The following is a 56,063-nucleotide window of genomic DNA, read 5'->3' as shown; positions in this document are numbered from 1 at the left end:
GGGACCGTCCGGGCCGCGCAGGAGATCATCGAGCGGGTCAAGGCGGACGCGGTGGTCGGCTTCGGCGGCTACGTCGCGATGCCGGCCTACCTGGCCGCCAAGCGCGCCGGGGTCCCGATCGTGGTCCACGAGGCCAACGCCCGTCCGGGCCTGGCCAACAAGATCGGCGCCCGCTACAGCGACTTCGTCGCGGTCTCCACCCCGGACAGCAAGCTGCGGGACTCGCGCTACATCGGCATCCCGCTGCGCCGCACCATCGCCACCCTGGACCGCAACGCGGTCCGCCCCGAGGCCCGCGCCTACTTCGGCCTGGACCAGCGGCTGCCCACCCTGCTGGTCTCCGGCGGTTCGCAGGGCGCCCGCCGGCTGAACGAGACCATCCAGGCGATCGCCCCGCGCCTGCAGCAGTACGGCGTGCAGATCCTGCACGCGGTCGGCCCCAAGAACGAGCTGCCGCAGATCGACGACATCCCCGGGATGCCGCCCTACCGCGCGCTGCCCTACGTGGACCGGATGGACCTCGCCTACGCCGCGGCCGACCTGATGCTCTGCCGGGCCGGCGCCATGACGGTCGCCGAGCTGGCCGCCGTCGGCCTGCCCGCCGCGTTCGTCCCGCTGCCGATCGGCAACGGCGAGCAGCGGCTGAACGCCCAGCCGATGGTCAAGGCGGGCGGTGGCCTGCTGGTCGACGACGCCGACCTGAGCACCGACTGGGTGCTGCGCAACGTCCTGCCGGTGCTCACCGACCCGCAGAAGCTCTGGGACATGAGCCGTGCCGCCGCCGAGTTCGGCCGCCGCGACGCGGACGACCTGCTGGTCGGCATGGTCTACGAGGCGATCGACGCGGCAAGGGGCGGCCGTCGTCGTGGTTGACGAGCCGCTGGACGACGACGAGGAGTACCACGAGCCCCGGCTGCGCCTGTCGCGGCGCGGGATCCTGGTGCTCAGCGGCTTCGGCGCGGCGGTGGTCGGGGTGCTCTGCTGGGTGGTCTTCTTCTCGTCGCTCATGGATGTGCAGTTGGTCGCGGTGCAGGGGCTGAACAGCGACAAGCTGACCGTCGACCAGGTGCGCGCCGCCATAGGGCCGATGCAGCACGGACCGCTGGCCGAGGTCGACCTGGACGCGGTCAAGCGCCGCGTCCAGGGCATCCCCCGGGTGGCCAAGGTCGAGGTCTGGCGGGGCTGGCCGCACACCCTTCGGGTGAAGGTCATCGAGCGCCAGCCGGTCGCCGCCGTCAAGGAGGCGGACGGCCGGTTCACCCAGGTCGACGCGAGCGGGGTGAGCTTCGCCACCGAGGCGACCCCGCCGCCGGGCGTTCCGGTGGTCCAGCTCCAGCTCAGCCGCCCCGCGCAGGACGCTCTGGGGGTCTTCCCGCAGGCCGAGCTGGTCCAGGGCGCCGTCCAGGTGGCGGCCGGACTGCCGGCCGAGGTGGCCGGCCGGGCCGGTTCGCTGCAGGTTCGTTCGTATGACGACATCGAACTCCAGCTGAACGGCGGGGCCGTGGTGCGCTGGGGGAGTCCGGAGCTGACCGCGCGCAAGGCGAAGGTACTGCTCGCTCTGCTGCACCAGAAGGCCACGACCTACGACGTCAGCGCCCCTGATGCGCCGGCGATCTCGGGCTGATCCGAAATCAGGTAGGTTTTCCTCCTTGAGGGCACCATTGACTTGCTGTCGATGATTCCCCGACCCTGGGTGGCTACCCCGGTTCTCGTTGCCGGTTGATGATCACATAGGCTCAAAAGAAAAAAGGGAAGCTCGGGCGTGTTCGTTGAACACGGGCCCGCAGCGACTTAGTGTCCTGTCACCAGGCTGTGTCCCGCAGTGATCTGATGTGTCTTCAGTGATCCTGCTACCGATGCAGCGTGAACCCTCAACGTCAAGTTTAGGGTTCGGGTCGGCGGTCTCCATTTCGGACATTCAGTCAGGAACCGGGCTCCCCACCCATCGACATCCGTCGGTTTCCACGACCCCTGGGAACCGACCCGGAAATTCGAGGCGAGAGGCCTTCGACGTGGCAGCACCGCAGAACTACCTCGCAGTCATCAAGGTCGTCGGTATCGGCGGCGGTGGTGTCAACGCCATCAACCGGATGATCGAGGTCGGTCTCAAGGGCGTCGAGTTCATCGCGATCAACACCGATGCGCAGGCCCTCCTGATGAGCGACGCCGACGTCAAGCTCGACGTGGGCCGTGAACTCACCCGGGGCCTCGGCGCCGGAGCCAACCCCGAGGTCGGCCGCAAGGCCGCCGAGGACCACCGCGAGGAGATCGAGGAGGTCCTCAAGGGGGCCGACATGGTCTTCGTGACGGCCGGCGAGGGCGGCGGCACCGGTACCGGTGGCGCTCCCGTCGTGGCCAACATCGCCCGCTCGCTCGGCGCCCTCACCATCGGCGTGGTCACCCGCCCCTTCACCTTCGAGGGCCGCCGCCGGGCGAACCAGGCCGAGGACGGCATCGCCGGGCTGCGCGAGGAGGTGGACACCCTCATCGTCATCCCGAACGACCGGCTGCTCTCCATCTCGGACCGCCAGGTCAGCGTGCTGGACGCGTTCCGCTCCGCCGACCAGGTGCTGCTCTCCGGCGTGCAGGGCATCACCGATCTGATCACCACTCCGGGCCTGATCAACCTCGACTTCGCCGACGTCAAGTCGGTCATGTCGGATGCCGGTTCGGCCCTGATGGGGATCGGCTCGGCGCGCGGCGAGGACCGGGCGAAGGCGGCGGCCATCATGGCCATCTCCTCCCCGCTGCTCGAGGCCTCGATCGACGGCGCGCGGGGCGTGCTGCTCTCCATCTCCGGCGGCTCCGACCTCGGCCTCTTCGAGATCAACGAGTCGGCCCAGCTGGTCAGCGAGGCCGCCCACCCCGAGGCCAACATCATCTTCGGTGCGGTCATCGACGACGCGCTCGGCGACGAGGTGCGGGTCACCGTGATCGCCGCGGGCTTCGACGGCGGGCAGCCGCCGGCCATCGTCCGCGACCCGGTGGTCAAGTCGACCCCGGCCGCCGCGGCGCCCGAGCGTCCGACCACCCGTCCGTACGGGGGCATGGGCTCGGTGACGGGCCGTTCGGAGGAGAGCGCCGCGTCGTCCTCCTCGACCCGGACCGAGACCGCGCCGACCCCGGTGCCCCCGCAGGTGCAGCCGGCCCGGCCGATCTACGTGGAGACCCCGGCCGAGGAGCTGGACGTGCCGGACTTCCTCAAGTAGCAGCCTGCTCGACGAGGCGCGACCTGAGGTCATAAGAAATACTTTTGCAGGGCCAAGGTGCCCGCCGCTCGACACCCCCGGTGTCCAGCGGCGGGCACCTTGGCGTGATGCGCGCGTCGGACGAGTAGTGAGTGGGAAACCGAACAAGATGACGAACCACCAGGATCAGGAGTTCCCGGCGGGCCGGCTGGAGGAGCTGCGCTACGGACTGACCGCCGTGCAGCACCGGATCGACACGGCGTGCGCCGCGGCCGGTCGCCCGAGCTCGGAGGTGACCCTGGTCGTGGTCACCAAGACCTACCCGGCCTCGGACACCCGGCTGCTGGCCTCGCTCGGCGTCCGCGAGGTGGCCGAGAACCGCGACCAGGACGCCGCCCCGAAGGCAGCCGACTGCGCGGACCTGCCGCTGACCTGGCACTTCGTCGGACAGTTGCAGACGAATAAAGTGCGCTCCGTGGTCCGCTACGCGCACCATGTCCACTCGGTTGACCGGTCGCGGCTGGTCGAGGCGCTGGGCGCGGCCGTCCGCGCCGCCGAACGCCCGGAGCTCGGCTGCCTGGTGCAGGTCGCGCTCGACAAGGAGGGCGGGCATGGCGAGGGCCGGGCCGGGGTCGCCCCCGAGGACGTCCTCGCCCTGGCGGACAAGATCGCCGACACGCCCGGGCTGCGCCTGGACGGTGTGATGACGGTCGCTCCGCTGGCGGGACCGCTGGCCGGCGATCCGGTGGCGGCGTTTACGCGCCTGGCGGAAATCTCAACCGCCGTACGCGCGAGCCATCCTGCTGCCACGATGGTTTCCGCAGGGATGAGTGGAGACCTTGAGCAGGCTGTTGCCGCCGGAGCGACACATGTACGCGTCGGTACGGCGGTGCTCGGAGTGCGGTCACCGCTCGGGTAACGTCACCGGGTAGTAGATCAGACTGCAGGACAAATCAGGACAAAACAATGATTCGTCCTGAGGATGCCAACCAATCGTGGATCGTATGTTCGCGGCCACGCGCACGGACTGACGGATTATCGGCTGAACGTAGTCGTGATCTGACAGAGCGTGGGCGGACCGCGGTCCCGCAGAACCCACCGTACTCGAAGGAGCAACGGTGCTGCGGGGTCCGGCCGGTGACGGGCCGATCCACCACAGAGCGGAGGACAGGAGCATGGCCGGCGCAATGCGCAAGATGGCGGTCTACCTCGGCCTCGTGGAGGACGAGACGTACGACGGTCAGGGTTACGACCCGGACGACGACTACGACACGGACCCCGAGCCGATCCGGACCGGGCGAACCGAGGACATTCCGCGGCCTGCGCCCCCGGCGCAGGTCGCGTCGATCGCGCCCCAGCCGGTGCCGGCGGCGGTGCCGATTCGCCAGGAGCCGAGGATGGCCCCCGTGTCGTCCATCACACCCGAACGCCGTCAGAATCTGGAGAAGAGCGCGCCGGTGATCATGCCCAAGGTCGTCAACGAGCGGGAGCCCTACCGCATCACCACGCTGCACCCGCGGACCTACAACGAGGCCCGTACCATCGGGGAACAGTTCCGTGGCGGCACCCCGGTGATCATGAATTTGACCGAGATGGACGACACGGATGCGAAGCGGCTCGTAGACTTCGCGGCTGGACTCGTCTTCGGTCTGCACGGCAGCATTGAGCGAGTGACGCAGAAGGTGTTCCTGCTGTCGCCTGCTAACGTCGATGTCACGGCGGAGGACAAGGCACGTATCGCCGAGGGTGGGTTCTTCAACCAGAGCTGACCCAGCCACGACACCACGTGTGGACCAACTGACAGTGAGTGACCAAGCGGCGCCGGATGAAACCTTGGAGAGGGATACCCGATGGGGATCGTGGGGGCAGTGCTCTACTACGCACTGACCGTCTTCCTGGTGATTCTGCTGTTCCGCCTGGTCATGGACTGGGTCTTCCAGTTCGCCCGTTCGTGGCGACCGGGGAAGGCCATGGTCGTGGTCCTGGAGGCCACGTACACTGTCACGGATCCACCACTGAAGCTTCTTCGGCGGTTCATTCCGCCGTTGCGTCTCGGGGGCGTGGCGCTCGACCTGTCCTTCTTCGTACTGATGATCATTGTGTATGTCCTGATCTCGCTCGTGCAGCGTCTGCCGTGGTGAGCGATGCGGCAGGATGCCAGTGTGCCGACGATCACGTAGAGGTGAAGAGATGCCGTTGACCCCCGAGGACGTTCGGAACAAGCAGTTCACGACCGTCCGCCTGCGTGAAGGCTACGACGAGGACGAGGTCGATGCCTTCCTCGACGAGGTCGAAGCCGAGCTGACCCGACTGCTTCGCGAGAACGAGGACCTGCGCGCCAAGCTGGCCGCCGCGACTCGGGCCGCCGCGCAGAACCAGGCGAACATGCGCAAGGAGCAGCCGCAGGACCAGCGTCCTGGTGCGCCTGTTCCCGCTGCCATATCCGGCCCGCCGGTCCCCGGCCAGCAGGGCCCGGGGCAGCAGATGGGCAACCAGCAGCAGATGGGCGGCCAGCCGCTCGGACTGCCGTCCGGTGCCCCGCAGCTTCCGCCCGGCCAGGGCAACCCCATGCAGCAGCAGATGCCCGGTCAGGGTGGCCCGATGCAGGGCCAGATGCCCGGCCAGGGCAACCAGATGCAGCCCATGCAGCAGCAGATGCCCGGCCAGGGCAACCCGATGCAGCAGCAGATGGGTCAGCAGCAGATGGGGACCATGGGCGGCCAGCAGCAGCTGGTGCAGCCGATGGGCGGCCAGATGCTGCAGCCGATGGGTGGCCCGATGCAGGGCCAGATGCCCGGCCAGGGTGGCCCGATGCAGGGTCAGCAGATGGGCCAGCAGCCGATGGGCAGCATGGGTCAGCAGCAGCAGATGGGCACCATGGGTGGCCAGCAGCAGCTCGCGCCGATGGGCGGCCCGATGGGCCAGCAGATGGGCGGCCCGCTCGGCGGCGGCCCGATGCAGCAGCAGGGTCCCGGTGGCGACAGCGCCGCCCGTGTCCTGGCGCTCGCGCAGCAGACCGCCGACCAGGCGATCTCCGAGGCCCGTTCCGAGGCCAACAAGATCGTCGGCGAGGCCCGCAGCCGCGCCGAGGGTCTGGAGCGGGACGCCCGTGCCAAGGCCGACGCCCTGGAGCGGGACGCGCAGGAGAAGCACCGCGTGGCGATGGGCTCCCTGGAGTCCGCTCGCGCGACGCTGGAGCGCAAGGTCGAGGACCTGCGTGCCTTCGAGCGTGAGTACCGCACCCGGCTCAAGTCCTACCTGGAGACCCAGCTGCGCCAGCTGGAGTCGCAGGCCGACGACTCGCTCGCTCCGCCGCGGATCCCCGCCACCGCCTCGCTGCCGCCGGCCGCGTCGTCGATGGCGCCCAGCGGTGCGTCCTCGATGAGCAGCCCGTCCTTCGGTGGCGGTCAGCCCTCCTTCGGTGGCGGCCAGTCCTTCGGCGGGAACCAGTCCTTCGGTGGCGGCAACGGCCAGGGCGGCTTCGGCAGCCAGGGCAACGGTGCTCCGCAGATGGCCCCGGCCGGGATGACCCAGCCGATGGCCTCGGTCCGCCCGCAGCCGCCGCAGCCCATGCAGCCGATGCAGCAGGCTCCGGCCCCGATGCGCGGCTTCCTGATCGACGAGGACGGCGACAACTAGTCCCGGCACTCACCAGAAGGGCGCCCCTACCGCGATGCGGTGGGGGCGCCCTTCTGTTTTCAGCTGCTGAGCTGACAAGGCGGTGGCCGCCACTCGCGAACGAGTGACGGCCACCGCGGGCGTGGACTACGCCTTGCGCAGCTGGAAGGTCAGGCCCAGGCCCTCGTCCTCGAAGGTCTCGGACTCCCAGTCGGCGGTGCCGGCGGCGAAGTCCAGCGCGAGCACCTCGTCGGCGACCAGCGTGCCGTGCTCGGTGACCGCGGCGGCGGTCTCCTCGTCGGCGGCCTGCCAGCGCAGCACGATCCGGTCCGAGACGTCCAGGCCGGAGTTCTTGCGGGCCTCCTGGATCTGCCGGATCGCGTCGCGGGCGATGCCCAGGCGCTTGAGCTCCGGGGTGATGTGCAGGTCCAGCGCGACGGTGGCGCCGGCCTCGTTGGCCACCGCCCAGCCCTCGCGCGGGGTCTCGGTGATCACGACCTCGTCGGGGGAGAGCGCGATGGTCTCGCCGTTCAGCTCCACCGAGGTGGCGCCGGTGGCGCGCAGCTCGGCGGCCAGCACGGCCGCGTCGGCCGCCGCGACGGCCTTGGCGACGTCCTGCACGCCCTTGCCGTAGCGCTTGCCCAGCGCGCGGAAGTTCGCCTTGGCGGTGGTGTCCACCAGCGAGCCGCCGACGGCCGCCAGCGACTCCAGCGCGGTGACGTTGAGCTCCTCGGCGATCTGCGCGCGCAGGTCGGCGGGCAGCTCCTCCCAGCCCTGGGCCGCGACCAGCGCGCGGGACAGCGGCTGACGGGTCTTCACGCCGGACTCGGCGCGGGTGGCCCGGCCGAGCTCGACCAGTCGGCGCACCAGCGCCATGTGCCGGGAGAGGTCGGTGTCGATCAGCGTCTCGTCCGCGACCGGCCAGGAGGACAGGTGGACGGAGAGCGGCGCCTGCGGGTCCACCGCGACGACCAGGTCCTGCCAGACCCGCTCGGTGATGAACGGGGTGAGCGGGGCCATCAGCCGGGTCACCGTCTCCAGCGCCTCGTGCAGGGTGGCCAGCGCGGCCGCGTCGCCCTGCCAGAAGCGCCGGCGTCCGCGCCGGACGTACCAGTTGGAGAGGTCGTCGACGAAGCCGGAGAGCAGCTTGCCGGCCCGCTGGGTGTCGTAGGCCTCCAGCGCCGCGTCCGTCTCGCGGACCAGGGTGTTCAGCTCGGAGAGCACCCAGCGGTCCAGCTGCGGCCGGTCGGCCGGCGCGGGGTCGGCGGCGGACGGCGCCCAGCCGGCCGTGCGGGCGTACAGGGCCTGGAAGGCGACGGTGTTCCAGTAGGTGAGCAGCGTCTTGCGCACCACCTCCTGGATCGTGCCGTGGCCGACCCGGCGGGCCGACCAGGGCGAGCCGCCGGCCGCCATGAACCAGCGCACCGCGTCGGCGCCGTGCTGGTCCATCAGCGGGATGGGCTGCAGGATGTTGCCCAGGTGCTTGGACATCTTGCGGCCGTCCTCGGCCAGGATGTGGCCCAGGCAGACGACGTTCTCGTAGGAGGACTTGTCGAAGACCAGGGTGCCGACGGCCATCAGCGTGTAGAACCAGCCGCGGGTCTGGTCGATCGCCTCGGAGATGAACTGGGCCGGGTAGCGGCTCTCGAACAGCTCCTTGTTCTGGTACGGGTAGCCGTACTGCGCGAACGGCATCGAGCCGGCGTCGTACCAGGCGTCGATCACCTCGGGGACCCGGACGGCGGTGTTCGAGCAGCTCGGGCAGTCGAAGGTGACGGCGTCGATGTACGGGCGGTGCGGGTCGAGGCCGCTCTGGTCGGTGCCGGTCAGCTCGGTCAGCTCGGCCAGCGAGCCGACGCAGGTGAGGTGGCCCTCGTCGCAGCGCCAGATCGGCAGCGGGGTGCCCCAGTAGCGGTTACGGGAGAGCGCCCAGTCGATGTTGTTGTTCAGCCAGTCGCCGAAGCGGCCGTGCTTGACGTTCTCGGGGAACCAGTTGGTGGCCTCGTTCTCCCGGATCATCGCGTCCTTGACCTGGGTGGTCCGCAGGTACCAGGACGGCTGCGCGTAGTAGAGCAGCGCGGTGTGGCAGCGCCAGCAGTGCGGGTAGCTGTGCTCGTACGGGACGTGCCGGAAGAGCAGGCCGCGGGCCTGCAGGTCGGCCACCAGCTGCTCGTCGGCCTTCTTGAAGAAGACGCCGCCGACCAGCGGGACCTCGGGGGAGAAGGTGCCGTCGGCCTCGACCGGGTTGACCACCGGCAGGCCGTACTTGCGGCAGGTGGCGAGGTCGTCGGCGCCGAAGGCGGGGGCCTGGTGGACGATGCCGGTGCCGTCCTCGGTGGTGACGTAGTCGGCGTTCAGGACGAAGTGCGCGTCCTCGATGGCGACCAGGTCGAACGGGCGCCGGTAGGCCCAGCGCTCCATCTCGGCCCCGGTGAAGGACTGGCCGGTGGTCTCCCAGCCCTCGCCCAGCGCCTTGCCGACCAGCGCCTCGGCGACCACCAGGCGCTCGGTGCCGTCGGTGGCGACCACGTAGGTGACGTCCGGGTGGACGGCGGCGGCGGTGTTGGAGACCAGGGTCCACGGGGTGGTCGTCCAGACCAGCAGCGCGGCCTCGCCGGCCAGCGGGCCGCTGGTCAGCGGGAAGCGGACGAAGACCGAGGGGTCGACGACGGTTTCGTAGCCCTGGGCCAGCTCGTGGTCCGAGAGGCCGGTGCCGCAGCGCGGGCACCAGGGGGCGACCCGGTGGTCCTGGACCAGCAGGCCCTTGTCGAAGATCTGCTTGAGCGACCACCAGACCGACTGGATGTAGGACGGGTCCATGGTCCGGTAGGCCTGGTCGAGGTCGACCCAGTAGCCCATCCGCTGGGTGAGCTCGGTGAAGGCGTCGGTGTGCCGGGTGACCGACTCGCGGCACTTGGCGTTGAACTCGGCGATGCCGTAGTTCTCGATCTCCGGCTTGCCGGAGAAGCCCAGCTCCTTCTCGACGGCCAGCTCGACCGGCAGGCCGTGGCAGTCCCAGCCGGCCTTGCGGGCGACGTGGTAGCCCTTCATGGTCCGGTAGCGCGGGAAGACGTCCTTGAAGACGCGGGCTTCGATGTGGTGGGCTCCGGGCATGCCGTTGGCGGTCGGCGGGCCCTCGTAGAAGACCCACTCGGGGCGGCCCTCGGACTGCTCGAGGCTGCGCTGGAAGACCTTCTGGTCGTCCCAGAAGCTGAGGATCTGGTACTCGAGGGCCGGCAGGTCTACCTGGGCCGGTACGGCGTTGTAGCTGTTCATGCGGGGCGTCTACCTCCGGCGGATGCGTGGACTGGCTTCCGACGGAGGGACGAGGCGGCCTGCGCCCCGCGGTACCACCCTCCTTGGCCGCCGATGGTGCTGACGGCCCACTCCTTGGGGGTTGCTGCCGGGTCTACTGGGCCTTGGGCGGCTGTTCTTCCGGCGGCTCCGGGGTGATCTTCCCGCCGCGCACACCCCCGGGCTCGCACCGTCCCCGGGTCGCTCATGGCTGCGTACGTCGGTACTCGTCCCATCTGCGCCTTGCGGGCCCAGTCTATAGGCCCTCGGCAAGTCGTTTGCTCGGCGCGCGCGGGGGGTCTCATGGGGTTAGGGAGTGACGATCTGGGCACAACTTTGTCATTGCCGGTTTGTCACTGTTCCGGGACGAGCCGTGCACAGCGGCTGCCCGAGTGGGATAGCTCCTTGGCATCGGTATGTCCCGTTGTGACCGGATTCGATCAGGATTATCGTTCCGGCACCAGAGGCCGACGGGAACCGTCGGCCGGAGTCATTCGTAGATGGGGTCGAAGCCATGGCTGAGAAGGCAACGGGCACGGGCACCGCCACCAGGCGGGCCCGCCAGGCCGTGGCAGGCGACTCAGGGGAGGGTTCCGTGACCACGACACGGCGGAAGACCAGCACCACCACCGGACGTGGCGGAGCCACCAACCGGCTGCACACCCCCGCGGGCAGCGGTGCGCGGGCTGCCACCGGCGGCGCCGAGTCGGTGGACCCGGCCGAGCTGCCGGTCCGCCAGGGCGAGGAGCCGTGGACCGCCCCCGAGGTCGCCGAGCTGCACGTCGAGCTCAACAGCGAGCTGGTGCGCCTGCGCGCGGAGATCGAGGCCGCCGAGGCCGCGCTCAACGGACTGATGCGCGACTCCAACGACGGCGCCGGCGACGACCAGGTGGACGCCGGCACCAAGAACATCAACCGCGAGAGCGAGCTCTCGCTGGCCAACAACGCCCGCGACATGCTCAGCCAGACCGAGCGCGCGCTGACCCGCCTGGAGGGCATCGGCTTCGGGGTCTGCGAGTCCTGCGGCCAGGCGGTGGGCAAGGCCCGGCTGCAGGCGTTCCCGCGGGCCACCCTCTGCATCTCCTGCAAGGCGAAGCAGGAGCGCCGCTAGGACCGGTCGGTCCAAGGTCAGCCGTGCAGACGGGGTCGGGCCGGTGCGCGCAGCGCGTGCCGTACGCTCGACCCCGTAACGTCGGCCCCCATTGGCAGCGGAGCGGATCATCAGCACCCCAGGTTCCCCCCAGACCCAGGACGAGCCCGTCCCGGCCGAGGACGTGCCAGTGGAAGACGCCGCGCAGTGCGAACCGGACCAGCCGGGCGGTGCGAGTGCCGTCTCGGACGGCGAGCGCTCGGCGCTGCGCCGGCGCCGGATCGGCGTGCTCTTCTCGGTCGCGCTCTTCGCGTACGTGATCGACCTGATCAGCAAGCTGCTGGTGGTCGCCAAGCTCGAGGGCCGCGCGCCGATCAGGATCATCAGCGACGTGGTCACCCTGCAGGTGATCCGCAACCCCGGTGCCGCCTTCGGCATGGGCCAGACCATGACGGTGGTCTTCACGCTGATCGCCGCGGCCGTGATCGTGGTGATCTGGCGGATCTCGCGGCGGCTCTACAGCCTGCCCTGGGCGATCGCGCTGGGCCTGCTGCTCGGCGGGGCGCTGGGCAACCTGACCGACCGGCTGTTCCGGGCGCCCGGGGTCTTCCGCGGCCATGTGGTGGACTTCATCTCGGTGCAGCATTTCGCGGTCTTCAACCTGGCCGACTCGGCGATCGTGTGCGGCGGGATCCTGGTGGTACTGCTCTCGTTCCGCGGCAGCAACCCGGACGGTTCCACCCACAGCCAGGTGACCGAGAGCCGCGCGGCCAAGAGCGAGTAGCTGGTTGCGGCATACTCGTACGGGTGAGTACCGCAGCGCAGATCCGCACCCTTCCCGTACCGGACGGCCTTGAGGGCGAGCGTCTCGACGCCGCCCTCGCCCGCATGTTCGGCTTCTCCCGCACCAAGGCCGCCGAGTTGGCCGCCGAGGGCAAGGTCCGGATCGACGGCGACCTGGCCGGCAAGTCCGACCGGGTGATGGCCGGCTCCTGGATGGAGGTCGAGATCCCGGCGCCCGCCGCACCCGTGCAGATCGTCGCCGAGTTCGTCGAGGGCATGCGGATCGTCCATGACGACCAGGACATCGTGCTGGTCGACAAGCCGGTCGGGGTCGCCGCGCACCCCAGCCCCGGCTGGACCGGCCCCACCGTGATCGGCCACCTGGCCGCCGCCGGCTACCGGATCTCCACCTCGGGGGCCGCCGAGCGCCAGGGCATCGTGCACCGCCTGGACGTCGGCACCTCGGGCCTGATGGTGGTCGCCAAGTCGGAGCGCGCCTACACCGACCTCAAGCGCCAGTTCCACGACCGGGTGACGGTGAAGAAGTACCACACCCTGGTCCAGGGCCACCCGGACCCGCTGAGCGGCACCGTGGACGCCCCGATCGGCCGCCACCCCAGCTCCGACTGGAAGTGGGCGGTCACCCAGGCCGGCAAGCCCTCGGTCACCCACTACGACCTGATCGAGGCCTACCGGGCCGCCTCGCTGCTTGACGTCAAGCTGGAGACCGGCCGCACCCACCAGATCCGGGTGCACATGTCGGCGCTGCGCCACCCCTGCGTCGGCGACCTCACCTACGGCGCCGACCCGACGCTCGCCAAGCGGCTGGGCCTGAGCCGGCAGTGGCTGCACGCGGTCTCGCTGGGCTTCGAGCACCCGTCGGACGGCGAGTGGGTGGAGTTCACCAGCGACTACGCGGACGACCTGCAGAAGGCGCTGGACGTCATCTCGGCGGAGAGCTGATGGAGGTCCGCGTCGCCGTGGAGCCCGCGGATCTCGCGCTGGCGCGCCAGGTCCGGCTCGAGGTCTTCGTCGAGGAGCAGAACGTCCCGGTGGAGCTGGAGTACGACGAGCTGGACGCCACCTCGCTGCACCTGCTCGCGGTCGGCGCGGACGGCGCGCCGCTCGGCACCGCCCGGCTGATCAGTGGCGCCGAGGCGCTGAAGCTCACCGGCGTCGCCGACCGGGTGCTGCTCGGACGGCTCGCGGTGGTCAAGGCGGCCCGGGGGACCGGGCTCGGCGCGGAGCTGGTCCGGGCGATCGAGACGGCCGGGCGTGAGCTGGGCGCGCGGGAGTGCGAGCTGCATGCCCAGGTGCAGGCGCTGGGCTTCTACGAGCGGCTCGGTTATGCGGCCGAGGGCCCGGTCTACGACGACGCGGGGATCCCGCACCGCACCATGGTGAAGCTCTTCTGATCGTCTTTTGAGCGGTCCCCCCGTCCGGGGCGTCAGGTCCCCCCACTACGCTCTGGGGCGGCACGACGCCACTGACCTGGACGGGGGACCCTCATGCGCTACCTGGTGCGCGACCGGATGTTCGCGTTTCACGAAGAAGCCTGGATCGAGAGCGAGCACCGCGAGAAGCTCTTCCGCGTCAACAAGAAGCTGTTCCGCCTGCGCACCACCTTCGCCGTCGTGGACACCCGGGGCACCGTGGTGGCGACCATCGTCAAGAAGGCGTTCACCTTCCACCACACCATCCTGATCAAGCACGACGGCCAGCTGCTGGCCAAGTTCAGCAAGAAGAACTTCAAGCTGTTCGGCGACCGCTTCAAGGTCAAGCTCCGCGACGGGCGCAAGCTGCGGATAGCCGGGAACCTCTGGGACCGCGAGTTCGACATCCAGCACGAGGGCAGCACGCTCGCGCACATATCCCGGCGCTGGTTCACCCTGCGGGACACCTACGCGGTCGACGTCATGAGCCAGCAGGACGCGCTGCTGCTGGTGATCATGGCGGTCTGCGTGGACCACACCCTGCAGGACGCCAAGGGCGAGCGGCTCACCAACTTCTGACGGCTCACCGCTCACGCTCACCGCTCACCTCTCGCCGGTGCGGATCCGCGGGAGTGCGCCCGGGTGCTCGTCGCGCAGGAAGGCCAGCAGGTCCTCGCGGACCTGGCAGCGCAGCAGGAAGGTCTCCGCGGGACTGCGGGCGGTCATCGTCGCCCGCACCACCACGGTGCTCGGCGTGCTGTCGACGACCCGCAGCGCCCACTCGGCGCCGTCCCAGTGCGCGCTGCCCGCCAGGGTCTCGCGCAGGCGTTCGCGCAGCTCGGGCATCGGCGTGGTGTGGTCCAGGTGCAGCAGGACCACCGCCAGCAGCCCCGGGTCCTTGCGGGTCCAGTTCTCGAACGGCTTGCTGACGAAGTACGAGACCGGCACGATCAGCCGGCGGTAGTCCCACAGCCGCACCACCAGGTAGGTGAGGGTGATCTCCTCCACCTCGCCCTGCTGCCCCTCGACGACCACGGTGTCGCCGATCCGCACCGTGTCGCCGAAGGCGATCTGCAGGCCGGCGAAGAGGTTGCCCAGCGTGCTCTGCGCGGCGATGCCCGCGACGACGCCGATCAGTCCGGCCGAGGCCAGCAGGCTGGCGCCGACGGTGCGCATCGCCTCGAAGGTCAGCAGCATCACCGCCACCGTGACCACCACGATCAGCGCGCCGGTCATCCGGCGCAGCATGCTGATCCGGGTGTGCACACGCTGCAGGCGGGCGGGATCGTCGGCCGTCGTCTCGTAGCGGCTGAGCACCGCCTCCAGGATCGCCGCCGTGATCCTGACGGTCAGCCAGCCCAGGCCCGCGATCAGCACCAGCAGCAGGGCGTGCTGGAAGTCGCGATCGGGCAGGTCGAGCAGCCGGGCCGGCAGCCGCGCGGCCATCAGCAGACCGACGGCCACCACCAGTTGCAGCGGCACTCGGCAGCGCCGCAGCAGTGCCCAGACCCGCGCTTCGGGCCGCCGGGCCCCGGCCCGTTGCAGCGCCTGATCGACCAGCCAGCCGACGGCCAGCGTGACGGCGACGACGGCGAGCAGAGCGAGCAGCGGCCAGAGCACGGGATCACGATAGGCGGGTTGCTACCGGTTTCGGGTGATTGAGGGGGCTTCGCAGGGCCCTTGGCGGATCCTCAGAACCGACGGGTAGGGTCGCTATCCATGAACCTGGTTGGCCTTTGGCGCCGTTGGCGCGGCCGGAGCAGACCGACACCCCGACGGCTGGCAGCGGCGCTGCTGGCACTGCTCGTGCTGGTCGGGCTCGGCACGGCGGTGGCGGTGGCCGGCGGCGCCGCGCCCGTCCGCGAGCAGGACCAGTTCCTGGCGATGCCCGAGACCCCCGGCAGCGCGCAGCAGGTCTCCATCGACACCTCGTTCTTCACCACCGGCAGCTCCCCGCGCCCGGCGATCCTGCTGGCCCACGGCTTCGGTGGCAGCAAGGCGGACGAGGCGGGCGAGGCCCGCACGCTGGCCCGCGACGGCTACGCCGTGCTCACCTGGTCCTCGCGCGGCTTCGGCCACTCCACCGGGCAGATCGGCCTCAACGCGCCCGACCGCGAGGTGCAGGACGTCAAGCACCTGGTCGACTGGCTGGCCAAGCGCCCCGAAGTCCAGCTCGACGCGCCCGGCGACCCCCGGGTCGGGATCACCGGCGCCTCGTACGGCGGCGCGATCGCGCTGCTCGCCGCGGCGGCCGACCCCCGGATCGACGCCGTCGCCACCCGGATCACCTGGTGGAACCTGGCCGACGCGCTCTTTCCGCAGGGCGTCCAGGGCGGTTCGGCCGAGGACGGGGTGTTCAAGAAGCTCTGGGCCGGGATCTTCTTCACCAGCGGCTCGACCGGCGGCGACCTGACCGCGTCCACCACCGGCAAGCCTGTGACCGGCCCGAGCGCCGGCGGCGGCCCGGTGGGCTGCGGGCGGTTCCTGGACACCCTGTGCGCGATGTACAACCGGGTCGCCACCACCGGCCACGCCGACCCGGCGGCGATCGCGCTGCTCGACCAGTCCAGCCCCTCCTCGGTGGCGGACAAGCTGAAGGTGCCGACCCTGGTGGTACAGGGCGAGCAGGACTCGCTCTTCCCGCTCGACCAGGGCGACGCGATCGCCAAGGCGGTCGCCGCCAATGGCGCGCCGGTGGCCGTCGACTGGTTCGCCGGCGGCCACGACGGCGGCACCGAGACCAGCGACCGGGTGGACGCCCGGGTCGCCGCCTGGTTCGGCCACTACTTGAAGCACCAGGACACCAGCACAGGACCGGCCTTCCGGGTCACCCGGACCGGCGGAGTGGACTCCACCGGCTTCCAGGCCGTGCTCAGCGGCGCCGACGCCGACCGCTACCCCGGACTGAACGGCACCGGCTCCGCGTCGGTGGCGCTGACCGGTGCTCAGCAGACCTTCGCCAACCCGCCCGGCGGCGCCCCGCCGGCCATCTCCACCGTCCCCGGCCTCGGCGCGCTCTCACAGGCCTCCGCGCTGGGCGTCGGTGTCTCCGTCGACTTCCCCGGCCAGTACGCCGAGTTCGACTCCGCGCCGCTGAGCTCCCCGGTCCAGCTCACCGGCAGCCCGCAGATCTCCGTCCAGGTGCACTCCGACCAGCCGGACGCCGTGCTCTTCGGCAAGGTCTACGACGTCGGCCCGGACGGCAAGCGCACCCTGCCGCAGCAGCTCGCCGCCCCGCTACGGGTCACCGGCGCCGACGTACCGGGCGGGCGGACGGTGCGGATCACGCTGCCCGCCGTGGACCACCCCCTCGCCGCCGGGCACAAGCTGGCCCTGGTGCTGGCCGCCACCGACCTCGCGTACGCCTCGCCCGCGCAGCCCGCGACCTACCAGGTCTCGGTGGCGGGCCCGCTGACCGTCCCGACGGTGGCCGGGCTGCGCACCGAGGCGGCGCCGCTGCCCGCGCGCACCTGGGTGCTGCCGCTGGTGGCGCTGGGGGTGGCCGCGCTGCTGCTGCTCCCGTCGGTGCTTCAGTTGGTGCGCCGGCGCCGCGGGCAGTTTGAGTTCGATCCGGAGCTGGCCGGGGTACCGCTGCGGATCACCGGCCTGAGCAAGCGCTACAAGGGCGCCACCGACCGCTACGCCGTCCGGGAACTGGACGTCCGGGTCGAGGCGGGCCAGGTGCTCGGCCTGCTCGGACCCAACGGCGCCGGCAAGACCACCACGCTGCGGATGCTGATGGGCCTGATCCGCCCCGACGCCGGCGAGATCCGGGTCTTCGGCCACGCGGTGCGCCCCGGCGCCCCGGTGCTCTCCCGGATCGGGTCCTTCGTCGAGGGCGCCGGCTTCCTGCCGCACCTCACCGGGCGCGCCAACCTGCGGCTCTACTGGCAGGCCACCGGCCGTCCCGCCGAGGACGCGCACCTGGAGGAGGCGCTGGTCATCGCCGACCTCGGCGAGGCGCTGGACCGGGCCGTACGCACCTACTCGCAGGGCATGCGGCAGCGGCTGGCGATCGCCCAGGCCATGCTCGGCCTGCCCGACCTGCTGATCCTGGACGAGCCGACCAACGGCCTCGACCCGCCGCAGATCCGCGAGATGCGCGAGGTGCTGATCCGCTACGCGGCCGCCGGGCGGACCGTCATCGTCTCCAGCCACCTGCTCTCCGAGGTCGAGCAGAGCTGCACACACCTGGTGGTAATGGACCGCGGCAGGCTGGTCAGCGCCGGCGCCGTCGCGGAGATCGTCGGCGCGGGCGAGCTGCTGCTGGTCGGCACGCCCGCGTCGTACGGCGTCGAGGAGCTGACGGCTGCTGCGGGGAAGGTGGCCGCGCTGCCCGGGATCGGGGCCGCTGAGGTCGCCGGGCACGGGCTGCTGATCCGGCTGGACGGCCTGACGGCCGCCGAACTGCTCGCCGAACTCGTCCGGCTGGACATCCCCGTGGAGCGGGCCGGACCGCACCGCCGCCTGGAGGATGCCTTCCTCTCCCTGATCGGAGGCCCAGCGTGACCGTTCCTGGTGTGCTTGATACCGACCGTGCGGCCGGCTACAGCCCGCGCCGCACGCTGCCGCTGCGCACTGAGGTGGTGCGCCAGCTGCGGCGACGGCGGACGATGATCATCATGGCGGTGCTGTTCGCCCTGCCGTTCATCGTGCTGGTGGCGTTCCAGATCGGCGGAACGCCGAGCCGGCCCGGCCAGACCACCTTCGTCGACCTGGCGACCGCCTCGGGCCCCAACTTCGCGGCCACCATGCTCTTCATGGGCACCGGGTTCCTGCTGGTCATCCCGGTGGCGCTGTTCTGCGGGGACACCGTCGCCGCCGAGGCGAACTGGTCCTCGCTGCGCTACCTGCTGGCCGCGCCGGTGCCGCGAGCCCGGCTGCTGGTCCGCAAGTTCACCGTCGGCCTGCTCTTCTCGGCCGCCGCGATCGTGCTGCTGCCACTGGTCGGCCTGGCGGTCGGCACCGCCGCGTACGGCTGGGGCGACCTGCGGCTGCCGACCGGCGACAGCCTGCCGGCCGCGGACGCGCTGCCGCGCCTGGCGATCGCCGTCGCCTTCGTGTTCCTGGGCGAACTGGTGGTCGGCGCACTGGCGTTCTACCTCTCGACCGCGACGGACGCCCCGCTCGGCGCGGTCGGCGGGGCGGTCTTCATCTCGATCCTCACCGGCGTGCTGGACGCCATCACGGCACTGGGCGGCCTGCGCGAGTGGCTGCCCGCGCACTGGCAGTACGCCTGGGCGGACGCGCTGCAGCCGCACCTGGAGTGGGGCGGCATGGTGCAGGGGGTGACCATCTCGCTGTCGTACGCGGTGATCCTGCTGGCGCTGGCGTTCCGGGGGTTCGCTCGCAAGGACGTGGTGTCGTAGCCCGGTAGGAGACACGGCTCGACCCGGGTCCAGTCGCTCACGCTGCTGGGGCTGATGGTGGCAGCGTAGGCCGTGTGCCGGTTGGGCTGGGATCATGGTGGGGTTCTTGTTTTTGCGACTTCCTGGAGTTTCCGGTGGCTCAGATCGTTCTCTTCCACTCCGCCTATGGGTTGCGGCCGGCTGTTCAGGCCGCGGCTGAGCGGCTGCGCGGGGCTGGGCACCAGGTGAGTGTGCCCGATGTGTTTGACGGGCGGGTGTTCGAGACGGTGGAGGAGGGGATGGCGTACCAGGAGGACATCGGCACGGACGAGTTGCTGCGGCGGGCGGTCGGGGTGGTGGCGAAGCTGCTGGCTGCCGGGGGTGAGGGGCTGGTGTATGCCGGGTTCTCGCTCGGGGGCGCGTTGGCGCAGAACCTGGCGCTCGCGGATGAGGGCGCGCGGGGGTTGCTGCTGCTGCACGGGACGTCGGATGTCCGGGATGACGCGGTGACCGAGGTGCCCGTGCAGTTGCATGTGGCCGAGCCGGATCCGTTCGAGACCGAGGACTGGCTGAACGCGTGGTACCTGCGGATGCGCAAGGCTGGGGCGGAGGTCGAGGTGCACCGCTACCGGGGTGCCGGGCACCTGTTCACCGACCCGGAGCTGCCCGACTATGACGCGGAGGCGGCCGAGCAGACCTGGGCGGCGGCGTTGGACTTCCTGGCCGAGCTGGGCTGAGGCCGGTCAGACGGTGGGCGGGGCCGGGGGGACCGGCGGGGCGTCCACCGCGGCGGGCGGGGTGCCGTACGCGGGCGCGGGCGGGGTGCCGTACGCGGGGGCCTGCTGGGGGAGCGGCGGCGGGGAGTACGGGGAGCTCGGCTGGTACGCGTAGTACGGCTGGGCGGGCGGCGCCGGCGGGATCTGCGGGGCCGGGCGCGGGGTGCGGGTGGCCAGCACGATGATCGCGAAGACCACCGCGATCAGCATCTGCGCGATCTCGTCGGCGTTGAGCAGCAGGTTGCTGAGCGGCTTGGTGAGGCCGGCGGAGGGATCCGGGTTCGGTCCGGCCAGCTGCGCGGCCAGCACCTGGATCGTCCCGTACGCGTTGACGGTGAGCAGGACGGTTCCGCCGGCCCGGATCCAACTCCGGCCCGTGAAGCCGGCGATGACCATGACGAGCAGCGCCACGCAGGTGGACAGGTCGCCGGCGAAGAAGCCGACCGGCGCGTTCACGAAGGTCGTGTAGCTGAAGCCGAAGGCCGTACCCAGGTAGGCCGCGCCCTTCTGCTCCATGTCGTAGGCCAGGACGGCCAGTTCGAGCACCAGGGTGAGAATCATCAGCACCGCGAGGCCCGGCAGGGCTGCGCTGCCGGGGGCCTTGACCGGCGGTCTGAGGTAGCTGGTGGCGGCTGGCGGCGGGTAGCTCATGGTGTGGGTTTCCCCCCTCTGGACGGCGCGGTCCTCGGCCTCTCCGTGGCCCGTCGCGCGCTGAGAGTAGCGCGCGACGGGCCGGCCGACGAGGAGGGACGCCGTCCAGGGTGCTACTCGACGGCCCAGGCGCCCGGGCCCAGCAGGGTCTTGATCTCGCTGGCGAAGGCGCCGTTGTCCGGGTTGACCATGAAGCCGAGCTCGAACAGGACGCTCTTCTGGTAGCCCTTCATCTGCAGCCGGACCGGGACGTCGCCCGGGTGGGCGCGCAGCGAGCGCTTGAGTTCGGCGGTCAACTGCGGGGTGATCCGCTTCTCCTGGATCGTCAGCTTGATCGGCGGCTTGCCGCCGTGCTCGGCGGAGGAGATGTCCAGCGTGGTGATCTCCTGGCCGAAGATGCTCAAGCTGCCGTCGCGCTCGTTGAGCCGGCCGCGGGCCGAGATGACGTTGTCCTCGACCATCTGCTCGGACATCAGGTTGTACGTGGCGGGGAAGAACAGCACCTCGACCGAGCCGTCGCGGTCGGCCAGCGTGATGATCGCCCAGGGGTTGCCGGCCTTGTTGATCCGGCGGTCCACCGAGGTGATCAGCCCGGCGAGCTTGACCTCGCCCTCGGTGCGTCCGGAGCCCATCAGCTCGGCGATCGAGGTGTCCCGGTTGCGGGAGAGGATGTGCTCGGCGCCGTCCAGCGGGTGGCTGGAGACGTACAGACCGAGCATCTCCCGTTCCAGGCTGAGCAGTTGGCGGCGCGGCCACTCGCGGTCGGTGAGTTCGAAGTCCAGCCCGATGGCCGGTACGTCCTCCCCGGTGTCCATCGCGCCGAACAGGTCGTCCTGCCCGATCGCCTGCTGCTTCTTGACGCCGGTGACGGCGTCGATCGCGTTCTCGTGCACGGTGGTCAGCGACAGCCGGGTGTGCCCGAGGGAGTCGAACGCGCCCGCCTTGATCAGCGAGTCGATGGTGCGCTTGTTGCACACCACCAGCTCGACCTTGTCCAGGAAGTCCGCGAAGGAGGTGTACTTGCCCTTCGACTTTCGGGTGGCGACCAGCGAGTCGATGACGTTGACGCCGACGTTGCGCACCGCCTTCAGGCCGAAGCGGACGTCGCTGCCGACGGCGGTGAAGTCGACCACGGACTCGTTGACGTCCGGGGAGAGGATCTTGATGCCCATCTGCCGGCACTCCGCCAGATAGATCGCCATCTTGTCCTTGTCGTCCGCCACCGAGGTGAGCAGCGCCGCCATGTACTCGGCCGGGTAGTTGGCCTTGAGATAGGCGGTCTGGTAGGAGACCAGGCCGTACGCGGCGGAGTGCGATTTATTGAACGCGTAGCCGGCGAACGGGACCAGGACGTCCCAGACCGCCTGGATCGCCTCGTCCGAGTAGCCGCGCTCCTGGCAGCCCGCGTGGAAGGGGACGAACTCCTTCTCCAGGACCTCTTTCTTCTTCTTGCCCATCGCGCGGCGCAGCAGGTCTGCCTGTCCGAGGCTGTAGCCGGCCAGCACCTGGGCGGCTCGCTGCACCTGCTCCTGGTAGACGATCAGACCGTAGGTGGGGCCGAGAACCTCCTTCAGAGGCTCCTCCAGCTCCGGGTGGATCGGGATGATCTCCTGCTGGCCGTTCTTGCGCAGCGCGTAGTTGGTGTGCGAGTTCATGCCCATCGGACCGGGCCGGTACAGCGCCGAGACGGCGGAGATGTCGGCGAACTCGGTGGGCTTCATCAGCTTGAGCAGCGCGCGCATCGGGCCGCCATCGAGCTGGAAGACACCCAGGGTGTCACCGCGGGCCAGCAGCTCGTAGGTGGTGGGGTCGTCCAGCGCGATCTTCTCGATGTCGACGTCGACACCGCGGTTGGACTTCACGATCTTGATGCAGTGGTCGATGATGCCCAGGTTCCGCAGACCCAGGAAGTCCATCTTGATCAGGCCCATGGCTTCGCACGACGGGTAGTCGAAGCCGGTGATGATCACGCCGTCCTTGTCCCGCTTGTGCAGCGGGACGAGTTCGAGCAGCGGGGTGGAGGAGAGGATGACGGCAGCGGCGTGCACGCCGGTACCGCGGATCAGGCCTTCGATGCCGAGACCGGTGTCGATGATCTTCTTGACGTCGGGCTCGTTGGCGTAGAGCGCCCGGATCTCGGTGCCCTCGTTGTAGCGCGGGTGCTTCTCGTTGAACAGGTCGGCGAGCGGGACGCCCTTGCCCATCACGTCCGGCGGCATCGCCTTGGTGATCCGGTCGCCCATCGCGAAGGGGTAGCCGAGGATCCGGTTGGCGTCCTTGACGGCGGCCTTGGCCTTGATGGTGCCGAAGGTGTTCACCTGGGCGGTGTACGCCTCGCCGTACTTGTCCGTGACGTAGCGCACCATCTGGTCGCGCTGGCGGTCGTCGAAGTCGATGTCGACGTCGGGGGGGTTGATGCGCTCGGGGTTCAGGAACCGCTCGAACAGCAGATCGTGCTCGAGTGGGTCCAGCTCGGTGATCCGGGTGAGGTAGGACACCATCGAGCCGGCCGCCGAACCACGGCCCGGGCCGACCGGGATGCCGTTGTCGCGGGCGTACTGGCAGATGTCGGCGACCACGAGGAAGTAGGCGTCGAAGCCCATCGGGGAGATGACGCCCATCTCCAGCTCGACCCGGTCCAGCACCTCCTGGCTCGGGTTGTCGCCGTAGCGCACCTTCAGGCCGGCGGCGATCTTCTGGCGCAGGAACGAGGCCTGGGTCTCGCCCTCGGGGACGTCGAACTGCGGCATCCGGTCGACGTAGTTGAAGACCTCGTCGTAGGGCTGGATTCGCTCGGCGATCGCCAGGGTGTTGTCGCAGGCCTCCGGGAGCTCGCGGAACAGCTCCCGCATCTCCTCGGCAGTCTTGATGTAGTAGCCGGAACCGGCGAACTTGAAGCGGTTGGGGTCGTCCTTGTTCTTGCCCACCCCGACGCAGAGCAGGCTGTCATGAGCGTCGGCCTGGTCCTCGGTGACGTAGTGCGAGTCATTGGTGGCCAACAGTGGGATGTTCAGCTCTTTGGCGAGGCGCAGCAGGCCGTCGCGGACGTCCCGCTCGATGGACAGGCCGTGGTCCATCAGCTCCAGGAAGTAGTTATCCCTGCCGAAGATGTCCTGGTAGGCGCCGGCGGCCTTGACCGCCTCCTCGTACTGGCCCAGGCGTAGCCGGGTCTGCACCTCTCCGGAAGGACACCCGGTGGTGGCGATAATCCCGGTGGCGTTCTGCGAGATCAGCTCGCGGTCCATTCGAGGCTTGCTGTAGTACCCCTCCATGGACGCCAGAGAGGAGAGCTTGAAGAGGTTGCGCAGACCGGTGACGTTCTCGGCCCACATGGTCATGTGGGTGAAGCGTCCGCCGCCGGAGACGTCCTTGCCACCCTCGCCGTCCGCGCTGGGCGCCCGCTGCCCGCCAGGAGCCCAGAAGGTCTGCTTCTTGTGGAAGCGCGAGCCCGGCGCGACGTACGCCTCGATCCCGATGATCGGCTTGACCGGCCCGCCCTTGGACTTCTGGAAGAACTCGTAGGCGCCGAACATGTTGCCGTGGTCGCTCATCGCGATGGCCTGCATACCCTGCCGCTCGGCCTCGGTGAACAGCTTGCCGTTCTTGGCCGCCCCGTCCAGCATCGAGTACTCGGTGTGAACGTGCAGGTGCACAAAGCCGTCAGCCACAGGTGGTCTCCTGATCCGGGGGAACAACCCACCCTATCGCCGCGAGGGGGGTGACTCGCCTGGCTCCGGAGGCCTCTGCGCCGGTTGGCGCGCACTGTCCCAGCTCACCGGGCCGAAGGCGGCCAGTGTAAAGCTTCTGTGACCGTTGCGGGACGCGCGTGCCGCGTCCCGCAACGGCCGCTGTCAGGCGGGTGCGATGTCGCTACTCACCGGAGTTGCACTGGGAGCACGGGCCCGGGTCTGGGTTCGCGCAGTCAGCGAGTGCGGCGGTGGGCCAGAAGTCGAGGTCGACCAGGAAGCCGAGCGAGCCGATGGTGTCCAGGGCGCGAGCGACCGGCGTCTTCTTGTCCGGGACGGCAGCGGGCTGTCCGGCTGCGGCCCGGTGAGCGCGGCGATCCGGCGCGCCTCTGCCAGGTGTCCCCGTGCCGTAGTTGAAGCGTCGGTGCGTGGCTTTCTGGTGGTTTGTCAGCTTGCAAATGTCCGGGCTAGTTTGTCGGTTGTGAGGACCGAGCTGGTGAAGCGGGCGTTCAAGTACCGCTTCCATCCCACCGACGAGCAGGCGGCCGAGCTGATCCGCACGTTCGGGTGCGTGCGCAAGGTCTACAACCTGGCGCTGGACGCTCGCACGACGGCGTGGTGCCAGCGTCAGGAGCGGGTGAACTACAACGCCACCTCGGCGATGCTCACCGGATGGAAGAAGACGGATGAGCTGTCGTTCCTCGCAGAGGTGTCCTCGGTGCCGCTGCAGCAGGCGCTGCGGCATCTGCAAGGCGCGTTCTCGAACTTCTGGGACGGTTGGGCGAAGTACCCCCGGTTCAAGTCGAAGCGCAGGACACGCAGATCTGCGGAGTACACCAGATCCGGGTTCAGGTTCCGTGCTGGCCGTCTGACACTGGCGAAGATGACGGAACCGCTGGACATCGTGTGGTCGCGTCCGTTGCCCGACGGTGTGGAGCCGTCCACGGTCACGGTGTCGCAGGACAGTGCCGGACGCTGGTTCGTGTCGATGCTGTGCGAGGACGTGAGTGTCAAGCCCCTGCCCACCGTTGACACGGTGGTGGGGATCGACGCTGGCATCACCGCACTGGTCACCCTCTCCACAGGGGAGAAGATCGCGAATCCGCGGCACGAGAGGAAGGAGCGCGAGCGGCTGGCGAAGGCGCAGCGGAACCTCGCGAAGAAGGACAAGGGCAGCCGAAACCGGGACAAGGCCCGTGTCAAGGTCGCGCGCGTCCACGCGCGGATCGCCGACCGGCGCAGGGACGGACTGCACAAGCTCACCACTCGACTCGTCCGCGAAAACCAAGTGGTCGTGATCGAGGATCTGACGGTCAGCGGCATGCTGAAGAACCGCACGCTCGCCCGTGCCATCAGCGATGCCGCATGGTCGGAGTTGCGGTCGATGCTGCAGTACAAGGCCGGCTGGTACGGGCGGACGGTGATTACCGTCGACCGCTGGTACCCGTCGACCAAGACCTGCTCCGGCTGCGGGTACGTCAAGCAGAGCGTGCCCCTGAGTGAACGCACCTTCCGGTGCGAGCGCTGCCCTCTCGTCCTTGATCGGGACGTGAATGCGGCGCGGAACATCAAAGCCGCCGGGCTGGCGGTGTTGGCCTGTGGAGCTGGTGTAAGACCTCAACGGAGTCATCCGGGCAGGCCGTCGGCGACGAAGCAGGAACTGCGGCGGGCAACCGCCGTTGGACTCGCCGTCCCGTAGGACGGAGAGTGAAGTCAAGTAGTAGCCCTCCATGGAGAGCTTGAAGAGGTCACGCAGGAAGATGACGTTCACAGCAGGATGGCCGGACCCCGCAGGGCCCGGCCATCCTGCTCGAAAATTGTGACCTCAGCCCTCCTTGACCACCACGGTCTTGGCGGCCTTGTCGTGCAGGCACTGCTGGAACGGCTTGTCCCAGAGCAGCCACAGGCTGTCGAGCAGCGAGAACAGGCTGCCCAGGCAGTAGACCGCCTGCGGCAGGCCGTAGACCGCCGCGCGGGTCCAGAGCTGGTTGTCCACCGGGCGGCCGCCGTGCTCCAGCGACACCACCCGCAGCTTCATGGCCTTCTTGCCGATCGTCTGCTGGTTCTGGGTGAGCAGCATGGCGGCCTCGTAGCCGAACACCAGCAGCGTGCCGATGATGCCCGCGACGATGGTGCCGAGGCTGGCGAAGATGACGAACTCGACCAGGAAGATCGGGATGATCAGCACGGCGAGGTCGATCAGCCGGGCCAGGAAGCGGTCACCGGCGCTCGCCATCGTGCGGCCCGGGCCGCCGTACTGGCTCGGTGCGCCCAGCCAGGCCGGACCGGCGCTCTGGCCGAACAGCGGCTGCCCGTACGGCTGCTGGCCGGGGGCACCCTGCGGGTAGGCGTAGGGCTGCTGCGCCTGGGCGTCCTGCGGGTAGCCGTACGGCGGCGGCTGCTGCGGGTCGTAGGGGCCCTGCGGCGGGCCGGCCGGGGGCTGCTGACCGTAGGGGTTCTGGCCGTACGGGTTCTGCGGCGGCACGCCCTGCGGCGGCTGCTGGCCGTAGGGGTTCTGCGGGTCTGACGGGTAGCCGTACCCCGGAGGTTGGTTGTTGCTCATACTCCCGCTCATCTCATCGTGACTTGCCCTCAGCTGTTTCTATCCGTGGGGATGCCCCTTGGGGAAGGCTTTGCCATGGCTTGCGAACCAATCGTTACGTCGGCCGCAAACCGGCGGGTAGCGCGGCCTGGACGGCGGCGGTGAAAGCGGCCACCGCGGGGTGGGCGGCGGAGCCGGTGCGGAAGGCGACGGTGGTGCGCCGGCACATCGTCAGCTGGCACAGCGTCACCCCGGGCGGTGGGTCGAGGGTGCCGAGTTCGGGCACCAGGGCGACCCCCTGGCCGACCGCGACCAGGGCCAGCACGGTGGCGAAGTCGTCGATCTGGTGGCGGACCCGTGGGGCGAAGCCGGCGGCCTGGCAGGCCCGGACGGCCATCGCCTGGCAGAGCGTGCCCGGGGTCGAGGTGATCCAGTCGGCCTCGCGGCAGCGACCGATCAGCTCCGCGTCGGTGCCCGGGCTCGGCGCGGGGGCAGGCAGGGCGAGGTACATCGCCTCCTCGAAGAGCGGGCGGCTCTCCACGCCCGGCTCGGGTGCGGCGGGTACGAAGTCGTAGTCGTGCATCAGGGCGACGTCCAACTCGCCGGTCCGCAGGGCGTCCGCGACCGCCGCCGGGTCCAGCTCGGAGACCATCGGCTGCAGCCCGGGGTGCTCGCGGGCCAGCGCGGCCAGGGCCGGCGGGATCGCCACCCGGGCGGCGGAGGGGAACGTCGCGATCCGCAGGGGACCGCCCAACCCGCTGCGCGCACCGGCGAGTTCGGCCGAGGCCTGCTCCAGTCGGGCGAGCACCGCCTCGGCGTGCGCGACCAGGTTGTGCGCGGCCGGGGTGAGCACCACCCGCCGCCCGGTGCGCTCCAGCAGCGGTACGCCGGCCTCGCGTTCGAGCACGGTGAGCTGCTGGGAGACGGCGGAGGCGCTGAACGACAGGGCCTCGGCGACGGCGGCGATGGTGCCGCGGTGGGCGAGCTCCCGCAGGAGGCGCAGGCGTCGGACATCGAGCATCGGCTCAGCTTACGGGTTGCGATGGAAAAGCGAACTGGACCCGCACAGCGGGCTGCGGCAGGCTCGACCGCATGCACCCGTACCTGCACGGCATCCACATCCCGCTGATCACCCCGTTCACCGCCGACGGCGCCTTCGACCCCGAGGCGCTCGAAGCCCTGGCGCACGGGGTGCTCGACGACGGCGCGGCGGGCCTGGTGGTGCTCGGCACCACCGGCGAGCCGGCCACCCTGGACGAGGCGGAGAAGCTGGCGGTCACCGAGATCTGCGCCCGGGTCTGCGAGGAGCGCGGCGCGGTGCTCACGGTCGGCGCCGGCGGCAACGACACCCGGGGCGCCGTCCGGGCGCTGCAGGAGCTCAAGCGGTGGCCGCGGACCGGCGCCGCGCTGTCGATCGTCCCCCACTTCACCCGGCCCTCGGAGGCCGGCGTGCTCGCGCACTTCACCGAGCTGGCGGCGCACAGCCCGGTGCCGCTGATCGTCTACCACATCCCCTACCGCACCGGGCAGCAGCTCGGCGCGGACACCCTGCGCCGGCTGGCCGAGCTGCCCGGGATCGCCGGCGTCAAGTACGCGCCCGGCGTGCTCGACCAGGACGCGATGGCCTTCCTCGGCGAGCTGCCCGCGGACTTCGCCGTGCTGGTCGGCGAGGACGCGCTGCTCTCGCCGCTGCTGGCGCTCGGCGCGAGCGGCGGCATCCTGGCCTCCGCGCACCTGTGCACCGCGCGGTTCGTGGAGCTGTACGAGGCCTGGCAGGCCGGCGAGCTCGCGCACGCCCGGGCGCTGGGCCACCGGCTGGCCAGGCTGTCGGCCACCCTCTTCGCCGAGCCCAACCCCACCGTGATCAAGGGCGTGCTGCACGCTCAGGGCCGGATCCCCAGCGCCGCCGTCCGGCTGCCGCTGCTGCCGGCCGGTCCGGCGGCGGTGGCAACCGCGCTCGCCGCCGCGGCGTCCCTGCCGTAGGGCGTCCCACCAGGTGAAAAGCTGCGCGGCCGACACCGGGGGACAAGGCAGGATGAACCAGACAGGACCAGCGGAGGAGGATTCGGATGAAGATCGGCATCGTAGGGGCCACCGGACAGGTCGGCGCGGTGGTGCGCGCGATCCTGGCGGAGCGGGCGTTCCCGGTGGAGCAGCTGCGGCTCTTCGCCTCGGCCCGCTCGGCAGGCAAGCAGCTGCCGTGGCAGGGCGGTCAGGTCACCGTGGAGGACGCGGCCACCGCCGACTACAGCGGCCTGGACATCGTGATCTTCTCGGCCGGCGGCGCGACCTCCAGGGAGCTGGCGCCCAAGGTGGCGGCGGCCGGCGCCGTGGTGATCGACAACTCCTCGGCCTGGCGGCGCGACCCCGAGGTCCCGCTGGTGGTGGCCGAGGTCAACCCGGAGGCGATCGCCGACCTGCCCAAGGGCATCATCGCCAACCCGAACTGCACCACGATGGCGGCCATGCCGGTGCTGCGCCCGCTGCACGAGGAGGCCGGGCTCAGCGCGCTGGTCGTCGCCACCTACCAGGCGGTCTCCGGCAGCGGCCTGGCCGGTGTGGCCGAGCTGCAGGAGCAGGCCGCCAAGGTCGCCCCCGACGCGGCGGCGCTGACCCACGACGGCTCGGCGGTGGAGTACCCCGAGCCCGGCGTCTACGTCCGCCCGATCGCCTTCAATGTGCTGCCGCTGGCCGGCTCGATCGTCGACGACGGCTCCAACGAGACCGACGAGGAGCAGAAGCTGCGCCACGAGAGCCGCAAGATCCTGGGGATCCCGGACCTCAAGGTGGCCGGCACCTGCGTCCGGGTCCCGGTCTTCACCGGCCACTCGCTGCAGGTCAACGCCCGCTTCGAGCGTCCGATCAGCCCCGAGCGGGCCCGCGAGCTGCTGGCCGCAGCGCCGGGCGTCGAGCTCTGCGAGATCCCCACCCCGCTGCAGGCGGCCGGCCAGGACCCGACCTTCGTCGGGCGGCTGCGGGCGGACGAGACCGTGGAGCACGGCCTGTCGTTCTTCCTCTCCAATGACAACCTGCGCAAGGGCGCCGCGCTGAACGCCGTCCAGATCGCCGAGCTGGTCGCCGCGCGGCTCGGCTGAGCGTGTGCGAGCCGTCGGGCTGCCCGCCCCGCACCGGTGGGCGGCCCGAGGGCCGGGTGATCCACACCGCCGCTTGGCCCAGCGCAGAGCGGGGGCAGCCGGGTGATTCACGGCTCCGTCGGAGGGTAAAGAAGACCGCAACGGTCGGGCGGGTCCCTCCAGAGGCCACCGCTCGGGCAGACTGCTCCGTACCGCACGCCACAGAGGTGATCGGACAAGGGTCAAGGGTGGGGTCCGGCCGCCACCGGGCCGACCGGGAGAGAGGTGCGGGAAGTGGACCGCTGCGTCGTCCTCGTGGACGCGGGATACCTGCTGGGTGCCGCCGCCAGCCTGCTCGCCGGAGAGTCCTCCCGATCCAGGGTGACGGTGGACCACACCGCCCTGATCGCCTCGCTGCGCGAGCGGGCCGAGGAGGAGACCGGGCTGCCGCTGCTGCGGATCTACTGGTTCGACGCGGCCCCCGAGCGCCGCCCGATGCCCGAGCACCGCCGGCTGCGGGTGCTGCCCCGGGTGACGGTGCGACTCGGCGCGCTGACCCGGGCCGAGGGTCGCTGGGTGCAGAAGGGCGTCGACGCCGCGATGCACGCCGAGCTCTCCGAACTCGCCCGCAACCGGGCCTGCGCCGACGTGGTGCTGGTCACCGGCGACGGCGATCTGCTGCCCGGCATGATGTCCGCCAAGGAGCACGGCGTCGCCGTCCACCTCTGGGCGCTGCAGGCCGCCGACGGCGACTTCAACCAGTCCGAGGACCTGGTCGGCGAGGCCGACGAGCGCCGGGTGCTGGACCGTGAGTGGATCACCCGCTCGGTGCGGCTGCGCGAGCCCGCCGTCGCGTTCCCGCCCGCCGGGCCGCCGCCGGAGATCGCCAAGATCCTGGCCGCCCCGCCCGCGCACAGCCTGCGCCCGACCGGCTCCTCGCCCCGTCCGGCCGCTGCCGAGCCGCCCGAGCCGGCCGCCGAGCCCGCCCAGGCGCCCGCCGCGCTCAAGGTCGTCCCCACCCCCAAGGACCTGGCCGGCCGCACTGCGACCACCGCCCACCCGGCGCCGGCGGCCGTCGCCGCCAACGGGCCGGTGCTGCGCTGGTCCTCCGACCGCGGCTGGGTGGACCGCCCGGCCGCCGAGACCGCCGGGCCAGGCGACTCGCTGCCCACGCTGGCCCAGCTGACCACCGCCGAGCAGCGCTGGGCCGACCGCGAGGAGGACATCACCGCGATCGGCGGCGATCCGCACGAGGTCGGCCAGGTCTTCGCCCGCCGCTGGACCGACCGGCTCGGCGACCGCGAACGGCTCACCACGCTGTGGGGCGACTACCCGCGGATCCCGCACCGGGTCGATGGCGAGCTGCTGCGCTACGCCGCGCGGTTCGGGCTGCTCGCGCACAAGGACGACCAGATCGACGAGCACGACCGCTACGCGATCCGGGCCGGCTTCTGGAAGGAGCTGGCGCTGCGGGTGCCGGGCGGCGAGCTGGTGGTCGTGGACGACTGATCAACGGGAAGGACCTGTGGTCGGGATCCTCATGGTCAGCGCGTAGAGTCTTCGCTCGTGAGCGAGACCCCCCTGCTGCCCTGCTGCTCCGTCCGCGGCCTCAGCAAGAGCTACGGCGAGATCCGGGCCACCGACGGGGTCGACCTGGAGATCCACCAGGGTGAGATCTTCGGTCTGCTCGGCCCCAACGGCGCCGGCAAGTCGACCCTGGTGCGCCAGCTCACCGGCCTGCTGCGACCCGACACCGGCAGCATCGAGATCCTCGGCCACGACATCGTGCGCCACCCCGACCGGGCCGCCCGACTGCTCGGCTACCTGGGCCAGGAGTCCACCGCGCTGGACGAGTTGACCGTCGCGCTGGCCGCCGAGACCACCGGTCGGCTGCGCGGCCTCACCCGCGCCCAGGCGCGCGCGCAGAGCGCCGAGGTGCTCGCCGAGCTGGGCCTGGAGCCGCTCGCGGCCCGTCCGCTGGCCAAGCTCTCCGGCGGCCAACGCCGACTGGCCTGCTTCGCCGCCGCGCTGGTCGGCGAGCGCCCGCTGCTGGTCCTGGACGAGCCCACCACCGGCATGGACCCGGTGGCCCGGCGCGCCGTCTGGGCCGCGGTGGACCGCCGCCGGGCCGAGCGCGGCACCACCGTGCTGCTGGTCACCCACAACGTCATCGAGGCGGAGACCGTGCTCGACCGGGTCGCCGTACTGGACGAGGGCCGGGTGATCGCCTGCGACACCCCGGGCGGTCTGAAGGCGCTGGTCGACGGGGATGTGCGGCTCGACCTGGTGTGGCGCGGCGAGGCGCCGCTGGAGGTCCCGGCGGTCGCCCTGCTGGCCGACCGGGCCGAGCGCACCGGGCGGCGCTGGACGCTGCGCACCACCCCCGAGGAGGCCAGGGAGCTGGTCGCCGCGGTGACCACCGGGCCGGCCTTCGCCGCCCTGGACGACTTCACGCTGGCCACCCCGAGCCTGGAGGACGCCTACCTCCGGCTCGGCGGGCGTCATGGAGGACTGGCGAAGTGACCCTGCTCACCGTTCCCGCCGCCCCCGCCCGGGCCGCGGCCGCGCCGCTGGCCCCCGCGGCCCGGCTGCTGCCCGCGCTGGCCGCTGTCTACCGGGCGCAGCTGGCCCGGGCCAAGGTGGCCCGGATCCCGCTGATGTTCGTCGCCTCCTTCCAGTCGATCGGCATCCTGGTGATGATGCGCGGGGTGGTCGACGCGGGCGACAACCCGTCCGCGCGGGCGGTGGTGGCGGGCTCCAGCGTGCTGGTGGTGGCCTTTGTGGCGCTCAACCTGCTCGCCCAGTACTTCGGACGGTTGCGCGCCACCGGCGGCCTGGACCACTACGCGACGCTGCCGGTGCCGGCTGCCTCGGTGGTGCTCGGCGCGGCCGCCGCGTTCGCCTCGTTCACGCTGCCCGGGTCGCTGGTGACGGCCGGGGTGGGGGCGTGGCTCTTCGGGCTCTCCTGGGCGCACCTGTGGGTGCTGCTGGCGGTGGTGCCGCTGGCGGGCGCCGCGCTCTCCGGCCTCGGCGCGGCCTGCGGGCTGCTGGCGCCCAAGCAGGAGATCGCCACCATGCTGGGCCAGCTCGGCATGTCGGCGGCGCTGCTGCTGGGCGTGCTGCCGGCCGGCCATCTGCCGCAGGCCGTCCAGTGGCTGCGGGACGCGCTGCCCTCGACGTACGGGGTGGAGGCCTTCGCGCGGAGCTTCGCGGCGCGGCCGGACTGGGCGGCGGTCGGCGCTGACCTGGCGGTCTGCGCCGGGGTCGGGGTGCTCTCGCTGACCCTGGCGACCTGGGCATACCGCCGCGCCACTACCCGTTAGCGGAATCCGCAGGATTGACGTGAAACGATGGAGCGGTGACCGTACCGAACATTTCTCCGGACGCCGGAGCGCTCGCACCTCGCCCCAAGGCCGCTGTCGCCCGCCGGGTCGGGGCTGAACTGAAGGTCGGCGCGCCGGTCGCGCTGGCCTGCGCGCTGCTCGGTGTGGTCATGGGCCTGCTCTGGGTCTGGATCGCGCCCGAGGTGCCGCTGATCGTGCAGGGGCACCAGGTGCTCTACGTCGACCCCGAGGGCGAGCAGCGGGCGGGCGCGGACAGCGTCTTCGCGCTGCTGGGCGCCGGGATCGGCATCGTCACGGCGGTGGCCGCGTTCCTGGCCACCCGCCGGCGCGGCGGCGGGATCGCGGTCGCGGTGGGGCTGGCGGTCGGCGGGCTGGTCGGCTCGGTGGTGGCCTGGAAGCTCGGCATCACGCTCGGTCCGACCAGCGACGTGGTGGGGCACGCCAAGCAGGTCGGCGACGGGCACACCTTCAACGAGGCGCTGGCGCTGGGTGCCAAGGGCGCGCTGCTGGTCTGGTCGATGAGCGCGATGGTGGTGCTGCTCGGGCTGTCGGCGGCCTTCGGCAAGCGCGAGGAGGAGCCGCCGCCGTACTGGGCCGAGCCGCAGCAGTTGCCGCCTGCCGACGGGTCGGATGTCGAGGCGCCGCCGGTCATTGAGGCCTCCGAGGACGCCAAGTAGCTCAGGCGCGGCCGATCGGGGCGGTGACTGCCCGGGTCAGGCTCACCAGGTCGGCCGGCGCCAGCTCGACGTCCAGACCGCGCCGGCCGCCCGAGACGAAGACCGTCGGGTGGTCGAGCGCGCTGCTGTCCAGCACCGTGCGCAGCGCCCGGCGCTGGCCCAGCGGGGAGATCCCGCCGCGCACGTAGCCGCTGCTGCGCTCGGCGGCGGCCGGGTCGGCCATCACCGCCTTCTTGCCGCCCACCGCGGCGGCCAGGGCTTTGAGGTCAAGCTGCCCGGCCACCGGCACCACGCCGACGGTCAGCGCGCCGTCCACCTCGGCCACCAGGGTCTTGAAGACCCGCTGCGCCGCGACACCCAGCGCCTGTGCGGCCTCGGCGCCGTACGAGGCCGCGGCCGGGTCGTGAGCGTAGGCGTGCACGGTGAACGGGACGCCGGCGGCTGCCAGGGCGACGGTCGCGGGGGTGCCCTGGCCGGGTTGCTTCTTCGCCATCTGCGGCAGGTCCTCTCAGTTGGGGCTGAACGCCTGCCGGGTCAGGTCCACGGCGGGGAGCGACGGCAGCCAGGCGAGCAGCGCGGTCTCCCGGCGCAGCAGTTCCAGCTCGGTGGTCAGCCGGGTCGCGGTGTCGGGGCAGGCCAGCAGCTTCTGCTTGACCGGGATGTCCAGCACCGAGGCGGCGGCCACCAGGTAGGAGAGCACCTGCGGGTCGTCCGGCAGCTCCTGCTCCCCGCTCAGGCTGGCATTGCGGGCGCCCGCCAGCCGCTTCTGGTACGCGCGGAAGGCCCGCTCGACGCCGCCCGCCAGGGTGCCGGCGCCGTTGCCGAGCTCCTCCTCGATCGTCTCCACCTCGCCGACCAGGTAGCGGCCGCCGGTCTCCATCGCGCGCAGCCGGAACCGGGTGGTCCCGGTGATCAGCAGTTCGTAGCGGCCGTCCGGCTGGGGCTCCACGCTGGCGACGTCCGCGACGCAGCCGATGTGGTGCAGCGCCTCCAGCGGGTTGCCGCTCGTTGTGCCCAGGCCGTCCAGCGGGCCGGCCGGCTTCTCGCTCTCGCCGACCGGGGCGACCTCGCGGCCGTCCTTGATCGCCAGCACCCCGAACCGCCGTGGCTGGTCCTCGGGTTGGGCGAGCAGATCGGCGACCAGCCGCCGGTAGCGTTCCTCGAAGACGTGCAGGGGCAGCACCAGTCCGGGATAGAGCACCGAGTTGAGCGGGAAGATCGGGAGCCGTTCTGTCACGGCGCACAGCGTAGTTGGCCCGGGGCCTCCCGTGCGCCGCCGTTCTGTGCGCCCGGGACCGGATCAGCCGCGCTGGAGCAGCCGGGTGGCGCCCGCGGCGGCGGTGGTGGCCAGCACCCAGCCGGTGAGCACCAGCGCCGCGCTCACCAACTGCCCGACGCCCCCCGGGTTCCAGCCGTCCTGGCCGAGGTCGACGATCGGCAGCACCTTGCTCAGCGCGAACAGCGCGGCGTTCCAGTGCGGCACCTCGTCGGCCTTCAGCGGAGCTGGGCGGTGCAGCAGGAAGAACAGCGTGCCGAGCGCCCAGGCGGCGACCAGCCAGAGCGCGGCGCGGCCGGGGCGGTAGCCGTAGCCGACGGTGACGTCCTGCACCCTGCCCCAGATCCGGCCGGGCAGCGGCAGCGACCTGCGGCGGCGGCGCTGCTTGGCGTAGAGCACCTCGCGGGCGTCCTCGTCGGAGCCGTCCCGGCGCAGCGCGGCGGCCAGCTGCTCGTACGCCTCTGGCTGGAATTCGCCCCGCGCGCCGTCCAGCCACGCGATGCGCTGACGGACCGTGAAGGCCGCGGCCGGGCGCAGCGACTCGTAGGTGAAGCCGGTCAGCCCGATGTCACCTGGCGGCCAGGCCTCCGGGGTGTCGACCAGGTTGCCGATCCGCGCGCGGGAGAGCGAGACGTGCCCGCTGGGCGGGTACGGGCAGCTGAACCGCAGCTCGGGGGTCTGGATCCGGCGCATCGAGAGCTCCCGGCCGGGTCCCAGGTGGAACTCGGCGCCGGCGATCAGGCAGGCGCTCTCGAAGCGGCCGTCGTTCAGCCGGACCCCGCCCCACGCGTGGAAGGGGATGCTGGCGCCGCCGGTCGGCGCGGCCTCGCCGTAGCCGGTGCCGTACATCTGGCCGAGCTGGCTGCCGGGCAGCCAGCCGCTCAGATAGAAGGTGTTGCCCACGGTGAGCCGGGGTGCGTTGAGGCAGTCTCGCTGGCCGCGCAGGGCGCGCAGTTCGGCGCCGCGCAGCGAGAGCCGGCCGCCGATCCGGGCGGTCCGCAGGCTCAGCTCGCCGTAGGAGACCAGCCGGTCGGCCTCGAAGTCCTGGCTGACGGTGAGGCCGTCGGCGGAGAAGGAGCTGCCGTACTGGTCGCTGCCGACCACCAGGTGGTTGGCGATCAGGTCGGTGCCGATCTGGGCGTCCGTCAGGCGCAGCCCGGCGGCCACCACGCAGCGGGCGAAGACCAGGTCGCCCGAGGTGCACAGCCGGGAGGCGTCGACCCGGGGGAACCAGCAGCCGTCGAAGCGGATGGTGCCGGCGTGCGCCTCGGAGAGCAGTATCTGGGTGTCGAAGAGGCAGCCGCGCAGCTCGATGAAGTCCTCGATCCGCCCGCCGGCCAGGTCGAGGCGTCCGGTGATCAGGGCGCCGGTGAGCTTGAGGGCTCGTACCGAGCCGGGCAGGGCGGTGGGACCGGCGAGCAGCAGCCGGGCCAGCACCTCGGCCCGCACCGTTCGCTCCGGCCCCCAGACGACGGCCTTCGTCGGGTCGTTCAGGTCCGGATCCGGTGAGCGCAGGTCGTACGGCCGGCCCTCGCGGAAGGCGCGCCAGAGCCCCCGCTCGACCGCGTTCCAGTTGCCCGGTGCCCGTTCCATCCGCGTCCCCCCGACGATCTTGGCTGTCTCGGCTTTCGTATCACGGAGTGAAATGCGGGACCGAGGGTTCCGGCCACTCCTTACACTTGACCCCGTGATCTCACGAATCGACCTCCGCGGCTCCACCGATGATCCGCGCGACCTGCTGCCCCGTGCCGAGTTCGACGTCGAGGCCGCCCTGGAGAAGGTGCGGCCGATCTGCGAGGACGTACGCCATCGTGGGGTCGCGGCGCTGATCGAGATCACCGAGCGTTTCGACGGCGTCACGCTGACCAGCACCCGGGTGCCCGAGGCGGAGATCACCGCCGCGCTGGAGACCCTGGACCCGAAGGTGCGCGCCGCGCTGGAGGAGTCGATCCGCCGGGCCCGCCTGGTGCACCGCGCGCAGCGCCGTACCGACCACACCGTGCAGGTGGTGCCGGGCGGCTCGGTGACCGAGCGCTGGCTGCCGGTCGACCGGGTCGGCCTGTACGTGCCGGGCGGCCTGGCCGTCTACCCGTCCTCCGTGGTGATGAACGTGGTGCCCGCCCAGGAGGCCGGCGTCCAGGGCATCGCGGTCACCTCGCCGCCGCAGAAGGACTTCGGAGGCCGCGTCCACCCGGCGATCCTGGCCGCGTGCGCGCTGCTCGGCGTCACCGAGGTGTACTCGGTCGGCGGCGCGCAGGCGATCGCGATGTTCGCCTACGGGACCGCCGAGTGCGCCCCCGTCAACCTGGTGACCGGCCCCGGCAACATCTACGTGGCCTCCGCCAAGCGCCTGCTCAAGGGCCGGATCGGGATCGACGCCGAGGCGGGCCCGACCGAGATCGCCGTGCTGGCCGACGAAAGCGCCTCGCCGCGCGACGTCGCCGCCGACCTGATCAGCCAGGCCGAGCACGACCCGATGGCCGCCTCCGTGCTGGTCACCGACTCCGTGGCGCTGGCCGACGGGGTGGAGGCCGAGCTGGCCGTGCAGGTGGCGAACACCAAGCACCGCGAGCGGGTCACCGAGGCGCTGAGCGGCCGGCAGTCCGGCATCCTGCTGGTCGACGACGTCGAGCAGGGCCTGGCCGTGGTCAATGCCTACGCCGCCGAGCACCTGGAGATCCAGACCCGGGACGCCCACGCGGTGGCCGCCCGGGTGCGCAACGCGGGCGCGATCTTCGTCGGCCCGTACGCGCCGGTCTCGCTTGGTGACTACGCGGCCGGCTCCAACCACGTGCTGCCCACGGCCGGCTGCGCCTGCCACTCCTCGGGCCTGTCGGTGCAGTCCTTCCTGCGCGGCATCCACGTGATCGACTACAACCGCGAGGCGCTGGCCGACGTCGCGGTGCACGTGGTCAACCTCGCCAACGCCGAGGACCTGCCCGGTCACGGCGACGCCATCCGTGCCCGCTTCGACTGGACGGTTCCTGGTCAGTGAAGATCGACGACTTGCCGGTCCGCGACGAGCTGCGCGGACAGTCCCCCTACGGCGCGCCGCAGCTGGACGTCCCCGTCCAGCTGAACACCAACGAGAACCCGTACCAGCTGCCCGAGCCGCTGGTGGCCCGGATCGCCGAGCGGGTCGCCGCGGCCGCGCGCAATCTCAACCGCTACCCCGACCGCGACGCCGTCGAGCTGCGCGACGGCCTGGCCGGCTACCTCACCCGGACCACCGGCTTCGCCGTCGCCCGCGAGCAGGTGTGGGCGGCCAACGGCTCCAACGAGGTCATCCAGCAGCTGCTGCAGACCTTCGGCGGCCCCGGCCGCGCCGCGCTCGGCTTCGAGCCGTCGTACCAGATGCACGAGCTGATCTCGCGCGGCACCGGCACCCGCTGGATCGCCGGCCCGCGCCGCGCCGACTTCACCATCGACCTGGACGCGGCGGTCGCCGCGCTGGCCGAGCACCGCCCGGACGTGCTCTTCGTCTGCTCGCCGAACAACCCGACCGGCACCGCCGTGGCCGCGGACACCGTGCTCGCGCTCTACGACGCCGCGCAGGCCGTCAAGCCGACGATGGTGATCGTCGACGAGGCGTACGTGGAGTTCTCCCACCGCGACTCGCTGCTGCCGCTGCTGGCCGGCCGGCCGCTGATGGTGGTCACCCGGACGATGTCCAAGGCCTTCGGCGCGGCCGGGCTGCGGCTCGGCTACCTGGCCGCCGACCCGGCGGTGGTGGACGCGGTGCAGCTGGTGCGGCTGCCGTACCACCTGTCCGCCGTCACCCAGGCGACCGCGCTGGCCTGCCTGGAGCACACCGACACCCTGCTCGGCTACGTCGAGCGGCTGAAGGCGGAGCGTGACCGGGTGGTCGAGGCGCTGCGCGCGCTCGGCCTGGAGGTCACCGACTCCGACTCGAACTTCATCCAGTTCGGGACCTTCGAGGACCCGCACGCCGTCTGGCAGGCGATCCTCGACCGCGGCGTCCTGATCCGCGACAACGGCGTTCCGGGGCGGCTGCGGGTCACCGCGGGCACCCCGGCCGAGAACGACGCCTTCCTGGACGCCGTCACCACCGCCCTCCCGTCGCCCGCCGCCACCCTTCCAAGGACGCACTCCGTGCGCGCCTCTTCTCAGGAGCTGTAACCCACCTATGTCCCGTATCGGGCGCATCGAGCGCACCACCAAGGAGACCTCGGTCCTGGTCGAGATCGATCTCGACGGCACCGGCAAGACCGACATCTCCACGGGCGTGGGGTTCTACGACCACATGCTCGACCAGCTGGGCCGCCACGGCCTCTTCGACCTCACCGTGAAGACCGAGGGCGACCTGCACATCGACACCCACCACACGATCGAGGACACCGCCCTCGCGTTGGGCGCGGCGTTCAAGCAGGCGCTCGGCGACAAGGTCGGCATCTACCGCTTCGGCAACTGCACGGTCCCGCTGGACGAGTCGCTGGCCCAGGTCACCGTGGACCTGTCCGGCCGCCCGTACCTGGTGCACACCGAGCCGGAGTCGATGGCGCCGATGATCGGCTCGTACGACGTGACGATGACCCGGCACATCTTCGAGTCCTTCGTCGCGCAGGCCCAGATAGCGCTGCACATCCACGTGCCGTACGGGCGCAACGCCCACCACATCGTGGAGTGCCAGTTCAAGGCGCTCGCGCGGGCGCTGCGTTACGCCGCCGAGTTCGACCCGCGCGCGGCCGGCATCCTCCCCTCGACCAAGGGCGCACTGTGAGCAGCTCGACCATCCTGATCGCCGTCGGCCTCTTCCTCGGGGCCGGGGTGTACTCGTTCTGGAAGCAGAAGCTGCCCAAGGGCGTCATCGCCGTCCTCGGCATCGGCTCGGTGCTCTGCCTCGCCGCCGGCGCCCTGCGCCTCTAGCGCCTCTCGCTTCTTTTAGTTACGGAGTCCCTTCATGGCCAAGAACGTTGTGGTCTTCGACTACGGATCCGGCAACCTGCGCTCCGCCCAGCGCGCGGTGGAGCGGACCGGCGCGAACGTCACCGTCAGCTCCGACTTCCAGCAGGCGCTGGACGCGGACGGACTGCTGGTGCCGGGCGTCGGCGCCTTCGAGGCCTGCATGCGCGGGCTGCGCGCGGTGCGCGGCGAGCAGATCATCGGACGGCGGCTGGCCGGCGGCCGTCCGGTGCTCGGGATCTGCGTCGGCATGCAGATCCTCTTCGAGCGCGGCGTCGAGCACGGAGTGGAGACGGCGGGCTGCGACGAGTGGCCCGGCACCGTCGAGCCGCTGGACGCGCCGATCGTCCCGCACATGGGCTGGAACACCGTCGACACGCCCGAGGGCAGCCGGCTCTTCGCGGGCCTGGACCCCGAGACCCGCTTCTACTTCGTGCACTCCTACGGCGTGCGCCGCTGGGAGCTGGAGTCCAACAACGCGCGGCTGAACGCCCCGCTGGTCAGCTGGACCACGCACGGGCAGCCGTTCGTCGCGGCCGTCGAGAACGGGCCGCTGTGGGCGACCCAGTTCCATCCGGAGAAGTCCGGCGACGCCGGCGCCGCGCTGCTGACCAACTGGGTCGACACGCTGTGATGCCCGTTCTCGCTCTCTGCGAATTTTCTCTCAACCCTCCCTGCTGCCAGGAAAGTTGCCTGCCATGAGCCGCCTCGAACTGCTGCCCGCCGTCGACGTCCGGGACGGCCAGGCCGTGCGCCTGGTCAAGGGCGCCTCCGGCACCGAGACTTCCTTCGGTGAGCCCCTCGCGGCCGCTCTCGCCTGGCAGAACGCCGGCGCCGAGTGGCTGCACCTGGTCGACCTCGACGCCGCCTTCGGCACCGGCAGCAACCGCGAGCTGCTGCGCGAGGTGACCGCCGCGCTGGACATCAAGGTCGAGCTCTCCGGCGGCATCCGCGACGACGCGTCGCTCGCCGCCGCGCTGGCCACCGGCTGCACCCGGGTCAACCTGGGCACCGCCGCGCTGGAGAGCCCGGAGTGGGTCGCCAAGGTGATCGCCGAGCACGGCGACAAGATCGCGGTCGGCCTGGACGTGGTCGGCACCACCCTGCGCGGCCGCGGCTGGACCCGTGACGGCGGCGACCTGTTCGAGGTGCTGGCCCGCCTCGACTCCGAGGGCTGCGCCCGCTACGTCGTCACCGACGTCAACCGCGACGGCACCCTGACCGGCCCCAACCTGCAGCTGCTGCGCGACGTCTGCGCCGCCACCGACAAGCCCGTGGTCGCCAGCGGCGGGGTCTCCTCGCTCGACGACCTGCGCGCGATCGCCACCCTGGTGCCGGAAGGTGTCGAGGGTTCGATTGTGGGCAAGGCCCTCTACGAGCAGAAGTTCACCCTCGAAGAGGCCCTGGAGGCCATGTCGTGACAGACCCTCGGATCGTGCGTGGCAGGGTCGCCGGATTCTCCCCCTGGGAGGAGCAGTTCGGCTACTCGCGGGCGGTCGCCGCCGGTGACTACGTCCATGTCTCGGGCTCCACGGCCTGGGTGGACGGGAAGATCGAGCACGAGGGCGACCCCTACCGGCAGACGCTCTCCGCCTTCGGCGTCGGCCTCACGGCGCTGGCCACGTACGGTCTGACCGCGGCGGACGTGATCCGCACGCGGATGTACATCACCCACGTCCGGGACGCCGACGAGGTCGGCCGCGCCCACAAGCAGCTGTTCGACGCGGGCCGGCCCGCCGCGACCATGGTCGTGGTGGACGGCCTGATCGACTCCCGGATGATGGTCGAGATCGAACTCGACGCCCACCGCGTCGGTTTGGCCGACTGGCTGGCCAACTCCCTGGAAGGTACTGGTAGATGACCCTCGCGGTCCGAGTGATCCCCTGTCTGGACGTCGACGCGGGCCGGGTGGTCAAGGGCGTCAACTTCCAGAACCTGCGCGACGCCGGCGACCCGGTCGAGATGGCCAAGCTCTACGACGCCGAGGGCGCCGACGAGTTGACGTTCCTCGACATCACCGCCTCGTCCGGCTCCCGGGAGACCACCTATGACGTGGTGCGCCGCACCGCCGAGCAGGTCTTCATCCCGCTGACGGTGGGCGGCGGCATCCGCGCCGTCGAGGACGTCGACAAGCTGCTGCGGGCCGGCGCCGACAAGGTCGGCGTCAACACCGCGGCGATCGCCCGCCCCGAGCTGATCCGCGAGATCGCTCAGCGCTTCGGCCGCCAGGTGCTGGTGCTCTCGGTCGACGCGCGGCGCTGCCCGCCCGGTACCGAGACCGCCTCCGGCTACGAGGTCACCACGCACGGCGGTCGGCAGGGCACCGGCCTGGACGCCGTCGAATGGGCGGGCCGGGCAGCCGAGTTGGGCGCGGGGGAGATCCTGCTCAACTCGATGGACGCGGACGGCACCAAGGACGGCTACGACCTGGAGATGATCCGCGCGGTGCGGGCGGCGGTCGCCGTCCCGGTGATCGCCTCGGGCGGCGCGGGCAAGCTCGGCGACTTCGCGCCGGCGGTGGACGCGGGTGCGGACGCGGTGCTGGCGGCGTCCGTCTTCCACTTCGGCGACCTGCGGATCGGCGAGGTCAAGGCGGCCCTGCGGGAGAGCGGGCACCCGGTGCGGTAGCGGTGTAAATGCGTTGCTGCGGTGTCGGTGCTGCTGGAAGGCTTCCGGCCATGTCCTCCAGCACCGCATCCGTCGCCGGCCTCTTCTCCGCCGCCGGGCGCCTGAGCGCGATTCCGCGCAAGTCGGCCCGCCGCGAGCAGTTGCTCACCCACCTCGCCGAGACCCTCTTCGAGCCGGGCCGCACGTACGGCGAGGCCGAGGTCAACGACGCCCTGCGCACGGTCCACGACGACTGCTCGGCCCTGCGCCGCTACCTCGTGGAGGCCGGGAAGCTGAGCCGCACGAGGGACGGCAGCAGCTACCAGCGGGTGGCGCCGCTCACACAGGGATGATCTCGACGCCCTGTTCCAGTCCTTTGAAGTCGCCAGCGTTTCGGGTGAAGAGCGGGAGGCCGTGCGCGGCCGCCGTGGCGGCGATCATCAGATCTATCCGACGGGGCCGGGGATCACGCTTGGCCTTGACGGTGAGTGCGACCAGGGTGCCGAATCTGCGGGCGGCCTCCCGATCGAAGGGCAAGGCCGCGAATGCTGCTTCGACGTCCGCCAGGCGCTGGGCTCGCGCCATCATCTCGGCTGGATCCCGCGTCATGGCCACGCCCTGCGCCAGCTCTGCCAGGACGATTGAGGAGACGGCTGCCTCCACGGGAAGGAAGCCGGGATCGATGTCCTGCAAATCGATGATCACGCAGGTATCCAGCAGTCCTCGCGGCGCCCTGCCGGTCATCCGCGCTCCCATGGGTTGTCATCGTCGCTGATGAGGTCGTCGGCGCCGAAGAACTCGTCGGCCTCCGCGCGCATCCCGGCAGCATCGACCTTCGGCGCATGGCGCCACTTCCGCTGGAGCTCGTCCACGGGGACGAAGCGGCGCCGGGCGCTTAGCGGGCGCACCTCGGCAATCTCGGTGCCATTGCGAGTGATGTGGTAGGTCTCGCCTGCCTCGACGTCGTCGAGCACCGCCTTGGAGCGCGCGGTCAGCTCCCGCTGGGTGATGGTCTTCATGACTTCAGCGTAGCGCGCTGTAATGCACTGTGCTACGGGATCGCGGCGATTGCCGGGTCGGGGTGGGTCATGGGTGCCCGGTTGCGGGCGAGCGATGCTCCGCGGGGCGTTACTGGGGGAGCGGGGGTGTCAGGGATCTGTCAGTGGGGCGTCAGCTGCTGCTGGCAATATCTTCCTTGTGAACGGGACGGGAAACCGGACCGGGAGCATGGATAGGTGCCCGGAGTGGTTTATCGGGGACCAGGGCTTCGGTTCTGGTCGGGTCTTTGTGGCCTTCGCAGGTTCGAATCCTGCCCTCTCCGCCGAGAGTTGAGGCCGCCGAAAAAAGTTGACTGCTCGCGGCGGCCTCCGGGGTCCCCTGTGCGCCGGAGGCCGTCGCGTGCGTCGTGCGGTCAGTCGTTGCGGGCGACTTCGGGGCCGGTGATCCGGCGCAGCAGCGGCAGGGTGGACGCGATGACCCCGAGCGAGGCGGCCAGCCCGAGTGTGGTGATCACGTAGTACTCGACGCCCGGCGCCCGCACCGAGTAGCCGAACTGCGCCTGCAGGAACAGCTGCGCGGACAGGAACCCCATCCCGATCGCCACCACGGAGACCACCAGCAGCGGTACCGCGCTCTCCAGCAGGACGATCCGCCGCAGCACCCCGAGCCGTACGCCGGTCAGCCGCAGCAGGCTGAACGGACGTTTGCGGTCGCTCAGGCCGCCGGCCACGCTCACCGCGAGGCTGCAGCCGGCGATCGGGAAGCTGACGACGATCACCACGTCGGCCAACCGCTGGTACAGGGCCAGCTCCGAGTACTGCCAGTTGCGTTCCTCGCTGATGGTCGTCGGCGGGCGCTCGGTGGGATAGGCGTTCGCGAGCGCGGTACGTGCCTGCTCGGTCGCCGTCACCGATCCGTCCGTGGCCACCACGATCTCCTGGACGGGCAGGCTCTGGAGCTGCTCGGCGGAGATGGCGGCGGCGGGCCAGAGCGCGGGCCAGTCCCCCGGATCGAAGCCGATGTTCTCGAAGTGTGGGGCGACCGACGCCGCCTCGGCCCCGGCCGGGCACACGCTGAACGCCGGCGTGCTGGCGAGCTGGGCGCAGGACGCCAGGCCGGCGACCCAGGGCTTCACCCCCGGCGGGAGCTTGCCCTCGCTGGGGTCGATGGTGCCCAGCGGGTTGGTGCGGATCTCCGTCACGCCCTGGATTCCTGGGATCGCGCGCAACTGCGCCAGTGCCGTGTCCGTGAGCGGGGCCAGGGCCCCGATCGGCTGACGGTCGGGGGAGAGGCCGTGGGTGAAGTCGTCGACCAGGCTGGTGCTGACCGCCTCGCTGCCCTTCGGCAGATGGCGCTCGGCGACCAGCGAGGTGATGATGCCGACTGCCCCGCTGGTGATGCAGAGGGCGAGGATCAGCCCGCTGACCGCCCGGAAGCCCGCTCGGGGGTCGTCCGAGAGCCGGCGCCCGGCGACCAGCAGGGCCGGCCGGCGCGCGTGGCTGGCCATCAGCCGGGCTCCGGCCATGGTCAGCCACGGTCCGGCGATGACCAGCCCGCCCAGCACCAGCAGGATTCCCGGCACAAAGGCCTGGATCTGGCCGGTGGTGGTCTTGGGGTCCCGGCCGACGAAGTACGCCAGCTCGGCGATTCCCGCGGCCAGCGGGATCACCCGGTAGGCCCGGGGCGGGCGCGGGGTGACCTTGCGGGTCACGCCCAGCGGGGAGATCTGCACCCGGCGCAGGGCGATCCGGGCGGAGAGTGCTGCGGCCACCGGGACGCCGACCACGACCAGCAGGAGGTTGGCCGGGCTGAGGGACAGGTCGCTGGTGAAGAACCGGTCGGGGGTGAAGCTGGTCGCCGACATGACGGGGCGGATCAGGAAGAACACCCCCAGACCGGCGACCATGCCGACCACCGCGGCGACCGTCGACTCGACGGCCGAGATCATCGAGATCTGCTTGGGCGTGGCGCCCACCAGCCGCATCGCGGCGAAGCGCTGTTCGCGGCGGGTTGCCGAGAGCCGGGTCGCCGTCCCGATCAGGATGACCACCGGGAAGATCAGCGCGACCGCCACGACCGAGAGGATCAGGTCCACCCCGTTGGCCTTGGTGCCGACCACGCAGTCGGAGCACTGGCTGGGTGGGGTGGCCAGGATCGAGGTGACCTGGTGGGCCTGGCGGTTGTTCGCGAGCTCGTCGGGGCGGTTCCCGATCACGATGACCAGCGAATTGGGCCCGGGCAGCGCGGAGTTGCCGATCGTGCCGACCTGGTGGCCCGGGTAGCGGTCCGCGAGCTCGGCGGCCGGGGTGGTGGCCATCAGCTTGCCGAGGGCCGGCGAGGCGTAGAACTGGCCGGGCGCCGGCAGGAACGGGATACCCGGCGGAACCGGCGCGTGCGGGCCGGTGGCCGCTATGTCGATCCGGGCAATGACCTTGCCGTTGAAGGTGTCGGCCCGGAGCAGCCACCACAGCGGGTCCGCGCTGGACGAGGCCGGGGTGGCCGCCGCTCCGGTGTTGAGCCAGGCGTAGCGGCTGTTCTGGGTGGTGGTGGCATTGAGCGCGGCCAGGGTGCTGAGCAGCAGGCCGACGCCGAGCGCGACGGCGGCGGCGATGATCGCCAGGCGGGCGGCGGCGTCGCGGCCGCCCGCGAGGGTGAGGCGCAGTCCGAGTCGGATCACGGGGCGGTCCCGGCGGGGGTGCGTCCGGGGGCTCGTCCTGCGCCGAGCGCGGTGGCTTTGCCGTCGCGCACCACGACCTCGCGGTCGGCGCAGGCGGCGACCCGGGGTTCATGGGTGACGATGACGACGGTGGTGCCCTGCTCGCGGGCGGCCGTGACCAGCAGGTCCATGACCTGCTCGCCAGTGAGCGAGTCGAGCGAGCCGGTGGGCTCGTCGGCGAACAGGACGTCGGGGCGGGCCACCAACCCGCGGGCCAGCGCCACGCGTTGGGCCTGCCCGCCGGAGAGTTCACCGGATCGCCTGCTCTCCAGGCCGTCCAGCCCGAGGCGGCCGAACCAGCCGCGGGCCTCGCTGAGGGCGGCGGCGCGGCGGGCACCACCCAGCAGCAGCGGCAGGGCGACGTTCTCCTCGGCGGTCAACTCGGGGACGAGCTGGCCGAATTGGAAGACGAACCCGAAGCGGTCGCGGCGCAGCGCGCTGCGCTCGGTCTCGCGCAGGGTGTCGATCCGGCGGCCGTCGAAGTGGATCTCGCCGCTGTCGGGGGTGAGGATGCCCGCCAGGCAGTGCAGCAGGGTCGACTTGCCCGAGCCGCTGGGACCCATGATGGCGACGATCTCGCCGGCGGCGACGGAGAGGTCGGCGCCGCGCAGAGCCGGGGTCTGACCGAAGGACAGCTCGACGTCGCGGGCCTCGATGAGGGCTTCGCCGGCGCTCATGGGCGGACCTCTGCTGCCAGCTGGCCGAGCCGGGCGGAGGTGAGGTCGATCCAGCGCAGGTCGGCTTCGAGGTGGAAGAGGCCGTGGTCGGCGAGCAGGCGGTCGACCAGCGGGCCGTTGCGCTTGATCTCGGTGAGCTCGCGCATCCGCTGCAGGTGGGCGGCGCGCTGGGTGTCGAGGTAGGCGTCGGCGTCGCGTCCGAGCATCAGCGCGAGGACGACCTTGGTGAACAGCACGGTCTGCAGGTGGGGTTCGGCTTGGACGGGCTCGGTGAGCCAGGTCTCGACCTCGGTGACGCCGAGTTCGGTGATGACGTAGCGCTTGCGGTCGGGGCCGTCGCCGGGCTCGGCCTCGCCGGCCACCACCTTTCCGTCGCGGGCCAGTCGGCCCAGGGTCGAGTAGACCTGCCCGAACGGCAGTGGCTTGCCTCGGCCGAAGTAGGCGTCGTAGTCGCGCTTGAGGTCGTAGCCGTGGCTCGGTTCGCGTTCGAGTAACCCGAGGAGGGCGAGAGGAACTGTCATAACCGAGTGTCTACACTGAGTGTGTACTCCGGGTCAATACGCACCTGATCGGCCAGCGGGCCTGCTGGAGCGGCGAGATGAGAGTGCGTCAGCAGGGATCGGCGGCGACTGCGGTGACTGCGGGTTACCATGACATCACGGTAGGTCAGTGGTGCGCGGTGCCCGAGGGAGTGGGGAGATGTCCAGGCAGACCGGGGACGATGCCGGTTGGCCGGTTCGGGTCCCGATCGGCTACCGGGTGGGTCGGTACGAGGTGGTGTCGCCGATCGCGCACGGGAGTTGGGGCAGTGTGTACGCCGGGCGGCGGCTCGATGGCGGCCAACCGGCTGAGGTGGCGGTCAAGTTCCTGCCCGCCCGGCGCGGCACGCCCGGCCAGCTGGGCGCGTTGGCGGACGTGGTCGGGCGCGAGCTGGCGGCGGCCGGGCGCTGGCAGCACCCGAACCTGGTCCGTACCCACGAGGCGCTGACCGTGCTGGATCCGGGTGCGCCCGGGGTGGACGGCAGTCTGGCGATCGTGATGGACCTGGCCGCCGCCAGCCTGGCGGACCGGCTGCGCGCCGCCGAGCCCGGGCGGCCGCCGGCCGACGCCCGGCGGATCCTGGCCGGGATCGCGGCCGGGCTCGGCCATCTGCACGAGGCCGGCTGGCTGCACGGCGACCTCAAGCCCGCCAATGTCCTGCTGGCCGCCGACGGCACCGCCCGGCTGGCCGACTTCGGGCTCGCCGCCGAGCTGGACGGCACCCACGCCTACCTCCCGCAGTTCGGCAGCACCGACTACCTGCCGCCCGAGCGCTGGACCGAGCACAGCACGGCGGCGGGCAGCCCGGTCCGCCCGAGTGCGGACCTGTGGGCCTTCGGTGTCACCGCGCACCTGGTCCTCAGCGGCGGCCGCTACCCGTTCCCCGGTGCCACCCACCAGACCCGGCTGGCCGCGGTGCTGGCGTACGCGCGGGGTGCCGAGCCGCTCCGGCTCGCCGAGCAACTGCCGGACGGCTGGCGGGAGATCATCGCCGACTGCCTGGCCCCCGACCATGCCCGGCGCGGTCGCCACTCGGCCCGCAGCCTGCGCGAGCGGATCGCCGCACTCCCGACGGAGGCGGGCCGGCCGGCCGACGTCCGGGCCGGACCGCCGGCGCCCGCCCCGCACGCCGGACCGGGGACGCGGCCGCCGGCGCGCGGCCGCCGCAGCGGGTGGGCGGTCCAGGCCGGCCGCCTCGCGGCACTGGCGCTGCTGCTCGCTGCGCTGGCCGCTGCTTCCGGTCCGCCGATCGGCAGTTGGGTCAGCGGTGGTGAGCTGCGCGCGGATGCGGCCATCCCGGCCGCGTACCGCCCGATCATCGAGAACGCCGCGCACTCCTTCGACCGCGCGGCCGTCACCCCGGCGCTGATCGCCGCGATCCTGGCCACCCAGAGCGGCTTCGACCCGACCGCCGTCGGCACCGGCGTGGACGGCTCCCCCGAGTACGGCATCGCCGGCTGGACACCCCGGGTCTACCAGGGCTACGCGGTGGATGCCCGCGGCGACGGCCACCCCAGCTACCTCGACCCGGCCGACGCCATCTACGCCCTTGCCAATCAACTGACCTGGGAGGACGGACAGTTGTCCACGCGCCCGGGCGACCGCGCGCTGCAGCTGGCGGCCGGTTACCACACCAGCCTCTGGTACGTCCGCGGCACCGGCTGCTGCGGCCCGAGGAACGCCGACTACGTCGCCCAGGTCCGCCGCTACCTCGACCGGTTCACCGACCCGCACGACGGCCGACCACCAGGAGCCGAGCCATGACGGACCACCCGGCGCACACCGTGCTCATCCAGCCGCCCGAGCTGCCCGGCCGCCCCCGCGCGCCGCTGGTCGAGCTGGGACCCGGCCAACTCGCGCTCTTCGGACGGGCGGTGGCGGACGGGCCGACCGGAGTGGAGATCGCCGATCCGGCCGTCTCCCGGGTGGCCGGGGAGATCCGCGCGGTCGACGACCACTGGCTGCTCTCCAACCTCAGCCGGGACACCACCTACGTGGTGGAGAACCCCGAGGGCGGCGGCGAGTACCTCAAGCTGGCCCCGCGGCGGCTCGGCGCCCCGGTGCCGTTCGAGTTCGGGCGGATCCTGGTGCCTTCCTCGGACGGCTTCGTCGGCCTCAACGTCTATGCTCCGCAGCACCGTTACGCCGACCAGCAGCACCCGGACGGCGGCGCCGCGTGCGGCGAGCCGACCTGCCGGCTGTTCGCACTGGACGAGAGCGCGAAGTACTTCCTGGTGCTCGTCGCGCTCTGCGAGCCGCGCCTGCGGGACGTGCCGCGCCCGGTGGTCCCGACGGCCAGCCAGATCGCCGAGCGGCTGCGCGCGCTGCCGCACTGCGCGGACCTCAACCGGTCGGCGGTCAACTTCCACCTGGACTACCTCGCCGGGCACAAGCTGCGGCTGCGTCCGGGCCAGGGGGATCCGGTGGCGGGGACGGCGTGGAAGCGCGAGGCGCTGGCCGCCCTCGCGCTGCGGATCGACCTGGTGCGTGAGGAGCACCTGGCGCTGCTGCCCTCGTTGCGCCGGGGCGGGCCGCCCCCGGCGTCCGCAATGCCCCCGCCACCCTGACGCCCGTCAGGTTCCGCGGTCGCGGGCCCGGCGGCAGAGTGGATCCCGTTCCGGCCGGAATGCACCACCGCCGCAAGGCAGACCGAACGCGAGAACGCACGGAACAGGAGTGACTGATGGGCAAGTTGAATCGACGACTGGCGGGCCTGGGGATCAGCGCGGTGCTGGGCGCCGCGACCCTGCTGGCCCCGGCCGCCGCCGCGCACGCGGCCCCGGCGGACAGCGGCTGCACCGCCCGCAGCGACGGCAAGTTCGACTGCAACGTCTGGACGTACGCGCCGTCCTACTTCGTCAACAACGTCGCCACCGGCGGTGGACTGCACGCCGGAGTGAACTACTTCTACTGCCAGGCCAAGGGATCGGAGTACCACCTCGACAGCTACCAGAACAACTGGTGGGCGCTGACCGACGACGACAACGGCAACAAGTCGGTCTGGGTGAACGTGGTCTACCTCTCCGGCGGGTCCAACGACCAGCCGGAGCCGGGCCTGAAGACCTGCTGACAGAAGCTGTCATCGGTCACCCGTCAGTCCGATGACAGCGGCAGCGGCAGGCGGGCGTTCAGGGCGGCCACCGCCTCGGCCGGCCCCTCGACGGTGAGCCGCGCCTGCGCCCCGCGCCCGAACGCGAAGAGCAGCAGCTCACCCGGCTCGCCCGCCAACTGAACGGTCAGCGGCTTGCGTTGGCCAACCGTCAGAAACCGCCCGTCCGGCCTGCGCAGCAGCAGCCGGACGGGCGTGCGGCGTCCGGCCTCGAACCGGGCGAGCAGCGGCAGCCGCTTCCACAGCGCCTCCTCCAGCGCCGGAGCCGGCGCCTGCGGCTCCCACGGCACGGCCCGCCGGACGTCTTCGGCGTGCACGAAGTACTCAACGGTGTTCGCGGCCTCGTCCGCGCCCGGCAGCGCGAAGAACGACAGCCTCGGCGGGCCGCCCCGGAACTCCCGCACCAACTCCTCGTACGGCCGCCGCGCGTACCCGTCCTGGACCCGCCGGGTCCACCCCGCGAACGGCTTCAGCTGGATGCCGGGACCCGCGTCCGGCCGCCGCTCGCGCAGCAGCAGGTGAGCGGCCAACTCGCGGGTGCGCCAGCCCGCGCAGAGCGTCGGCGCGTCCGGGCCGGCCGCGGCCAGCAGTTCGGCCAGCCGGTGCCGTTCGGTGCGGGCGTGGTTCGACATGCCGTCAGGCTACCGCCGGACAGCCGGTCTGCATCCAGGCTCTCACGGTCCCTGGTAGCCCTTCAGATGGCCGGTGAGCTTGCTGCCGCCCTGCACGTCCGAGCCGGCCAGCGTGCAGGTGGCATCCCGCATCCCCTGGTTGTAGTAGGCGAGGTACGGACCGATCGGGAAGCTGTACCAGTGGCCACCGCCCTGCCGGGCCGTCCAGTCGTCGACGAACGGCTGGCAGGCCTTGAGCAGCGCCTGGCCGATCTGGCTGTCCTTGGTCAGCCCGTCCGGCAGCACCGGGTTTGCTATCGCCTCGCCGTCGTGCGGCTGCGCGCACGGGTGCGCCTCGGCCCTGGTGATCCCCTTGCTGAGCTGCGGGTGGTCGATGCAGGTCCCCGCCGGGAAGTACGGGTACGGCAGCACCTTGGTGGGACTGGGGGAGGGCGAGGCCGTCGGGGACGGCGGCGGGGGCGCCGCGGCGACCGGCTTGTGCTTCGCCGGCCAGAGCAGCACGGCGGTCACCGCCGCAACGGCCACCAGCAGCACCCCGGCGAGCGCGAGCACCCGCCGCCGGCCCCCGGTCGGTCGGGACGCCGGGGGAGGCGTCGCGTCAGTCGGCGAGGGCAGCGGCGGCGAGGGCGGTTCGGAGCTCATGGCGACAGAATCCCGCAGCGGCGCGCCCCCCGTGGCAGCTTTCGGCGAGATCGTCCGGCTCGACTGCCGGACAGCGCCGGTTCGCACGGCTCCGCTCCTGCCACAATGTCCGCATGTCATCCGTACCGCCTCCGACCCCCGCCGCCCCCGGCAGCACCGCCCTCGACCCGGCCGTCGCCGCCCGCCTCAAGCGCACCGCCGACGGACTGCTGCCCGCTGTGGCGCAGCAGTACGACACCGGCGAGGTGCTGATGCTCGGCTGGATGGACGACGAGGCGCTGCATCGCACGCTGACCACCGGCCGCTGCACCTACTGGAGCCGCAGCCGCAACGAGTACTGGGTCAAGGGCGACACCTCCGGCCACCTCCAGCACGTCAAGTCGGTGGCGCTGGACTGCGACGGGGACACCCTGCTGGTCCAGGTCGACCAGGTCGGCGCCGCCTGCCACACCGGCGCGCGGACCTGCTTCGACGAAGACGTCCTGCTGCCCCGCTGACCCCGCACCCACCCCCTCCCCCTCCCGTCGCAGAGAATCGGTGCTCCTTCCATGGACCTTGAGGCCTTCCGCAAGCTCGCCGTCGACACGCGGGTCATCCCGGTCACCCGCCGGCTCCTGGCGGACGGCCTCACACCGATCGGGCTCTACCGCAGCCTGGCGGCCGAGCGCCCCGGCACCTTCCTGCTCGAATCGGCCGAGCAGGGCCGCAGTTGGTCGCGCTACTCGTTCGTCGGCGTACGCTGCGCCGCCACCCTGACCGCCGACCCGGACGGCAGCGCCCGCTGGCACGGCACCCCGCCGGTGGGCATCCCGACCAGCGGCGACCCGCTGCAGGTGCTGCGCGCGACCGTCGAGGCGCTGCACACCCCACGCCACGACGACGACGGCCTGCCGCCGCTCACCGGCGGCCTGGTCGGCTATCTCGGCTACGACGTCGTGCGCCGCCTGGAGAAGTTGCCCGAGCTCACCCCGGACGACCTCAAGCTCCCCGAGCTGACCATGCTGCTCGCCACCGACCTCGCGGTACTCGACCACGTCGACGGCACTGTGCTGCTGATCGCCAACGCGGTCAACCACAACGACCTGGCCAGCGGCGTCGACGAGGCCTACACCGACGCCGTCGCCCGCCTGGACGCGATGGAGGCCGAGCTGCGCAAGCCGGTCGACCCGGGCCTGGCCACCTTTACCCCCACCGCGGTCGACGCCCACTCGCCCTTCGGCGGGGCGCCGTACCAGGCCGCCGTCGAGCTGGTGAAGGAGCGGATCCGGGCCGGCGAGGCGTTCCAGGTGGTCCCCTCGCAGCGCTTCGAGGCGCCCTGCCCGGCCTCCGCGCTGGACGTCTACCGCGTGCTGCGCACCACCAACCCCAGCCCGTACATGTACCTGTTCCGCTTCCCCGGCCACGACGGCGCCGCCGAGGGCGGCTTCGACGTGGTCGGCTCCAGCCCGGAGGCGCTGGTCAAGGTGACGGGCGGTCAGGCGATGGTGCACCCCATCGCGGGCACCCGGCACCGCGGCGCGACCCCGCAGGAGGACGCCGAGCTCGCCGCCGAGCTGCTCGCCGACCCCAAGGAGCGCGCCGAGCACCTGATGCTGGTCGACCTCGGCCGCAACGACCTGGGCCGGGTGTGCACGCCGGGCAGTGTCGGGGTGGTCGACTTCATGTCCGTCGAGCGCTACAGCCATGTGATGCACATCGTCTCCACGGTGACCGGCGAGGTGGCCGCGGGTCGGACGGCCTTCGACGTGCTGACCGCCTGCTTCCCGGCCGGCACCCTCTCCGGTGCCCCCAAGCCGCGCGCGATGCGGATCATCGAGGAGCTGGAGCCCACCCGCCGTGGCCTGTACGGCGGCTGCGTCGGCTACCTCGACTTCGCCGGCGACTCCGACACCGCGATCGCCATCCGCACCGCCGTGCTGCGCGACGGCACCGCCTACGTCCAGGCCGGCGCCGGCGTGGTCGCCGACTCCGACCCGGTCAGCGAGGACACCGAGTGCCGCAACAAGGCCGCCGCCGTCCTGCGCGCGATCGCCACGGCCAACACCCTTCGCACGCCCAGCTAGGGACCGTCCGCGGCGCGCGGCAGCGGCTGCGGGGACAGGCCCGGTGCGAGCTTCGCGGTGCGGGCGGGGGATAGTGGAGCGGTGACCGAGATCCCGCCGCCCCGTACCTCGCCCGCCCCAGCCCCCGCAGCCGCTGCCGCCTCCTCGCGGCGCAGTCTCGCGCTGATGCTGCTGCTGACCGTGCTGGGCGCCGTGCTGGTGCTGACGGCGGTCGGGCGGACCTGGGCGCAGGGACGGGTCAGCGGGCAGCTGGCGGTGAGTGCGACCGGGAGTGAGATCTCCGGGCTGCCCGGGGCGCTGGCGCTGGTCGGGCTGGCCTCGGCGGTGGCCGTCTTCGCGGTGCGCGGGGCCGGCCGGATCGCGGTGGGCGCGCTGGTGGCGCTGGCGGGCCTGGGCGCCGCGGTCTCGGCCGCGCTGGGTGCCGGTGACACCACCACCGTCGACGCCACCGCGGCCACCAAGCTCGGCCTGCTGGGCACCACGGCCGATCACGTCACGCACTCCGGCTGGCCCTGGGTCGCCCTGGTCGGCGCCCTGCTGCTGGCCGGCGCGGGCCTGCTCACCGCGCTGCGCGGCCGGGCCTGGCCCACCATGGGCACCCGCTACGACGCCCCCGCCGCCGCGAAGCCCCGCCGCCCGGCCGCCGGCGCCGCGGACACGCCCGCGGACTTCTGGAAGGCCCTGGACCGCGGCGAGGACCCCACCGCGAGCTGAAGACGGGGTGGGTGACCGCTCTCACTCGGACCCGGCTTTGGGGCTGCGATAAGTGTCCGCAACAATGGAGGGTGAAATCCGCCGGGCCCGGTCGGGGCGAAGTCCCGCACCACCTGGCCGGAACCCCGGTAGGACCGTAGAGCCAAGGAGCACCTTCACAATGTCGGCAGCATCGCACGGACACACCGTCGCCGCCTGGACCGGTTCGGCCATCGCCTTCGCCGGCTTCTGCGTCAGCGGCGCCGCCATGATCATGGAATCAGTGCCGCTCTTCTGGGCCGGCATGGTCGTCATCGTGGCCGCGGGCGTGGTCGGCAAGGCGATGGCGATGGCCGGCATGGGCAAGCAGCCCAACCCGGCGGTCGAGGCCCTCAAGGCCGAGGCGCGCGAGATCCGCAAGGCCGAGACCGCCGCGGCCGGCGCCGTCGCCTGACGCCACTGACACCACCACTGACGCCATCCGCGCCAGTCGGGACGCTCCCACGGACCGGGGCGCGCAGGGTCACCGACCCCGCGCGCCCCGGTCCGCGCGTTTTGCGAAGACGCTTCGCGCGCCCCTGCGGTGCGCCGTGCGCCCCCGTCACCCGCGCGGCGTGACACGGCACCCGCCCGGCCGGGGCACAATCATCGGCGTGACCGCCTCCCGCACCTCCGGCGCGGAGTTCTCCGCCCTCCGCCGGCTCGCCCGCCCCTTCACGGCACTGGGCGCCGTCGCCCTGCCGACCCTCTACATCTCGGCCGTCGACCCGAACCGGCCCGGCCACTACCCGACCTGCCCCTTCCTGCAGGCCACCGGCTGGTGGTGCCCGGGCTGCGGCGGACTGCGCTGTGTGCACGCGCTCAGCCGCGGCGACCTGACGGCCGCCTGCCACGACAACCTGCTCGCGGTCGCGCTCTTCGCCGTGCTCGGCGTGCTGTGGGTGCGCTGGGCCTGGGCGGCGCTCACCGACGGCGTGCCGCCGCGGATCGCCTTCGGGCTGCGCGGGACGGTGGCGCTGCTCGCGCTGCTGCTGGCCTTCACGGTCTTCCGCAACCTCCCGGGCGGAGCCGGCCTGGCGCCCCCGCGGGTCTGACACCCCCGCCCGCCCGCCATACCGCGCGGACCGCGCTGATCTGCGAGATAGCCGCCCGCCGCGGTGCCACCGTGCGGTCCGCTCCGCGAGACGCGCGCCGGGCGGATGCGCCCCGTGCGCCCCGGTGCCGATACCATCGAGTTGCCAACGGGGGCGCGGCACTATCGGATCTCACCGATCCGGGCGACTCGCAGCCGTGGCTTTCGACGTGCGTGTCATGGCGTGTTGCGTCCTGGCGTGATGCGTCCCTAACAGGTGCGACGGTGCCGGCAGTACGGCTCGCCCGCACCGCTGATCGCATCTTCCGGCTAGCAGATTGATGGGGGCGCCCGCGTGAGCGTGCTCGACGAGATCATCGACGGGGTCCGTGCGGACCTCGCTGAGCGGCAGGCCCGAGTCTCCCTGGACGAGCTCAAGGACCTGGCCGCCAAGGCCCGCGACGCCAAGGACGGCGTGGCCGCCCTGCGCGGCGAGGGCGTCCGGGTGATCTGCGAGGTCAAGCGCTCCAGCCCGTCCAAGGGCGCGCTCGCGGCGATCGCCGACCCGGCCGCGCTGGCCGCTGACTACGCCGCCGGCGGCGCCGCCGCG

The 56,063-nt window shown here is 71.7% G+C and carries 56 protein-coding genes and 1 tRNA gene (2 of these 57 running past the window's edge); 41 read left to right on the top strand and 16 right to left on the bottom strand.

The features are described 5' to 3' along the window. From murG to P3T34_RS11025, 7 genes are all read left to right on the top strand, one after another. On the top strand, positions 1–873 hold the 3' portion of the coding sequence (gene murG, locus P3T34_RS11055) for an undecaprenyldiphospho-muramoylpentapeptide beta-N-acetylglucosaminyltransferase (RefSeq protein WP_280665853.1). Its footprint begins 234 nt before the window's first position; only the last 873 of its 1,107 coding nucleotides appear in the window; its start codon lies off the left edge, out of view; it ends in the stop codon at positions 871–873. After that, positions 866–1,624, top strand: coding sequence for an FtsQ-type POTRA domain-containing protein (locus tag P3T34_RS11050; RefSeq protein ID WP_280665852.1), 759 nt, complete (start codon positions 866–868; stop codon positions 1,622–1,624). Before murG ends, P3T34_RS11050 begins: the two co-directional genes overlap by 8 nt. Before the next feature lie 388 nt (positions 1,625–2,012). Then, complete coding sequence (ftsZ, locus tag P3T34_RS11045; RefSeq protein ID WP_280665851.1) at positions 2,013–3,209, top strand: cell division protein FtsZ; 1,197 nt, start codon at positions 2,013–2,015, stop codon at positions 3,207–3,209. 148 nt (positions 3,210–3,357) lie between these two features. Then, positions 3,358–4,107: a YggS family pyridoxal phosphate-dependent enzyme gene (locus tag P3T34_RS11040; protein WP_280665850.1), complete on the top strand. Its 750-nt coding sequence runs from the start codon at positions 3,358–3,360 to the stop codon at positions 4,105–4,107. Positions 4,108–4,363: 256 nt separating this feature from the next. Beyond that, entirely contained in the window at positions 4,364–4,957 is a 594-nt protein-coding gene (gene sepF / locus P3T34_RS11035) for a cell division protein SepF (protein ID WP_280665849.1), read from the top strand. 81 nt (positions 4,958–5,038) lie between these two features. After that, the gene (locus tag P3T34_RS11030) at positions 5,039–5,329 is read left to right on the top strand and encodes a YggT family protein (RefSeq protein WP_110665401.1); all 291 of its coding nucleotides are present in this window, start codon (positions 5,039–5,041) and stop codon (positions 5,327–5,329) included. A 49-nt stretch (positions 5,330–5,378) separates the two neighbouring features. Further along, the gene (locus tag P3T34_RS11025; RefSeq protein ID WP_280665848.1) at positions 5,379–6,827 is read left to right on the top strand and encodes a DivIVA domain-containing protein; all 1,449 of its coding nucleotides are present in this window, start codon (positions 5,379–5,381) and stop codon (positions 6,825–6,827) included. A gap of 126 nt (positions 6,828–6,953) precedes the next feature. On the opposite strand, the gene ileS is transcribed toward P3T34_RS11025, so the two are convergent. Further along, entirely contained in the window at positions 6,954–10,082 is a 3,129-nt protein-coding gene (ileS, locus tag P3T34_RS11020) for an isoleucine--tRNA ligase (RefSeq protein WP_280665847.1), read from the bottom strand. Positions 10,083–10,695: 613 nt separating this feature from the next. Here ileS and P3T34_RS11015 point away from each other — a divergent pair. The 5 genes from P3T34_RS11015 to P3T34_RS10995 all read left to right on the top strand — a co-directional run bounded on the left by P3T34_RS11015 (position 10,696) and on the right by P3T34_RS10995 (position 13,985). Further along, entirely contained in the window at positions 10,696–11,211 is a 516-nt protein-coding gene (locus tag P3T34_RS11015) for a TraR/DksA family transcriptional regulator (protein WP_280665846.1), read from the top strand. A 169-nt stretch (positions 11,212–11,380) separates the two neighbouring features. Then, entirely contained in the window at positions 11,381–11,974 is a 594-nt protein-coding gene (gene lspA / locus P3T34_RS11010) for a signal peptidase II (protein ID WP_280665845.1), read from the top strand. A 23-nt stretch (positions 11,975–11,997) separates the two neighbouring features. Continuing rightward, positions 11,998–12,936 carry an RluA family pseudouridine synthase gene (locus P3T34_RS11005; RefSeq protein WP_280665844.1) on the top strand — a complete coding sequence of 313 codons (939 nt, stop codon included), beginning with the start codon at positions 11,998–12,000 and terminating at the stop codon, positions 12,934–12,936. Beyond that, positions 12,936–13,388: a GNAT family N-acetyltransferase gene (locus tag P3T34_RS11000; protein ID WP_280665843.1), complete on the top strand. Its 453-nt coding sequence runs from the start codon at positions 12,936–12,938 to the stop codon at positions 13,386–13,388. The genes P3T34_RS11005 and P3T34_RS11000 overlap by 1 nt, the downstream gene beginning before the upstream one ends. Positions 13,389–13,481: 93 nt before the next feature. Continuing rightward, on the top strand, positions 13,482–13,985 hold the full coding sequence (locus P3T34_RS10995) for an LURP-one-related family protein (protein ID WP_280665842.1): 504 nt from the start codon (positions 13,482–13,484) through the stop codon (positions 13,983–13,985). A 24-nt stretch (positions 13,986–14,009) separates the two neighbouring features. On the opposite strand, the gene P3T34_RS10990 is transcribed toward P3T34_RS10995, so the two are convergent. Beyond that, entirely contained in the window at positions 14,010–15,026 is a 1,017-nt protein-coding gene (locus P3T34_RS10990) for a mechanosensitive ion channel domain-containing protein (protein WP_280665841.1), read from the bottom strand. A gap of 99 nt (positions 15,027–15,125) precedes the next feature. Between P3T34_RS10990 and P3T34_RS10985 the strand changes: the two genes are divergently transcribed. The 3 genes from P3T34_RS10985 to P3T34_RS10975 all read left to right on the top strand — a co-directional run bounded on the left by P3T34_RS10985 (position 15,126) and on the right by P3T34_RS10975 (position 19,491). Next, the gene (locus P3T34_RS10985; protein WP_280665840.1) at positions 15,126–17,915 is read left to right on the top strand and encodes an alpha/beta fold hydrolase; all 2,790 of its coding nucleotides are present in this window, start codon (positions 15,126–15,128) and stop codon (positions 17,913–17,915) included. Between the two features lie 11 nt (positions 17,916–17,926). Next, entirely contained in the window at positions 17,927–18,775 is an 849-nt protein-coding gene (locus tag P3T34_RS10980; protein WP_280665839.1) for an ABC transporter permease subunit, read from the top strand. 134 nt (positions 18,776–18,909) lie between these two features. Next, complete coding sequence (locus tag P3T34_RS10975; protein ID WP_280665838.1) at positions 18,910–19,491, top strand: dienelactone hydrolase family protein; 582 nt, start codon at positions 18,910–18,912, stop codon at positions 19,489–19,491. Between the two features lie 6 nt (positions 19,492–19,497). On the opposite strand, the gene P3T34_RS10970 is transcribed toward P3T34_RS10975, so the two are convergent. Both P3T34_RS10970 and dnaE read right to left on the bottom strand, forming a co-directional pair. Next, a complete protein-coding gene (locus P3T34_RS10970) occupies positions 19,498–20,181 on the bottom strand; it encodes a hypothetical protein (protein ID WP_280665837.1) in 684 nt (227 codons plus the stop codon). 113 nt (positions 20,182–20,294) lie between these two features. After that, positions 20,295–23,849 (bottom strand): DNA polymerase III subunit alpha, encoded by a 3,555-nt coding sequence (gene dnaE / locus P3T34_RS10965; RefSeq protein ID WP_280665836.1) that lies wholly within the window; start codon positions 23,847–23,849, stop codon positions 20,295–20,297. Positions 23,850–24,348: 499 nt separating this feature from the next. Between dnaE and P3T34_RS10960 the strand changes: the two genes are divergently transcribed. After that, positions 24,349–25,566 carry an RNA-guided endonuclease TnpB family protein gene (locus P3T34_RS10960; protein WP_280665835.1) on the top strand — a complete coding sequence of 406 codons (1,218 nt, stop codon included), beginning with the start codon at positions 24,349–24,351 and terminating at the stop codon, positions 25,564–25,566. Positions 25,567–25,692: 126 nt separating this feature from the next. Here P3T34_RS10960 and P3T34_RS10955 read toward each other — a convergent pair whose 3' ends face one another. Both P3T34_RS10955 and P3T34_RS10950 read right to left on the bottom strand, forming a co-directional pair. After that, entirely contained in the window at positions 25,693–26,430 is a 738-nt protein-coding gene (locus tag P3T34_RS10955) for an RDD family protein (RefSeq protein WP_280665834.1), read from the bottom strand. 94 nt (positions 26,431–26,524) lie between these two features. After that, the gene (locus P3T34_RS10950; protein WP_280665833.1) at positions 26,525–27,430 is read right to left on the bottom strand and encodes a LysR family transcriptional regulator; all 906 of its coding nucleotides are present in this window, start codon (positions 27,428–27,430) and stop codon (positions 26,525–26,527) included. Between the two features lie 71 nt (positions 27,431–27,501). Here P3T34_RS10950 and P3T34_RS10945 point away from each other — a divergent pair, with 71 nt between their 5' ends. From P3T34_RS10945 to P3T34_RS10920, 6 genes are all read left to right on the top strand, one after another. After that, positions 27,502–28,392: a 4-hydroxy-tetrahydrodipicolinate synthase gene (locus P3T34_RS10945; protein ID WP_280665832.1), complete on the top strand. Its 891-nt coding sequence runs from the start codon at positions 27,502–27,504 to the stop codon at positions 28,390–28,392. Between the two features lie 86 nt (positions 28,393–28,478). Then, complete coding sequence (locus P3T34_RS10940) at positions 28,479–29,504, top strand: aspartate-semialdehyde dehydrogenase (RefSeq protein WP_280665831.1); 1,026 nt, start codon at positions 28,479–28,481, stop codon at positions 29,502–29,504. Positions 29,505–29,777: 273 nt separating this feature from the next. Beyond that, positions 29,778–30,992: an NYN domain-containing protein gene (locus P3T34_RS10935; protein WP_280671969.1), complete on the top strand. Its 1,215-nt coding sequence runs from the start codon at positions 29,778–29,780 to the stop codon at positions 30,990–30,992. A gap of 57 nt (positions 30,993–31,049) precedes the next feature. After that, positions 31,050–32,006 carry an ABC transporter ATP-binding protein gene (locus P3T34_RS10930; protein ID WP_280665830.1) on the top strand — a complete coding sequence of 319 codons (957 nt, stop codon included), beginning with the start codon at positions 31,050–31,052 and terminating at the stop codon, positions 32,004–32,006. Continuing rightward, on the top strand, positions 32,003–32,806 hold the full coding sequence (locus P3T34_RS10925) for an ABC transporter permease (RefSeq protein WP_280665829.1): 804 nt from the start codon (positions 32,003–32,005) through the stop codon (positions 32,804–32,806). The genes P3T34_RS10930 and P3T34_RS10925 overlap by 4 nt, the downstream gene beginning before the upstream one ends. Positions 32,807–32,841: 35 nt before the next feature. Beyond that, positions 32,842–33,504, top strand: coding sequence for a hypothetical protein (locus P3T34_RS10920; RefSeq protein WP_280665828.1), 663 nt, complete (start codon positions 32,842–32,844; stop codon positions 33,502–33,504). A 1-nt stretch (position 33,505) separates the two neighbouring features. On the opposite strand, the gene ybaK is transcribed toward P3T34_RS10920, so the two are convergent. From ybaK to P3T34_RS10905, 3 genes are all read right to left on the bottom strand, one after another. Beyond that, positions 33,506–33,997 (bottom strand): Cys-tRNA(Pro) deacylase, encoded by a 492-nt coding sequence (gene ybaK, locus P3T34_RS10915; protein WP_280665827.1) that lies wholly within the window; start codon positions 33,995–33,997, stop codon positions 33,506–33,508. Positions 33,998–34,012: 15 nt separating this feature from the next. After that, entirely contained in the window at positions 34,013–34,741 is a 729-nt protein-coding gene (locus P3T34_RS10910) for an LON peptidase substrate-binding domain-containing protein (RefSeq protein WP_280665826.1), read from the bottom strand. A 63-nt stretch (positions 34,742–34,804) separates the two neighbouring features. Next, positions 34,805–36,373, bottom strand: coding sequence for an oxidoreductase (locus P3T34_RS10905; protein WP_280665825.1), 1,569 nt, complete (start codon positions 36,371–36,373; stop codon positions 34,805–34,807). A gap of 94 nt (positions 36,374–36,467) precedes the next feature. Here P3T34_RS10905 and hisD point away from each other — a divergent pair, with 94 nt between their 5' ends. From hisD to P3T34_RS10860, 9 genes are all read left to right on the top strand, one after another. Then, complete coding sequence (gene hisD, locus P3T34_RS10900) at positions 36,468–37,775, top strand: histidinol dehydrogenase (RefSeq protein WP_280665824.1); 1,308 nt, start codon at positions 36,468–36,470, stop codon at positions 37,773–37,775. Further along, a complete protein-coding gene (locus tag P3T34_RS10895; RefSeq protein ID WP_280665823.1) occupies positions 37,772–38,920 on the top strand; it encodes a histidinol-phosphate transaminase in 1,149 nt (382 codons plus the stop codon). The genes hisD and P3T34_RS10895 overlap by 4 nt, the downstream gene beginning before the upstream one ends. A gap of 7 nt (positions 38,921–38,927) precedes the next feature. Beyond that, on the top strand, positions 38,928–39,521 hold the full coding sequence (gene hisB / locus P3T34_RS10890; RefSeq protein WP_280665822.1) for an imidazoleglycerol-phosphate dehydratase HisB: 594 nt from the start codon (positions 38,928–38,930) through the stop codon (positions 39,519–39,521). Next, entirely contained in the window at positions 39,518–39,667 is a 150-nt protein-coding gene (locus tag P3T34_RS10885; protein ID WP_280665821.1) for a hypothetical protein, read from the top strand. The genes hisB and P3T34_RS10885 overlap by 4 nt, the downstream gene beginning before the upstream one ends. A gap of 34 nt (positions 39,668–39,701) precedes the next feature. Further along, entirely contained in the window at positions 39,702–40,337 is a 636-nt protein-coding gene (gene hisH / locus P3T34_RS10880; RefSeq protein ID WP_280665820.1) for an imidazole glycerol phosphate synthase subunit HisH, read from the top strand. Positions 40,338–40,401: 64 nt separating this feature from the next. Beyond that, positions 40,402–41,124: a bifunctional 1-(5-phosphoribosyl)-5-((5-phosphoribosylamino)methylideneamino)imidazole-4-carboxamide isomerase/phosphoribosylanthranilate isomerase PriA gene (priA, locus tag P3T34_RS10875; RefSeq protein ID WP_280665819.1), complete on the top strand. Its 723-nt coding sequence runs from the start codon at positions 40,402–40,404 to the stop codon at positions 41,122–41,124. A 14-nt stretch (positions 41,125–41,138) separates the two neighbouring features. After that, the gene (locus P3T34_RS10870; protein ID WP_280665818.1) at positions 41,139–41,564 is read left to right on the top strand and encodes a RidA family protein; all 426 of its coding nucleotides are present in this window, start codon (positions 41,139–41,141) and stop codon (positions 41,562–41,564) included. Then, complete coding sequence (gene hisF, locus P3T34_RS10865; protein WP_280665817.1) at positions 41,561–42,331, top strand: imidazole glycerol phosphate synthase subunit HisF; 771 nt, start codon at positions 41,561–41,563, stop codon at positions 42,329–42,331. Before P3T34_RS10870 ends, hisF begins: the two co-directional genes overlap by 4 nt. A 50-nt stretch (positions 42,332–42,381) precedes the next feature. Beyond that, positions 42,382–42,663, top strand: coding sequence for a DUF2087 domain-containing protein (locus P3T34_RS10860; RefSeq protein ID WP_280665816.1), 282 nt, complete (start codon positions 42,382–42,384; stop codon positions 42,661–42,663). Here P3T34_RS10860 and P3T34_RS10855 read toward each other — a convergent pair. Both P3T34_RS10855 and P3T34_RS10850 read right to left on the bottom strand, forming a co-directional pair. Beyond that, complete coding sequence (locus tag P3T34_RS10855) at positions 42,650–43,054, bottom strand: type II toxin-antitoxin system VapC family toxin (protein ID WP_280665815.1); 405 nt, start codon at positions 43,052–43,054, stop codon at positions 42,650–42,652. The two genes, P3T34_RS10860 and P3T34_RS10855, sit on opposite strands and share 14 nt — an antisense overlap. Next, positions 43,051–43,329 carry a PhdYeFM domain-containing protein gene (locus tag P3T34_RS10850; protein WP_280665814.1) on the bottom strand — a complete coding sequence of 93 codons (279 nt, stop codon included), beginning with the start codon at positions 43,327–43,329 and terminating at the stop codon, positions 43,051–43,053. The genes P3T34_RS10855 and P3T34_RS10850 overlap by 4 nt, the downstream gene beginning before the upstream one ends. Positions 43,330–43,539: 210 nt before the next feature. Here P3T34_RS10850 and P3T34_RS10845 point away from each other — a divergent pair. Continuing rightward, positions 43,540–43,631: transfer RNA gene (locus P3T34_RS10845), tRNA-Arg, on the top strand. A gap of 90 nt (positions 43,632–43,721) precedes the next feature. On the opposite strand, the gene P3T34_RS10840 is transcribed toward P3T34_RS10845, so the two are convergent. The 3 genes from P3T34_RS10840 to P3T34_RS10830 are packed head-to-tail and all read right to left on the bottom strand — an operon-like array spanning position 43,722 to position 47,223. Then, positions 43,722–45,986 carry an FtsX-like permease family protein gene (locus P3T34_RS10840; protein ID WP_280665813.1) on the bottom strand — a complete coding sequence of 755 codons (2,265 nt, stop codon included), beginning with the start codon at positions 45,984–45,986 and terminating at the stop codon, positions 43,722–43,724. Further along, positions 45,983–46,702 carry an ABC transporter ATP-binding protein gene (locus tag P3T34_RS10835; RefSeq protein ID WP_280665812.1) on the bottom strand — a complete coding sequence of 240 codons (720 nt, stop codon included), beginning with the start codon at positions 46,700–46,702 and terminating at the stop codon, positions 45,983–45,985. The genes P3T34_RS10840 and P3T34_RS10835 overlap by 4 nt, the downstream gene beginning before the upstream one ends. Beyond that, on the bottom strand, positions 46,699–47,223 hold the full coding sequence (locus tag P3T34_RS10830; protein ID WP_280665811.1) for a PadR family transcriptional regulator: 525 nt from the start codon (positions 47,221–47,223) through the stop codon (positions 46,699–46,701). Before P3T34_RS10830 ends, P3T34_RS10835 begins: the two co-directional genes overlap by 4 nt. A gap of 178 nt (positions 47,224–47,401) precedes the next feature. Here P3T34_RS10830 and P3T34_RS10825 point away from each other — a divergent pair, with 178 nt between their 5' ends. The 3 genes from P3T34_RS10825 (at position 47,402) to P3T34_RS10815 (ending at position 50,312) form a co-directional block, all read left to right on the top strand. Continuing rightward, the gene (locus P3T34_RS10825; RefSeq protein ID WP_280665810.1) at positions 47,402–49,006 is read left to right on the top strand and encodes a serine/threonine-protein kinase; all 1,605 of its coding nucleotides are present in this window, start codon (positions 47,402–47,404) and stop codon (positions 49,004–49,006) included. Then, on the top strand, positions 49,003–49,809 hold the full coding sequence (locus P3T34_RS10820) for a serine/threonine protein kinase (RefSeq protein WP_280665809.1): 807 nt from the start codon (positions 49,003–49,005) through the stop codon (positions 49,807–49,809). Before P3T34_RS10825 ends, P3T34_RS10820 begins: the two co-directional genes overlap by 4 nt. 116 nt (positions 49,810–49,925) lie before the next feature. Next, a complete protein-coding gene (locus tag P3T34_RS10815; RefSeq protein ID WP_280665808.1) occupies positions 49,926–50,312 on the top strand; it encodes a hypothetical protein in 387 nt (128 codons plus the stop codon). 23 nt (positions 50,313–50,335) lie between these two features. On the opposite strand, the gene P3T34_RS10810 is transcribed toward P3T34_RS10815, so the two are convergent. Both P3T34_RS10810 and P3T34_RS10805 read right to left on the bottom strand, forming a co-directional pair. Then, positions 50,336–50,983 (bottom strand): TIGR03085 family metal-binding protein, encoded by a 648-nt coding sequence (locus P3T34_RS10810; RefSeq protein WP_280665807.1) that lies wholly within the window; start codon positions 50,981–50,983, stop codon positions 50,336–50,338. Between the two features lie 42 nt (positions 50,984–51,025). Next, complete coding sequence (locus P3T34_RS10805; protein ID WP_280665806.1) at positions 51,026–51,625, bottom strand: hypothetical protein; 600 nt, start codon at positions 51,623–51,625, stop codon at positions 51,026–51,028. A 113-nt stretch (positions 51,626–51,738) separates the two neighbouring features. Between P3T34_RS10805 and hisI the strand changes: the two genes are divergently transcribed. From hisI to trpC, 6 genes are all read left to right on the top strand, one after another. Beyond that, positions 51,739–52,122 (top strand): phosphoribosyl-AMP cyclohydrolase, encoded by a 384-nt coding sequence (hisI, locus tag P3T34_RS10800; RefSeq protein ID WP_280665805.1) that lies wholly within the window; start codon positions 51,739–51,741, stop codon positions 52,120–52,122. 51 nt (positions 52,123–52,173) lie between these two features. Then, a complete protein-coding gene (locus tag P3T34_RS10795; protein WP_280665804.1) occupies positions 52,174–53,688 on the top strand; it encodes an anthranilate synthase component I in 1,515 nt (504 codons plus the stop codon). A gap of 81 nt (positions 53,689–53,769) precedes the next feature. Then, positions 53,770–54,402 carry a TIGR02234 family membrane protein gene (locus P3T34_RS10790; protein WP_280665803.1) on the top strand — a complete coding sequence of 211 codons (633 nt, stop codon included), beginning with the start codon at positions 53,770–53,772 and terminating at the stop codon, positions 54,400–54,402. Positions 54,403–54,562: 160 nt separating this feature from the next. Next, a complete protein-coding gene (locus P3T34_RS10785) occupies positions 54,563–54,835 on the top strand; it encodes an HGxxPAAW family protein (protein ID WP_280665802.1) in 273 nt (90 codons plus the stop codon). Between the two features lie 199 nt (positions 54,836–55,034). After that, on the top strand, positions 55,035–55,475 hold the full coding sequence (locus P3T34_RS10780) for a DUF2752 domain-containing protein (RefSeq protein WP_280665801.1): 441 nt from the start codon (positions 55,035–55,037) through the stop codon (positions 55,473–55,475). Between the two features lie 333 nt (positions 55,476–55,808). Continuing rightward, positions 55,809–56,063, top strand: partial view of an indole-3-glycerol phosphate synthase TrpC gene (gene trpC, locus P3T34_RS10775; RefSeq protein WP_280665800.1) — the beginning only. 558 nt of this gene lie beyond the right edge of the window; 255 of the gene's 813 nt are visible here — the first part of the coding sequence; its start codon is at positions 55,809–55,811; its stop codon lies beyond the right edge, outside the window.

Source organism: Kitasatospora sp. MAP12-44 (assembly GCF_029892095.1).
Taxonomy (GTDB): Bacteria; Actinomycetota; Actinomycetes; order Streptomycetales; family Streptomycetaceae; genus Kitasatospora.
The sequence above is the reverse complement of the archived record's forward strand: the minus strand, read 5'-3'. Positions and strand labels throughout refer to the sequence as shown.

Excerpts from the sequence above, each read along its gene's own strand:
- P3T34_RS11040 (WP_280665850.1), top strand. The coding sequence starts at position 3,358 with ATGACGAACCACCAGGATCAGGAGTTCCCGGCGGGCCGGCTGGAGGAG.
- sepF (WP_280665849.1), top strand. The coding sequence starts at position 4,364 with ATGGCCGGCGCAATGCGCAAGATGGCGGTCTACCTCGGCCTCGTGGAG.
- P3T34_RS11030 (WP_110665401.1), top strand. The coding sequence starts at position 5,039 with ATGGGGATCGTGGGGGCAGTGCTCTACTACGCACTGACCGTCTTCCTG.
- P3T34_RS11025 (WP_280665848.1), top strand. The coding sequence starts at position 5,379 with ATGCCGTTGACCCCCGAGGACGTTCGGAACAAGCAGTTCACGACCGTC.
- ileS (WP_280665847.1), bottom strand. The coding sequence starts at position 10,082 with ATGAACAGCTACAACGCCGTACCGGCCCAGGTAGACCTGCCGGCCCTC.
- P3T34_RS11000 (WP_280665843.1), top strand. The coding sequence starts at position 12,936 with ATGGAGGTCCGCGTCGCCGTGGAGCCCGCGGATCTCGCGCTGGCGCGC.
- P3T34_RS10995 (WP_280665842.1), top strand. The coding sequence starts at position 13,482 with ATGCGCTACCTGGTGCGCGACCGGATGTTCGCGTTTCACGAAGAAGCC.
- P3T34_RS10985 (WP_280665840.1), top strand. The coding sequence starts at position 15,126 with ATGAACCTGGTTGGCCTTTGGCGCCGTTGGCGCGGCCGGAGCAGACCG.
- P3T34_RS10970 (WP_280665837.1), bottom strand. The coding sequence starts at position 20,181 with ATGAGCTACCCGCCGCCAGCCGCCACCAGCTACCTCAGACCGCCGGTC.
- P3T34_RS10955 (WP_280665834.1), bottom strand. The coding sequence starts at position 26,430 with ATGAGCAACAACCAACCTCCGGGGTACGGCTACCCGTCAGACCCGCAG.
- P3T34_RS10950 (WP_280665833.1), bottom strand. The coding sequence starts at position 27,430 with ATGCTCGATGTCCGACGCCTGCGCCTCCTGCGGGAGCTCGCCCACCGC.
- P3T34_RS10945 (WP_280665832.1), top strand. The coding sequence starts at position 27,502 with ATGCACCCGTACCTGCACGGCATCCACATCCCGCTGATCACCCCGTTC.
- P3T34_RS10940 (WP_280665831.1), top strand. The coding sequence starts at position 28,479 with ATGAAGATCGGCATCGTAGGGGCCACCGGACAGGTCGGCGCGGTGGTG.
- ybaK (WP_280665827.1), bottom strand. The coding sequence starts at position 33,997 with ATGGCGAAGAAGCAACCCGGCCAGGGCACCCCCGCGACCGTCGCCCTG.
- P3T34_RS10905 (WP_280665825.1), bottom strand. The coding sequence starts at position 36,373 with ATGGAACGGGCACCGGGCAACTGGAACGCGGTCGAGCGGGGGCTCTGG.
- hisB (WP_280665822.1), top strand. The coding sequence starts at position 38,928 with ATGTCCCGTATCGGGCGCATCGAGCGCACCACCAAGGAGACCTCGGTC.
- hisH (WP_280665820.1), top strand. The coding sequence starts at position 39,702 with ATGGCCAAGAACGTTGTGGTCTTCGACTACGGATCCGGCAACCTGCGC.
- priA (WP_280665819.1), top strand. The coding sequence starts at position 40,402 with ATGAGCCGCCTCGAACTGCTGCCCGCCGTCGACGTCCGGGACGGCCAG.
- hisF (WP_280665817.1), top strand. The coding sequence starts at position 41,561 with ATGACCCTCGCGGTCCGAGTGATCCCCTGTCTGGACGTCGACGCGGGC.
- P3T34_RS10860 (WP_280665816.1), top strand. The coding sequence starts at position 42,382 with ATGTCCTCCAGCACCGCATCCGTCGCCGGCCTCTTCTCCGCCGCCGGG.
- P3T34_RS10855 (WP_280665815.1), bottom strand. The coding sequence starts at position 43,054 with ATGACCGGCAGGGCGCCGCGAGGACTGCTGGATACCTGCGTGATCATC.
- P3T34_RS10850 (WP_280665814.1), bottom strand. The coding sequence starts at position 43,329 with ATGAAGACCATCACCCAGCGGGAGCTGACCGCGCGCTCCAAGGCGGTG.
- P3T34_RS10835 (WP_280665812.1), bottom strand. The coding sequence starts at position 46,702 with ATGAGCGCCGGCGAAGCCCTCATCGAGGCCCGCGACGTCGAGCTGTCC.
- P3T34_RS10830 (WP_280665811.1), bottom strand. The coding sequence starts at position 47,223 with ATGACAGTTCCTCTCGCCCTCCTCGGGTTACTCGAACGCGAACCGAGC.
- P3T34_RS10825 (WP_280665810.1), top strand. The coding sequence starts at position 47,402 with ATGTCCAGGCAGACCGGGGACGATGCCGGTTGGCCGGTTCGGGTCCCG.
- P3T34_RS10820 (WP_280665809.1), top strand. The coding sequence starts at position 49,003 with ATGACGGACCACCCGGCGCACACCGTGCTCATCCAGCCGCCCGAGCTG.
- P3T34_RS10815 (WP_280665808.1), top strand. The coding sequence starts at position 49,926 with ATGGGCAAGTTGAATCGACGACTGGCGGGCCTGGGGATCAGCGCGGTG.
- P3T34_RS10810 (WP_280665807.1), bottom strand. The coding sequence starts at position 50,983 with ATGTCGAACCACGCCCGCACCGAACGGCACCGGCTGGCCGAACTGCTG.
- P3T34_RS10805 (WP_280665806.1), bottom strand. The coding sequence starts at position 51,625 with ATGAGCTCCGAACCGCCCTCGCCGCCGCTGCCCTCGCCGACTGACGCG.
- hisI (WP_280665805.1), top strand. The coding sequence starts at position 51,739 with ATGTCATCCGTACCGCCTCCGACCCCCGCCGCCCCCGGCAGCACCGCC.
- P3T34_RS10795 (WP_280665804.1), top strand. The coding sequence starts at position 52,174 with ATGGACCTTGAGGCCTTCCGCAAGCTCGCCGTCGACACGCGGGTCATC.
- P3T34_RS10785 (WP_280665802.1), top strand. The coding sequence starts at position 54,563 with ATGTCGGCAGCATCGCACGGACACACCGTCGCCGCCTGGACCGGTTCG.